52 protein-coding genes, 1 tRNA gene and 1 pseudogene (1 of these 54 running past the window's edge) are annotated in these 55895 nt (G+C 73.3%); 26 read left to right on the top strand and 28 right to left on the bottom strand.

Annotated features, from left to right (window positions below; genetic code table 11):
* The 3 genes in view from moaC to galU are tightly spaced (at most 59 nt apart) and all read right to left on the bottom strand, a layout consistent with a single transcriptional unit that may run on beyond the window.
* A protein-coding gene (moaC, locus tag ACFWWQ_RS15045) for a cyclic pyranopterin monophosphate synthase MoaC (RefSeq protein ID WP_384595772.1) crosses the window boundary here: on the bottom strand, nt 1–479 show its 5' portion. Its footprint begins 4 nt before the window's first position; 479 of the gene's 483 nt are visible here — the first part of the coding sequence; it begins with the start codon at nt 477–479; its stop codon lies beyond the left edge, outside the window.
* A gap of 59 nt (nt 480–538) precedes the next feature.
* Nucleotides 539–1855: a gephyrin-like molybdotransferase Glp gene (gene glp, locus ACFWWQ_RS15040; RefSeq protein ID WP_384595769.1), complete on the bottom strand. Its 1317-nt coding sequence runs from the start codon at nt 1853–1855 to the stop codon at nt 539–541.
* 4 nt (nt 1856–1859) lie between these two features.
* Nucleotides 1860–2762: a UTP--glucose-1-phosphate uridylyltransferase GalU gene (galU, locus tag ACFWWQ_RS15035; protein ID WP_384595766.1), complete on the bottom strand. Its 903-nt coding sequence runs from the start codon at nt 2760–2762 to the stop codon at nt 1860–1862.
* Between the two features lie 111 nt (nt 2763–2873).
* Between galU and ACFWWQ_RS15030 the strand changes: the two genes are divergently transcribed.
* Nucleotides 2874–3437: a 5-formyltetrahydrofolate cyclo-ligase gene (locus ACFWWQ_RS15030; protein WP_384595763.1), complete on the top strand. Its 564-nt coding sequence runs from the start codon at nt 2874–2876 to the stop codon at nt 3435–3437.
* A 147-nt stretch (nt 3438–3584) separates the two neighbouring features.
* On the opposite strand, the gene ACFWWQ_RS15025 is transcribed toward ACFWWQ_RS15030, so the two are convergent.
* Entirely contained in the window at nt 3585–6305 is a 2721-nt protein-coding gene (locus tag ACFWWQ_RS15025) for a penicillin acylase family protein (RefSeq protein ID WP_384595760.1), read from the bottom strand.
* Between the two features lie 202 nt (nt 6306–6507).
* Between ACFWWQ_RS15025 and ACFWWQ_RS15020 the strand changes: the two genes are divergently transcribed.
* From ACFWWQ_RS15020 to mscL, 5 genes are all read left to right on the top strand, one after another.
* Nucleotides 6508–8097, top strand: coding sequence for a potassium/proton antiporter (locus ACFWWQ_RS15020; protein ID WP_384595920.1), 1590 nt, complete (start codon nt 6508–6510; stop codon nt 8095–8097).
* 314 nt (nt 8098–8411) lie between these two features.
* Entirely contained in the window at nt 8412–9722 is a 1311-nt protein-coding gene (locus tag ACFWWQ_RS15015) for an MFS transporter (protein WP_384595757.1), read from the top strand.
* Nucleotides 9723–9790: 68 nt separating this feature from the next.
* Complete coding sequence (locus ACFWWQ_RS15010) at nt 9791–10129, top strand: FmdB family zinc ribbon protein (RefSeq protein ID WP_384595754.1); 339 nt, start codon at nt 9791–9793, stop codon at nt 10127–10129.
* A gap of 78 nt (nt 10130–10207) precedes the next feature.
* Nucleotides 10208–11041 carry an S-methyl-5'-thioadenosine phosphorylase gene (locus ACFWWQ_RS15005; protein ID WP_384595751.1) on the top strand — a complete coding sequence of 278 codons (834 nt, stop codon included), beginning with the start codon at nt 10208–10210 and terminating at the stop codon, nt 11039–11041.
* 795 nt (nt 11042–11836) lie between these two features.
* Complete coding sequence (gene mscL, locus ACFWWQ_RS15000; protein ID WP_384595748.1) at nt 11837–12334, top strand: large conductance mechanosensitive channel protein MscL; 498 nt, start codon at nt 11837–11839, stop codon at nt 12332–12334.
* A 40-nt stretch (nt 12335–12374) separates the two neighbouring features.
* On the opposite strand, the gene ACFWWQ_RS14995 is transcribed toward mscL, so the two are convergent.
* Together ACFWWQ_RS14995 and ACFWWQ_RS14990 are read right to left on the bottom strand one after the other, a co-directional pair.
* Nucleotides 12375–12773, bottom strand: coding sequence for a hypothetical protein (locus tag ACFWWQ_RS14995; protein WP_384595745.1), 399 nt, complete (start codon nt 12771–12773; stop codon nt 12375–12377).
* Between the two features lie 220 nt (nt 12774–12993).
* A complete protein-coding gene (locus ACFWWQ_RS14990; protein ID WP_384595742.1) occupies nt 12994–13839 on the bottom strand; it encodes a class I SAM-dependent methyltransferase in 846 nt (281 codons plus the stop codon).
* Nucleotides 13840–14241: 402 nt separating this feature from the next.
* On the opposite strand from ACFWWQ_RS14990, the gene ACFWWQ_RS14985 reads away from it, so the two are divergent.
* From ACFWWQ_RS14985 to ACFWWQ_RS14970, 4 genes are read left to right on the top strand one after another with little or no spacing between them, the layout of a single operon-like run.
* Nucleotides 14242–15522, top strand: coding sequence for an ATP-grasp domain-containing protein (locus ACFWWQ_RS14985; RefSeq protein ID WP_384595739.1), 1281 nt, complete (start codon nt 14242–14244; stop codon nt 15520–15522).
* Nucleotides 15519–16406, top strand: coding sequence for a hypothetical protein (locus ACFWWQ_RS14980; RefSeq protein WP_384595736.1), 888 nt, complete (start codon nt 15519–15521; stop codon nt 16404–16406). Before ACFWWQ_RS14985 ends, ACFWWQ_RS14980 begins: the two co-directional genes overlap by 4 nt.
* Nucleotides 16403–17551 carry a PLP-dependent cysteine synthase family protein gene (locus ACFWWQ_RS14975; protein WP_384595733.1) on the top strand — a complete coding sequence of 383 codons (1149 nt, stop codon included), beginning with the start codon at nt 16403–16405 and terminating at the stop codon, nt 17549–17551. The genes ACFWWQ_RS14980 and ACFWWQ_RS14975 overlap by 4 nt, the downstream gene beginning before the upstream one ends.
* Complete coding sequence (locus ACFWWQ_RS14970) at nt 17548–18693, top strand: enolase C-terminal domain-like protein (RefSeq protein ID WP_384595730.1); 1146 nt, start codon at nt 17548–17550, stop codon at nt 18691–18693. The genes ACFWWQ_RS14975 and ACFWWQ_RS14970 overlap by 4 nt, the downstream gene beginning before the upstream one ends.
* 318 nt (nt 18694–19011) lie before the next feature.
* On the opposite strand, the gene ACFWWQ_RS14965 is transcribed toward ACFWWQ_RS14970, so the two are convergent.
* Nucleotides 19012–19545: an AMP-binding protein gene (locus tag ACFWWQ_RS14965; protein ID WP_384595727.1), complete on the bottom strand. Its 534-nt coding sequence runs from the start codon at nt 19543–19545 to the stop codon at nt 19012–19014.
* Between the two features lie 558 nt (nt 19546–20103).
* Between ACFWWQ_RS14965 and ACFWWQ_RS14960 the strand changes: the two genes are divergently transcribed.
* The gene (locus ACFWWQ_RS14960) at nt 20104–21486 is read left to right on the top strand and encodes an MFS transporter (protein ID WP_384595724.1); all 1383 of its coding nucleotides are present in this window, start codon (nt 20104–20106) and stop codon (nt 21484–21486) included.
* A gap of 374 nt (nt 21487–21860) precedes the next feature.
* Here ACFWWQ_RS14960 and ACFWWQ_RS14955 read toward each other — a convergent pair whose 3' ends face one another.
* Nucleotides 21861–22967, bottom strand: a complete 1107-nt coding sequence (locus ACFWWQ_RS14955) for a MerR family transcriptional regulator (protein ID WP_384595721.1) — start codon at nt 22965–22967, stop codon at nt 21861–21863.
* A 360-nt stretch (nt 22968–23327) separates the two neighbouring features.
* Nucleotides 23328–23461: pseudogene (locus tag ACFWWQ_RS14950) on the bottom strand (amidohydrolase); the annotation flags it as partial.
* 280 nt (nt 23462–23741) lie between these two features.
* Here ACFWWQ_RS14950 and ACFWWQ_RS14945 point away from each other — a divergent pair.
* From ACFWWQ_RS14945 to ACFWWQ_RS14935, 3 genes are all read left to right on the top strand, one after another.
* The gene (locus ACFWWQ_RS14945) at nt 23742–24812 is read left to right on the top strand and encodes a methyltransferase (protein WP_384595717.1); all 1071 of its coding nucleotides are present in this window, start codon (nt 23742–23744) and stop codon (nt 24810–24812) included.
* An 802-nt stretch (nt 24813–25614) separates the two neighbouring features.
* Nucleotides 25615–26421, top strand: a complete 807-nt coding sequence (locus ACFWWQ_RS14940) for a hypothetical protein (protein WP_384595714.1) — start codon at nt 25615–25617, stop codon at nt 26419–26421.
* A 154-nt stretch (nt 26422–26575) separates the two neighbouring features.
* Entirely contained in the window at nt 26576–27733 is a 1158-nt protein-coding gene (locus ACFWWQ_RS14935) for a P1 family peptidase (RefSeq protein WP_384595711.1), read from the top strand.
* A 61-nt stretch (nt 27734–27794) separates the two neighbouring features.
* On the opposite strand, the gene ACFWWQ_RS14930 is transcribed toward ACFWWQ_RS14935, so the two are convergent.
* Entirely contained in the window at nt 27795–28511 is a 717-nt protein-coding gene (locus ACFWWQ_RS14930; RefSeq protein WP_384595708.1) for a VIT family protein, read from the bottom strand.
* An 83-nt stretch (nt 28512–28594) separates the two neighbouring features.
* Between ACFWWQ_RS14930 and ACFWWQ_RS14925 the strand changes: the two genes are divergently transcribed.
* Nucleotides 28595–29197, top strand: coding sequence for a Yip1 family protein (locus ACFWWQ_RS14925; RefSeq protein ID WP_384595704.1), 603 nt, complete (start codon nt 28595–28597; stop codon nt 29195–29197).
* A gap of 10 nt (nt 29198–29207) precedes the next feature.
* On the opposite strand, the gene ACFWWQ_RS14920 is transcribed toward ACFWWQ_RS14925, so the two are convergent.
* Complete coding sequence (locus tag ACFWWQ_RS14920; protein WP_384595701.1) at nt 29208–29468, bottom strand: hypothetical protein; 261 nt, start codon at nt 29466–29468, stop codon at nt 29208–29210.
* Between the two features lie 331 nt (nt 29469–29799).
* Here ACFWWQ_RS14920 and ACFWWQ_RS14915 point away from each other — a divergent pair, with 331 nt between their 5' ends.
* Nucleotides 29800–31050, top strand: a complete 1251-nt coding sequence (locus ACFWWQ_RS14915; RefSeq protein ID WP_384595698.1) for a CaiB/BaiF CoA transferase family protein — start codon at nt 29800–29802, stop codon at nt 31048–31050.
* Nucleotides 31051–31132: 82 nt separating this feature from the next.
* A complete protein-coding gene (locus ACFWWQ_RS14910; protein ID WP_384595695.1) occupies nt 31133–32461 on the top strand; it encodes an Ig-like domain-containing protein in 1329 nt (442 codons plus the stop codon).
* Between the two features lie 131 nt (nt 32462–32592).
* On the opposite strand, the gene ACFWWQ_RS14905 is transcribed toward ACFWWQ_RS14910, so the two are convergent.
* A complete protein-coding gene (locus ACFWWQ_RS14905; protein WP_384595692.1) occupies nt 32593–33594 on the bottom strand; it encodes an RNA polymerase sigma factor RpoD/SigA in 1002 nt (333 codons plus the stop codon).
* A 613-nt stretch (nt 33595–34207) separates the two neighbouring features.
* On the opposite strand from ACFWWQ_RS14905, the gene ACFWWQ_RS14900 reads away from it, so the two are divergent.
* A complete protein-coding gene (locus ACFWWQ_RS14900; protein ID WP_384595689.1) occupies nt 34208–34765 on the top strand; it encodes a hypothetical protein in 558 nt (185 codons plus the stop codon).
* A gap of 244 nt (nt 34766–35009) precedes the next feature.
* Here the strand turns inward: ACFWWQ_RS14900 and ACFWWQ_RS14895 are convergent, their stop codons facing one another.
* Nucleotides 35010–35657: a pyridoxamine 5'-phosphate oxidase family protein gene (locus tag ACFWWQ_RS14895; protein ID WP_384595686.1), complete on the bottom strand. Its 648-nt coding sequence runs from the start codon at nt 35655–35657 to the stop codon at nt 35010–35012.
* A gap of 95 nt (nt 35658–35752) precedes the next feature.
* Nucleotides 35753–36229 (bottom strand): cupin domain-containing protein, encoded by a 477-nt coding sequence (locus tag ACFWWQ_RS14890; RefSeq protein ID WP_384595683.1) that lies wholly within the window; start codon nt 36227–36229, stop codon nt 35753–35755.
* 205 nt (nt 36230–36434) lie between these two features.
* Between ACFWWQ_RS14890 and ACFWWQ_RS14885 the strand changes: the two genes are divergently transcribed.
* On the top strand, nt 36435–37484 hold the full coding sequence (locus ACFWWQ_RS14885) for a hypothetical protein (RefSeq protein ID WP_384595680.1): 1050 nt from the start codon (nt 36435–36437) through the stop codon (nt 37482–37484).
* A gap of 182 nt (nt 37485–37666) precedes the next feature.
* Here the strand turns inward: ACFWWQ_RS14885 and ACFWWQ_RS14880 are convergent, their stop codons facing one another.
* The gene (locus ACFWWQ_RS14880; protein WP_384595677.1) at nt 37667–38449 is read right to left on the bottom strand and encodes a dioxygenase; all 783 of its coding nucleotides are present in this window, start codon (nt 38447–38449) and stop codon (nt 37667–37669) included.
* 158 nt (nt 38450–38607) lie between these two features.
* Between ACFWWQ_RS14880 and ACFWWQ_RS14875 the strand changes: the two genes are divergently transcribed.
* The 6 genes from ACFWWQ_RS14875 to ACFWWQ_RS14850 all read left to right on the top strand — a co-directional run bounded on the left by ACFWWQ_RS14875 (nt 38608) and on the right by ACFWWQ_RS14850 (nt 44698).
* Complete coding sequence (locus tag ACFWWQ_RS14875; RefSeq protein WP_384595674.1) at nt 38608–39114, top strand: MarR family winged helix-turn-helix transcriptional regulator; 507 nt, start codon at nt 38608–38610, stop codon at nt 39112–39114.
* Nucleotides 39115–39194: 80 nt separating this feature from the next.
* A complete protein-coding gene (locus ACFWWQ_RS14870) occupies nt 39195–40070 on the top strand; it encodes a rhomboid-like protein (protein ID WP_384595671.1) in 876 nt (291 codons plus the stop codon).
* 42 nt (nt 40071–40112) lie between these two features.
* A complete protein-coding gene (locus ACFWWQ_RS14865; protein ID WP_384595668.1) occupies nt 40113–41420 on the top strand; it encodes a M6 family metalloprotease domain-containing protein in 1308 nt (435 codons plus the stop codon).
* A gap of 353 nt (nt 41421–41773) precedes the next feature.
* On the top strand, nt 41774–42010 hold the full coding sequence (locus tag ACFWWQ_RS14860) for a ferredoxin (protein ID WP_384595665.1): 237 nt from the start codon (nt 41774–41776) through the stop codon (nt 42008–42010).
* Nucleotides 42000–43394 carry an NAD(P)/FAD-dependent oxidoreductase gene (locus ACFWWQ_RS14855; protein ID WP_384595662.1) on the top strand — a complete coding sequence of 465 codons (1395 nt, stop codon included), beginning with the start codon at nt 42000–42002 and terminating at the stop codon, nt 43392–43394. Before ACFWWQ_RS14860 ends, ACFWWQ_RS14855 begins: the two co-directional genes overlap by 11 nt.
* A 65-nt stretch (nt 43395–43459) precedes the next feature.
* On the top strand, nt 43460–44698 hold the full coding sequence (locus tag ACFWWQ_RS14850; RefSeq protein ID WP_384595659.1) for a cytochrome P450: 1239 nt from the start codon (nt 43460–43462) through the stop codon (nt 44696–44698).
* A gap of 78 nt (nt 44699–44776) precedes the next feature.
* On the opposite strand, the gene ppk2 is transcribed toward ACFWWQ_RS14850, so the two are convergent.
* Complete coding sequence (gene ppk2 / locus ACFWWQ_RS14845; RefSeq protein WP_384595657.1) at nt 44777–45604, bottom strand: polyphosphate kinase 2; 828 nt, start codon at nt 45602–45604, stop codon at nt 44777–44779.
* Between the two features lie 392 nt (nt 45605–45996).
* Here ppk2 and ACFWWQ_RS14840 point away from each other — a divergent pair.
* A tRNA-Arg gene (locus tag ACFWWQ_RS14840) sits at nt 45997–46072 on the top strand.
* 65 nt (nt 46073–46137) lie between these two features.
* Here ACFWWQ_RS14840 and ACFWWQ_RS14835 read toward each other — a convergent pair.
* The 12 genes from ACFWWQ_RS14835 to ACFWWQ_RS14780 form a co-directional block, all read right to left on the bottom strand.
* Nucleotides 46138–47283, bottom strand: a complete 1146-nt coding sequence (locus ACFWWQ_RS14835; RefSeq protein WP_384595654.1) for a tyrosine-type recombinase/integrase — start codon at nt 47281–47283, stop codon at nt 46138–46140.
* Nucleotides 47283–47480: a helix-turn-helix domain-containing protein gene (locus tag ACFWWQ_RS14830; protein ID WP_384595652.1), complete on the bottom strand. Its 198-nt coding sequence runs from the start codon at nt 47478–47480 to the stop codon at nt 47283–47285. Before ACFWWQ_RS14830 ends, ACFWWQ_RS14835 begins: the two co-directional genes overlap by 1 nt.
* A 465-nt stretch (nt 47481–47945) precedes the next feature.
* Complete coding sequence (locus tag ACFWWQ_RS14825) at nt 47946–49421, bottom strand: ATP-binding protein (protein ID WP_384595649.1); 1476 nt, start codon at nt 49419–49421, stop codon at nt 47946–47948.
* Between the two features lie 5 nt (nt 49422–49426).
* Nucleotides 49427–50293 carry a bifunctional DNA primase/polymerase gene (locus ACFWWQ_RS14820; RefSeq protein ID WP_384595646.1) on the bottom strand — a complete coding sequence of 289 codons (867 nt, stop codon included), beginning with the start codon at nt 50291–50293 and terminating at the stop codon, nt 49427–49429.
* 381 nt (nt 50294–50674) lie between these two features.
* Nucleotides 50675–52948, bottom strand: a complete 2274-nt coding sequence (locus tag ACFWWQ_RS14815) for an FtsK/SpoIIIE domain-containing protein (protein ID WP_384595643.1) — start codon at nt 52946–52948, stop codon at nt 50675–50677.
* A gap of 87 nt (nt 52949–53035) precedes the next feature.
* Nucleotides 53036–53218 carry a DUF6257 family protein gene (locus tag ACFWWQ_RS14810; protein ID WP_384595640.1) on the bottom strand — a complete coding sequence of 61 codons (183 nt, stop codon included), beginning with the start codon at nt 53216–53218 and terminating at the stop codon, nt 53036–53038.
* Nucleotides 53219–53299: 81 nt separating this feature from the next.
* Complete coding sequence (locus ACFWWQ_RS14805; RefSeq protein ID WP_384595637.1) at nt 53300–53653, bottom strand: DUF6251 family protein; 354 nt, start codon at nt 53651–53653, stop codon at nt 53300–53302.
* Complete coding sequence (locus tag ACFWWQ_RS14800) at nt 53650–53835, bottom strand: hypothetical protein (protein ID WP_384595635.1); 186 nt, start codon at nt 53833–53835, stop codon at nt 53650–53652. Before ACFWWQ_RS14800 ends, ACFWWQ_RS14805 begins: the two co-directional genes overlap by 4 nt.
* A 146-nt stretch (nt 53836–53981) precedes the next feature.
* Nucleotides 53982–54215 (bottom strand): hypothetical protein, encoded by a 234-nt coding sequence (locus tag ACFWWQ_RS14795; protein ID WP_384595632.1) that lies wholly within the window; start codon nt 54213–54215, stop codon nt 53982–53984.
* Between the two features lie 10 nt (nt 54216–54225).
* Nucleotides 54226–54555 (bottom strand): hypothetical protein, encoded by a 330-nt coding sequence (locus ACFWWQ_RS14790; protein ID WP_384595629.1) that lies wholly within the window; start codon nt 54553–54555, stop codon nt 54226–54228.
* A complete protein-coding gene (locus ACFWWQ_RS14785; protein ID WP_384595626.1) occupies nt 54552–55490 on the bottom strand; it encodes a DNA cytosine methyltransferase in 939 nt (312 codons plus the stop codon). Before ACFWWQ_RS14785 ends, ACFWWQ_RS14790 begins: the two co-directional genes overlap by 4 nt.
* On the bottom strand, nt 55487–55696 hold the full coding sequence (locus tag ACFWWQ_RS14780; RefSeq protein ID WP_384595623.1) for a hypothetical protein: 210 nt from the start codon (nt 55694–55696) through the stop codon (nt 55487–55489). The genes ACFWWQ_RS14785 and ACFWWQ_RS14780 overlap by 4 nt, the downstream gene beginning before the upstream one ends.
* Between the last annotated feature and the right edge of the window lie 199 nt (nt 55697–55895).

Here is a 55895-nt window from a genome sequence, read left to right as displayed (position 1 = left end):
CCGCGGCTCCAGTCGCCGGACTTGCCGCCGGTCTTCGTCTCGACCCGGACGTCGGAGATCACGGCCGCCTTGTCGACGGCCTTGACCATGTCGACGACGGTGAGCGCGGCGACGGACACCGCGGTGAGGGCCTCCATCTCGACGCCGGTGCGGTCGGTGGTGTGGACCGTGGCGGCGATCTCGACGGCGTCGTCGGCGACGGTGAGGTCGACGGTGACGCCCGAGACGGCGAGGGGGTGGCAGAGCGGGATCAGCTCCGGGGTGCGCTTGGCGCCCATGATCCCGGCGATGCGGGCGGTGGCCAGCGCATCGCCCTTGGGCAGGCCCTCGCCCCGGAGCAACGCGATGACCTGCGGCGACACCAGGACGCGGCCGGTGGCACGGGCGGTGCGGGCGGTGACGTCCTTGGCCGTGACGTCGACCATCCGGGCGGCGCCCGCCGCGTCGAGATGGGTGAGGTGTTGCTGGCCGCTGCTCATGGTTCTCCCGGTCCGCGCTGCCGCTTGTGCGACGACACGGTACCCCCGGGGCCCGGCGGCTACCCGAGCAGGAGGACCTCGACGCTGTCGCCCACCGCCACCTCGGTGGTGTCCTCGGGGACGACGATCAGGGCGTTGGCCTGGGCGAGCGCGCCGATGAGGTGGGATCCGGCGCCGCCGACGGGGGTGACCGTACCGGCGTCCCGGTCGTAGGAGCCGCGCAGGAACTGGCGGCGGCCCGCCGGGGAGCCGGTGACCGCCTCGGTGCACTCGGCGGGGACGGTGGCGCGGTGCACGTCGGGCAGGCCCATCAGCGTACGGATGGCGGGGCGGACGAACAGTTCGAAGGAGACGTACGCACTGACCGGGTTGCCGGGGAGGGCGAGCAGCGGGATGCGGTCGGGGCCCATCAGGCCGAAGCCCTGGGGCTTGCCGGGCTGCATGGCGAGCCTGCGGAACTCGACGGTGCCCTCCTCGGCGGAGAGGTCCGTGAGTGTCTCCTTGACCACGTCGTACGCGCCGACGCTGACGCCGCCGCTGGTGACCAGCAGGTCGGCGCGGATGAACTGGTCCTCCAGGGTGGCGCGGAGGGTGTCGGGGTCGTCGGCGACGGCGCCGACGCGGTAGGCGATGGCTCCGGCGTCCCGGGCGGCGGCGGTGAGCTGGAAGCTGTTGGAGTCGTGGATCTGGCCGGGGCCCAACGTCTCGCCGGGCTGGACCAGTTCGCTGCCGGTCGACAGGACGACGACGCGGGGACGGGGCCGGACCCGGACGGTGCCGCGGCCGATGGCGGCGAGCAGGGCGATCTGCGGTGGGCCGAGGACCGTACCGGCGCGCAGCGCGCGCTCCCCTGCGGTGACGTCGCTGCCCGCGGCGCGGATGTGGGCGCGGGCGGCGGCCGGGCGGTGCACCCGGACCTCACCGGAGGCGCCCGCGGGGGACGCGCCGCGGGCCGCCATGGAGTCGGCGGGCCCGCCGCCGCTGCCGCCGTCGGTCCACTCGACGGGAACGACGGCCTCGGCGCCGGGCGGGACGGGCGCGCCGGTCATGATGCGGGCGGCCTCGCCGGGGCCGACGGCGGGCAGCTCGCCGCTGCCCGCCGCGACGTCCCCGATGACGGTGAGGGTGGCAGGGAACTCCTCGGTGGCGCCCTCGACGTCGGCTACGCGGACCGCGTAGCCGTCCATGGAGCTGTTGTCGAACGGCGGGAGCGCGGCCGGGACGGTGACGTCCTCGACCAGGACGCACCCCTGGGCGTCGAGCAGGTGCAGCTCGATCGGGTCCAGGGGGCGGATCTTGGCGAGGACGTCGTCGAGATGGTCGGCCACCGACCAGACACGGTGCGGACGGCGGGTCGGGTCGGTGGTACCGCTCAAGGCCCTACAACTCCTCGGTGACGTAACTGCGCAGCCAGGTCCGGAACTCCGGGCCCAGGTCCTCACGTTCGCATGCCAGTCTGACAATGGCACGGAGGTAATCGCCTCGGTCGCCGGTGTCATAGCGGCGGCCCTTGAAGACGACGCCGTGCACCGGGCCGCCCAGGGACGGATCGGCGGCGAGCGTCTGGAGGGCGTCGGTGAGCTGGATCTCGCCGCCGCGGCCGGGGGCGGTCTCGCGCAGGACGTCGAAGACCGCCGGGTCGAGGACGTAGCGGCCGATGATGGCGAGGCGGGAGGGGGCCTGCTCCGCGTCGGGCTTCTCGACCAGGTCGGAGACGGCCACCACGTCGTCGTCGCCCGTGGGGATGGCGGCGGCGCAGCCGTAGAGGTGGATCTGGGCGGGGTCGACCTCCATGAGGGCGATGACGGAGCCGCCGTGCCGCTCCTGTATGTCGATCATGCGCTGGAGCAGCGGGTCGCGCGGGTCGATGAGGTCGTCGCCGAGGAGGACGGCGAAGGGCTGGTCGCCGACGTGCGGGGCGGCGCAGAGGATGGCGTGGCCGAGGCCCTTGGGGTCGCCCTGGCGGACGTAGTGCATGGTCGCCAGGTCACTGGACTCCTGGACCTTGCTGAGGCGGGACTCGTCGCCCTTGCGGTGCAGCGCCTCTTCCAGCTCGTAGTTGCGGTCGAAGTGGTCCTCCAGGGGCCGCTTGTTGCGGCCGGTCACCATGAGGACGTCGGAGAGCCCGGCGGCGGCCGCCTCCTCCACCACGTACTGGATGGCGGGCTTGTCGACGACCGGCAGCATCTCCTTGGGCGTGGCCTTCGTGGCGGGGAGAAAGCGGGTGCCGAGGCCGGCCGCCGGGATGACAGCCTTGCTGATCCGGGGGTGCGATGGGGTCATGCGCAGAACGATAACCGGCCCAAACGGAAGGATGATGAGTGTCCGGTGAATACTGCCTGAGAGCGGGAGCAAGGCCACACGGTGAGCGTGAATCACAGTAGGAAACAGAGGTTGCGGCGGCGTCTCCTGGAGGCGAGGAGCGCGTTGCCGTCCGGTGTCGCGGCGGTTTCGGGGGCCGAACTGGCCCGCCGGGCCCTGGAGCTGGTGGAGCTGGCGGGCGCCGGGACGGTCGCGGCGTACGTGTCGGTGGGGCGTGAGCCGTCCACCCGCGCGCTGCTGGAGCGGCTGCGCGGGGCGGGGACGCGGGTGCTGCTGCCGGTGCTGCTGCCCGACAACGATCTGGACTGGGCGGTGTACGAGGGCGCCGACCGCCTGGTGAAGGCGGGCCGCGGCCTGCTGGAACCGGCCGGTCCGCGGCTGGGCCCCGGGGCGGTGACGGAGGCGGACACGGTGCTGCTGCCCGGCCTCGCGGTGGACCGGCGCGGGATGCGACTCGGCCGCGGCGGCGGCTCGTACGACCGGGTGCTGGCCCGCCTGGAGCGGGCCGGTGCGCATCCTGCGACGGTGGTGCTGCTCCACGACGGCGAGGTGCTGGACGAGGTCCCGGCGGAGGCGCACGACCGGCCGGTGGACGCGGCGGTGACGCCGTCGGGAGTGTGGCGGTTCGCGTCGTAGGAGTGGGTAACGGGCTTCGATTTTCGGCCGTTGCACGTCGACCGAAAACGACCGCCCGGGCCGCGCCGCCCCGGCCGCCCGCGAAACGGCCCCGGCCCCCCTCCGCACGATGCGGGTGAGGGCCGGGGCCGTGAGCTCAGGGAACCGTCACGGCGTGAGCGTCAGCGTGTCCTTCGTGCTCTTCTTCACCGCGGCCTCGCCGAAGGACCAGGGGAGCAGTTCGCCCTTGGCCCACTTGTCGGTCTGGTCGTAGTAGTGGGCGTCGTAGGCGTGGCCGGAGGCGCCGGTGAGGTTGATCCAGCGGGACTTGTCGAGGTCGGCGAGGTTGACGACCATCCGCATGGACGGGACCCAGGTGACGCCGTAGCCGCCGGAGGCGTTCCAGCCGGTGGCGTTGACCGCCGCCTCGCCGCCGCCGACGTTCCACGGGCCGCGGTTGAAGAGCCCCTGGAGGAAGCCGGGGCCCTCGGTGCCCAGCGTCTGGTTCTTCAGGACCATCTGGTGCAGGCGGCCCCAGGTCCAGTTGTCGATGTTCTTGCCCAGCTTGGAGGTCAGCTCGTAGCGGGCGTCCTTCATGGCGTGCGCGAGGAGCTGGTCGCGGTTCTTGTCACCGGGGTGGCCGGGCAGGTCCTCGGTCTTCCACCAGGCGTTGGTGGGGTCGTCGAGGATCGCGCGGACCACCTCGTACCAGCGGTCGCCGCCGTCGGGCTGGGCCATGTCGGGGGCGCGCTCACCGCATTCGCGGACGAACTTGGCGAGGTCGTCGACGGGTCCGCTGTCCTCGGCCGGGCGGACGGTCAGGCACTGGCCCTTGACCCGCAGCTCCTTGGGCATCTTGTTGCCGAAAGCCAGCTTGAGGAGGTTGCGCCAGACGCCGTTGAAGTAGGCGGCGGCCGCGGAGTCCGGCTCCTGGGTGAAGTCCCAGCCGTCGAGGAGCTGCTGCGCCTCGCGGACGTACGGGTCGGAGATGTTGACCTTGGTGAGGTACGGCGTCAGGATCCGGGCGATCTGGCTGCTGTTGTCCTGCTGGAAGCTCTGCATGTCGTCCGTGGAGACCTTGCCGCCGTCCTTGGTCTTCGACTCGATGAGGTCGTTGATCCGCTGGCTGCGGGCGCCGTAGCCCCAGTCCTTGGTGAGGAGGTAGGGGTACTTCTTCTCGTCGACGACGGCCTGGTTGGCGGTGACGATGTAGCCGCGGGCGGGGTTGTACTCCCAGGGGAGCGCGGACTGCGGGATGACGCCGGTCCAGCGGTAGTCCGGGTCCCAGCCGGGGGCCGGGAGGGTGCCGTCGCCCTTGCCGCGGACGGGGATGCGGCCGGGGGCCTGGTAGCCGATGTTGCCCTTGGTGTCGGCGTAGATGAGGTTCTGCGAGGGGACCTCGAAGTCGGCGGCGGCCTTGCGGAAGCTCGTCCAGTCCTTGGCGCGGTTCAGCTCGAAGACGGCGTCCATGGAGGTGCCGGGGTCGAGTGCGGTCCAGCGCAGCGAGAGGGCGTAGCCGTCGCCGCGGTCGGGGGCGGCGTTGCCGACGGGGGCCCGTTTGCCGACGGTGGCCAGCTCACCGTCGCGGTCGGAGACTATGGGCCCGTTGTTGGTGGCGCGGACGGTGATCTCGCGGCTCGGCCCGCCGGCGACCTTGATGGTCTCCTTGCGGGTGACGAACGGGCGGCGACGGCCGTCGTAGAGGTAGCCGTCGGTGGCGACCTTCTCCAGGTAGAGGTCGGTGACGTCGGCGCCGAGGTTGGTCATGCCCCAGGAGACGTCCTGGTTGTGGCCGATGATCACGCCGGGCATGCCGGAGAAGGTGTAGCCCGCGACGTCGTAGGTGCACTTCGGCCCGGTGGTGCGGCAGTGCAGGCCCATCTGGTACCAGAGCGACGGCATCTGCGGGGCGAGGTGCGGGTCGTTGGCGAGCAGCGGCTTGCCGGTGGTGGTGTGGGCGCCGGAGACGACCCAGGAGTTGGAGCCGATGCCGTTGCCGTTCGGGCCGAGCAGCGCCGGGATCTTGTCCAGCGACGTGGAGAGCGCGGAGAGCCCGGACTGGAGGCCGTGGGCGGCGCCGGCGGGGGTGCCGTTCGAGGCGTTGCCGGTGCCGCTGCGCTTGGGGTCGAACTCCTTGGTGACGGGGTTGACCGCGCCGCCCGAGACGATCGGCTTGCTGCGCTGGTACGGGTAGGCCGGGTACAGCTCGGCGATCTGCTGCTGGCTGAAGCGGCTCGTCATCAGGGAGCGGTCGATCTCGTCCTGCATGTTGCCGCGCAGGTCCCAGGCCATGGCCTTGAGCCAGGCGATCGAGTCGACGGGCGTCCACTTCTCGGGCTTGTAGTCGTTCTGGAAGTCCAGCGCCGCGTACTCCAGGGAGAGCGCCGCGCCCTCGTGGTCCTTGAGGTAGGCGTTGACGCCCGCGGAGTACGCCTGGAGGTACTTCTTGGTGGCCGGCGACAGCTTGGTGTCGTACTCCTGCTGTGCGACGCGGTGCCACCCCAGGGTGCGCAGGAACGCGTCGGTGTCGACCTGGTCCTTGCCGAACATCTCGGAGAGGCGGCCGGCCGTCATGTGGCGGCGGACGTCCATCTCCCAGAAGCGGTCCTGCGCCTGGACGTAGCCCTGGGCGCGGAAGAGGTCCTCATCGGTGTCGGCGTAGATCTGGGGTATGCCGTGCGCGTCGCGGCGGACGTCGACGGGATCGGTCAGGCCCGCGAGCTTGAGCGACCCGGTGGTCTGCGGGAGCGACGCCCGCACGGTGTTCACCCCCCAGAAGGCGCCGAAGGCGATGCCCGCCACGAGCAGCAGCACGACCGCGACGGCGACGAGGCGGCCGCGCCGCCCCTTCTTCTTTTTGGGGGCTGGGCCGGTCTTGTTGGCGGGCATCTCTGTCCTTCGAGGGGCAGGGTGGGAGTGCTGGAGCAACCATAGGCGCACGGGTGGGGCGGCCCCTACGCGGAGTCATGACCAGCGCATCCGAGGTTCAAGTAATGGTAAATTGTTAGTCTCAGTAACTAGATACGGTAAGGATTACGCCCACGGAAAGGCCCCGGACCCGGCTCCGGACCGCGCGCGGAAGGACCAGCTCCTGACTGTCGACCATCTCAACCAACTCCTGCTGCTCTGCTCGCTCGTACTGCTCGTCGCGGTGGCCGCGGTACGGCTCTCCTCGCGCAGCGGGCTGCCCAGCCTGCTCATCTACCTCGGGATAGGCATCGCCCTGGGGCAGGACGGCCTGGGCGGCGTGGGCTTCAGCAACGCCGAGCTGACCCAACTGCTCGGCTACGCCGCCCTCGTCGTGATCCTGGCCGAGGGCGGTCTCGGGACGAAGTGGAAAGAGATCCGGCCCGCCCTGCCCCAGGCGGCACTGCTCTCCACACTCGGCGTCGCGGTGAGCGTGGGGGTCACCGCGGCGGGGGCGCACTATCTCGCCGGACTGGACTGGCGTCAGGCGCTGCTGGTCGGCGCGGTGGTGTCGTCGACGGACGCCGCCGCGGTCTTCTCCGTGCTGCGCTCGGTGCCGCTGCCGTCCCGTCTGACGGGCGTGCTGGAGGCCGAGTCCGGCTTCAACGACGCCCCGGTGGTCATCCTCGTCGTCGCCTTCTCGACCGCCGGGCCGGTCGAGCACTGGTACGTCCTGATCGGCGAGATCGCCCTGGAGCTGGCGATCGGCGCGGCCGTCGGACTGGCCGTCGGCTGGATCGGCGCGTACGGCATGCGGCATGTGGCGCTGCCCGCCTCGGGTCTGTACCCGATCGCCGTCATGGCCATCGCGGTCTCGGCGTACGCGGCGGGCGCGCTGGCGCACGGCTCGGGCTTCCTCGCCGTCTACCTGGCCGCGGTGATCCTCGGCAACGCCAAGCTGCCGCACTCCGCGGCGACCCGCGGCTTCGCCGAAGGGCTGGGCTGGATAGGCCAGATCGGCATGTTCGTCCTGCTCGGTCTGCTGGTGACGCCGCACAACCTCCTCGACGACATCGTGCCCGCGCTGCTGATCGGCCTGATCCTGACGGTCGTGGCCCGGCCGCTGTCGGTCTTCCTCGGGCTGTTGCCGTTCCGGGTGCCGTGGCGGGAGGAGGCGCTGCTGTCCTGGGCCGGGCTGCGCGGCGCGGTGCCCATCGTCCTCGCCACCATCCCGATGGTGGGCCAGGTGCCGGGCAGCGAACGCGTCTTCAACATCGTCTTCGTCCTCGTCGTGGTCTACACCCTCATCCAGGGCCCGACGCTGCCGTGGCTGGCGCGACGGCTGCGGCTGGGCGAGGGCGAAGAGGCGGCCGACCTCGGCATCGAGTCGGCCCCGCTGGAGCGGCTGCGCGGCCATCTGCTGTCCACCTCGATCGGCACCACCTCCCGGATGCACGGCGTCGAGGTCGGGGAGCTGCGGATGCCGTCCGGCGCCGCGGTCACGCTCGTCGTCCGCGACGGCGAGAGCTTCGTACCGGCGCCGACGACAGTGCTGCGGCGCGGCGACGAACTGCTGGTCGTCGCCACGGACCAGGTCCGCGACGCGGCGGAGAAGCGGCTTCAGGCCGTCTCCCTGGGCGGCAAGCTGGCCGGCTGGCTGGGCACCGTGGCGGAGGCGCCGGTGGAGGCGGTACGCCGTCACGGACGACGGAAGGCGCCCGCCACCGCCGGGCGCGGTACGGGCGGCAGGCGTCCGCACCGCGACCGCGACTGACGGATCAGTGGGCCGCCCCGGTGTGCGGCCCACCGGTGTATGGCCCACCGGTGTGCGGCGGCGCACCACCGATCCGAAGGGGAGCCCCGTGAAGCCCTGGCCGACCCCAGGGCTTCCCCCATACCGGCCTGTAGAATCCCCTCAGCACATCGACGACCCACTCTGCCTGACGCAGAGCTGGCGCGACCGCTCGGCGGCCGCGGCCCGGTGCGGGCCACGCGGTATCACTCGGTCCTGCGCGAGAGGACAGCTCTCGGCGCACCACCCGTGAGCACTCGCGGCCGTGCGCTACCAGGCAGCGGAAAGGCCCGGCCGTGGCATCCGCGGTCAAGGACTCCCATCCCGGATACGGACAACTGCTGCGCACCCCCGGTGCGTGGACCTTCTTGCTGCCCGGCTTCCTGGCCCGGCAGCCCTTCGCCATGCTCACGATCTCCATCGTGCTGCTGGTGGAGCACACCACCGGTTCGTACGGCACCGCCGGTACGGTCTCGGCGACGACCGGCGTGGCGATGGCGCTGTTCGCCCCGCAGAACGGCAAGCTCGCCGACCGGTTCGGGCAGCGCGCGGTGCTGGTGCCCGGCGTGCTGGTGCACGTCGCGGGCATCGCCGCCCTGATCACGCTGACCCTGTCCCACGCGCCCCTGTGGGCGCTGCTCGCCGTCGCGGTGCCCACGGGCGCCTCGGCACCGCAGGTCGGCCCGATGGTGCGGGCCCGCTGGGCGGCCCGGCTGGGCGGCAGTCCGCTGCTGCCGACGGCGGCGGCGTTCGAATCGGTCACCGACGAGTTCACCTTCGTCGTCGGTCCGGTGCTGGCCACGGCGTTGTGCACCGGCGTCCACCCGGCGGCCGGGCTGATCGCCGAGGCGGTGCTGACACTGGCCGGCGGGCTGCTCTTCGCGGCGCAGTGGCGCAGCCAGCCGCCGGTCCACCGGGGTCACCAGGAGGGCGCGCCCCGCGTCTCGGCGCTGTCGGTGTCCGGGGTGCAGGTGCTGATCGTGGCGTTCCTCGGCATCGGTGCGGTCTTCGGCGGCATGCAGGTCACGCTGACCGCGTTCACCCAGGACATCGGCCGCCCCGGCATCAACGGCGTCCTCTACGGCATCTTCGCGGCGGGCAACATGCTGGCCGGGGTCGCGTGCGGCGCCCTCGCCTGGAAGACCGGCCCGCACCGCCGCCTGCTCGTCGCGTACGGGCTGCTGGCGCTGGCGACCGTCCCCCTGTGGGCGGTGACGGCGGTGCCGTTGCTGGCGGCGAACGGGCTGGTCATCGGGTTGTGCATCGCCCCGGCGCTGATCACCGGCTACACGCTGGTGGAGTCGCTGGTCCCGGCGGGCGCCCGTACGGAGGCGTTCACCTGGCTGACCGGCGCGGTGGCGCTGGGCCAGGCCGCGGCGGCGACGTCGGCGGGCCGACTGGCCGACGCCTACGCGCCGAGCAGCGGCTTCCTGGTGCCGCTGGCCGGTACCGCGCTGGCGCTGGCGGTGCTACTGGCACTGCGCTCGCGGCTGCTGCCCCGGGGAACGAGCCGGGTGGGGACGCCGTCCGGGGCGCCCTCGGACGGCGCTGACGGGGACGCGGCGGGGCGTGGAGTCGGTCACCGTACGGCGGCCACAGTGGACTGACGGGCCGGAATACTGCACTATGGACCGTCGTTAGCACTCATCGAGTGAGAGTGCCAGGAGGAAGACAAGTGCCGACCTACCAGTACCAGTGCACCGAGTGCGGCCAGGGCCACGAGGCGGTGCAGAAGTTCACCGACGACGCGCTCACCGAGTGCCCCAGCTGCCAGGGACGCCTCAAGAAGGTGTTCTCCGCGGTCGGCATCGTCTTCAAGGGCTCCGGCTTCTACCGCAACGACAGCCGCGGCGCGTCGTCCAGCAGCAGCCCGGCGAAGTCCCCCTCCTCGACGAGCACGTCCGACTCCTCGTCGTCCGGCTCCGGCTCGGACACGAAGTCGTCGTCCACCTCGTCCTCGTCCTCGTCGACGAGCAGCACCTCGGGCCCGGCGAGCAGCAGCTCCGCCGCCTGATCACCGCTTTCCCGGACCCCCGCCGTCGCACCGACGGCGGGGGTCGTGCGTATGCGGGCACCCCGTAGGCTGGCCGGTATGGCTGACGCGGAGATTGGCGTCATCGGCGGATCGGGTTTCCACTCCTTCCTCGACGACGTGACCGAGATCACGGTGGACACCCCCTACGGGAGCCCCAGCGACTCCCTGTTCCTCGGCGAGGTGGCCGGGCGGCAGGTCGCCTTCCTCCCCCGGCACGGCCGCGGTCACCACCTTCCGCCGCACCGCATCAACTACCGCGCCAACCTGTGGGCGCTGCGCTCCGTCGGCGTCCGGCAGATCCTCGGCCCGTGCGCGGTGGGCGGCCTGCGGCCCGAGTACGGGCCGGGCACGCTGCTCGTTCCGGACCAGATCGTGGACCGCACCAAGAGCCGCGCCCAGACGTACTTCGACGGCGTCCCGCTCTCCGACGGCAGCATCCCGCGCGTCTTCCACCTGCCGTTCGCCGACCCGTACTGCCCCGCCGCCCGGACCGCCGCGCTGGCGGCGGCGCGCGGCCGGAGCTGGGACGCGGTGGACGGCGGCACGCTCGTGGTGATCGAGGGGCCGCGCTTCTCCAGCCGCGCCGAGTCCCGGTGGCACGCGGCGCAGGGCTGGTCGGTGGTCGGCATGACGGGCCACCCCGAGGCAGTACTCGCCCGCGAACTGGGCCTCTGCTACGCCTCGTTGACGCTGGTCACGGACCTGGACGCGGGCGCCGAGACAGGCGACGGCGTCTCCCACCACGATGTCCTCGAAGTCTTCGGGAAGAACGTCGGCCGCCTGCGCGAGGTCCTCTTCGACGCGGTCGGCGCCCTCCCGGCCACGAGTGAGCGGACCTGTGGTTGTGCGCAGGTGCATGACGGGTGGGAATTGGGGATCGAGCTGCCGTAGGAGGGCGGTCGAGGCCCGCGGCGGGGCTTGCGGGCCGGTACGTGGCCGGGCTGCGGGCCGGTAGGTGGCCGGGCTGCGGGCTTGTGAGTCGGTACGTGGCCGGGCTTGCGGGCCGGGTCCGGGGCCGCCTTCGGGGCGGGTCCCCCCTGCGGGTGGCGGGGTTGTCCACATCCGCCGGGGCCGTCCACAGGCCCGCACGCGCGGCGGGGAGAGCGGGCACGGTGGGTGCCGTCGGTCCCGTTCCCTCACCGCAGGCGGTGCTCACCATGCCTCACTCCCCGCTCCTCCCCTCCGCTCCGCACGCCACCCGTGCGGCCGTGCCTCCGGCGCCGCTGCCCGCGCCCGCCCCGTGTGAAGTGCCCCACTTCCCGCCGCTGCGGCTCGGTGGCGTACGGCGTCCGTGGCGCCGGGCCCTGGGGTGGCGGCTGACCGCGACCGGGCTCGCGATCACGGCCGCGGCATGGGCATGCGGGGAATTACCGGACGCGGGCCGGGCTCCGTCGGGTGCCGGATGTGCCGCCTCGGCGGCGCCGGAGGGGCGGTAGTCCATGACGCGAGATCGAGTGGCGTCCGCTTTCCGGCCACGCGAAACTTTTCCGGGCGGCGGGGTCGCTGCCTCATGCCGCCCGGAGCGCGCCCTATATTTCCCCGGCGCCCCGGATGTGATCCGTACTGACGCTCTGGCCGCTCACTGGTTCGTGTGGGGCGGCTGGACACCGCTGCCCCGCCCTGACGTAAGTTGCGGTGCTGTTTGTTGGTGCACCATCCGTAAAGCACATGGAGAGAGGCCGACTGGTGAGCGAGAGCAAGAGCGTCCTGCAGGGATTCAAGGACTTCCTGATGCGGGGCAACGTCATCGAACTCGCGGTGGCGGTGGTCGTCGGTGCGGCCTTCACCAACATCGTGAACGCGGTGGTGAAGGGCGTGATCAACCCGATCGTCGGCGCCTTCGGCTCGCAGAACCTCGACAACTACAAGACCTGCCTCACCACGTGCGTCGTCGACAAGAAGGGCGAGTTCACCGACGGCATCTACATCCTGTGGGGCTCGGTCCTCAGCGCGGTGCTGACGTTCCTGATCACCGCCGCGGTGGTCTACTTCCTCATGATCCTTCCGATGAACAAGTGGAAGGAGCGGGTGGACGCCCGCAAGCCGGTGGACGACACCTCGGCGGAGCCGACCGAGGTCGAGCTGCTGGCGGAGATCCGCGACGCCCTGATCGCGCAGCGCAACGGCTCCTCGTCGGTCTCGGGCGCCGTCGGAACGGTCATCACGCAGAAGTCACCGTCGTAGCGGAATCCCGCGGACGCATCGGACCGCTCCACCGCCTCGCTCAGAGGTGGTGGGGCGGTTTTTCGTCGAGGAAGCGCCGGAGGTCAGCGGAACTGTCGGCCGCGTCGCCGGTGGGACGCTCGCCCCAGCCGCGGTCCGAGTCGTCGTCGGAGCGGCGGGACAGCGGATCGTCGAAGAGCAACGCGGCCCGGGCGGCGCGGCGGCGGGCGGCGGCCCGCTCCTCTTCGGCATCCCGAGCCGACTGCTCCTCGTCGGAGCCCTGGGGCGTCTGGCCCTCGGCCCGCTTGTCCTGTGCCGGTCGGTCCTCGGGGTGGGCCGTCGAGGTCCTGGACGCGGCGTCGGGCGCGGGCGTACCGGCCGTGGCGGAGTCCGGCGACGCTGGTGCGGGCTGCGGGTCGCGGGGGCGGGCCGGGTCGTCGGATGCGGAGGTGGTGCTCACCTTCTCAGGGTACGACCGGCCCGGGCCCGGCCTTCGGGCAGCCGAGGCGGGGGCGGGAGCCGCGGGCGTTCCTGGGGCCGAGGCCCTGCCTGGGTACGGGTACGGGCCCGGGCCCGTACCCGTACCCGTATCCGGGAGAGTGGACGGGCCACGCGCACCCGGGCCGAGGCGCGCACCCGGGCCGAGGCGCGCGCCCGGGGATGCGTCGCCGGTGGGCGGGTCAGGACGGCGCGTCGGCCGTGACGAGCCAGGCCGCGTTGCGCAGGCGGACGGCGCCGTGTTCCTCGTAGGCCCGCAGCCGGTCGGTGAGTGCGGTGCGGGCGCGGGCGTCGGCGGCGGGGCCGGCCTGGCTCGTCCAGTGACGGCCGGGGCCGGAGCCCAGCAGGAAGTCCGCGGCGTCGTCGGCGTCCCGGCCCCAGGTGCCGTACGCCTCCACCCGCTCCGCCGCGACGCCGGTGAATCCGGCGGCGGTGAGCACCCCGCGGATCTCGTCGGGGCCGCCGAGCGAGAAGGCGCCGGGGGTGCCCGGGCGGCCGAAGTCGCCGAGCGGCAGCTGGTCGCGGAGGACCAGGACCGCCTGGAGCCATTCGTTGTCCGCGTCGGCCGCGCCGCAGACGAAGGCGAGCCGGCCGCCGGGGCGCAGCGCCCGGCGGAGGTGGGCGAACGCGCCCACCGGATCGGCGAAGAACATCACACCGAAGCGGCTGATCGCGACATCGAGCGCGCCGGGCGGGAAGGGGTGGGACTGCGCATCGCCCTGGACGAAGGTGACGTTGGCGGGACCGTCGCTCCGGGCGCTCTCCCGGGCCTTCTCCAGCATCGGTCCGGACAGGTCCAGGCCGGTGGCGTCTCCCCGGGGCGCCTGGCGGGCGGCGAGCCGGGTCGTGCAGCCGGAGCCGCAGCCGATGTCGAGGACCCGGTCGTCCGCGCGGATCGCCGCGGCGGTGAGCAGCGGCTCGGTGAAACCGGCGTTGGCCGCCTCCCAGCGGTCGCGGTGGGCGGCCCAGTGGGCACCCTCGTCGCCGTTCCAGACGCGCTGCTGCTCGGTGTTGACGATCGGTCCCATGCCGTTCCTCCTGCGGGATGCGGGCCGCTCCGCCCGGCCGGCCCGGGCCGCTCACGGCGGCGCCGGAAAGGGGGATGCGTTCCCCCAGTATGGGCGCGGCCGAGCGGACCGGCGCAGGAACCGGCCGGTGCCCGAGCGCCCGGATCCCGGCGCCCGCGCCGACGGGCTCGCCAACCACCCGTGCGGCAACGCGGGTTCACGATCCGGTGGAGGCACAGCGCAGACGGACATCGATGGGCGTACGGGCGCAAGGAACCGCGCGTCTGCGCCGAAGGCCCTCCACGGCAACCCAATATGACACTGAAAATCATTCCCGATATCGTGATCTCCGGGTCACTGCGGGACCGCGGTCCGGGGTTCCCGGACGCCGGGAGCCCGCGCATCTCGCGGCGATGGGGAGTCATGGGACATCTGTTGATGGTCGAGAGCTGGGTCGGCTCGATGAGCCGGTTGCTGCCACGGGCGCTCACCGAGGCCGGGCACACGTTCACGTTCCTCACCCGGGACCTGAACCACTACCTGCGGTCCGCGCCCGAGGGGACCGCCCACCCGCTGCTCGGTGCCCGGAACGTCCTCACCGCCGACACCAACGACGCGGCCGCGCTGCTGCCGTACGTGCGCCGGCTGCACGGCACGCTGGGGTTCGACGGGGTGCTCAGCTCCTGCGACTACTACCTGCCCACCGTCGCCGCCCTCACCGGGGAGCTGGGGCTGCCCGGTCCGGACGCGGACGCCGTCACCGCCGCGTGCCGCAAGGACCGCACCCGGCGCACGCTCGCCGCGGCGGGGGTGCCGGGGCCGCGGTTCGCCGTCTGTGACGGGTTCCCCGCCGCCGCCCTCGCCGCCGCGGAGATCGGCTACCCGCTGGTGGTCAAGCCGGTGGACCTGTGCGCGGGCATGTTCGTCCGGCGGGTGGGCGACGAGCGGGAGCTGGCCGCCGCGCACCGCGCCCTGGACGCCTTCCCGGTCAACGCGCGCGGCCAGCGCCGCTCCCCCGCGCTCCTGTTGGAGGAGCTGCTGGAGGGGCCCGAGGTCAGCGTCGAGACCGTGACCGCCGGCGGCGCCACACATGTCATCGGCGTCACCGGCAAAAGCGTGGGCGGCGCCCCGGCGTTCATCGAGACGGGACACCTCTTCCCCGCCGCGCTCGGCCCCGGCGAAGCCGCGTCGGCGGCGGAGACCGCGTGCGCCGCGCTGGACGCGCTCGGCCTGGACCAGCTCGTCGCACACACCGAGATCAAGCTGACGGCGGACGGGCCCCGGGTGATCGAGGTCAACCCGCGCCCGGCGGGCAACCGCATCACCGAACTCGTCCGCCATGTCACCGGCGTCGACCTCGCGGCCGCCTGCGTGGCGCTGGCGCTCGGCGAGGCGCCGGACCTGGAGGTCCGGACGACCGGTGTGACGGACGCGGCGATCGGCTTCCTGCTGCCGGAGACCGACGGCGTACTGACCGGATACGGCCCGGCCGGGCGCGAGGTGCGGCAGGAGCTGGCGGCGGCGCCCGGTGTCCTGGAGGTGGTGCTGGCCGACCCGGGCACCCGGGTGCGGACCACCACCGACAACAACGGCTACCTGGGGCACATCATGGCGACGGGGAGCGGCGCGCCGCCCGGTGACGCCCGTACACGCGTCGCCGAGCTGCTCGGCACCGTCCGTCCGTGCGTGGCGGCGGACCGGTGAGCGCCCCGCCCGCCGTCCGTCCGGCCGCCGCCCCGCTCACCGGGTGGCCGGACCTGGAGACGCTGCAACAGGCCGTGCTGGACGGCGCGTTCGGGACGGATCCGCGGAGCGTACGGATCTCCACGGCGTTCGCGACCAGTCAGGCGGTGCGCCACGACGGGCGGTCCGGCGGCTACCGCAACGAGGTGCTGAGCCTGCGGCTGGGCGCGGCCGTCGGCTCGTGCGCGGCGGAGCCCGGTGCCCTGCCGCCCGAGGCGGTGACGGACGCGGTGGGCGCGGACGTGGCGGCGCTGCTGGCGCATCCGCTACCGGTGGTGCGGACCGCCGCGCTCGACGCGTATCTGATGCACCGGCTGCCGCACACCCCGGCGCACGGGGCGCGGCCGCTGGCGCTGGCCGCGGGCACCTCGCTGGAGAAGTCCCGGGCGCGGGCGCGCTCGGTCGTGGACCTGCTGGCCCCGATGGTGCCCGCCGGGGGCCGGGTGCTGGTCGTCGGAGTCGTCAACTCCCTTCTGGAGGCGCTGCGTTCGCGGGGGCTGGCGTATGTGCCGTGCGATCTGAAGGGCGGGGCGACGGAGTGGGGCGAGGCGGTGGTGCGGGACGCGGCGGGCGCCATCGGGGGCTGCGACGCGGTGCTCGCCTCGGGGATGACGCTCGGCAACGGCACGTTCGGGCCGCTGCGTGCGCTGGCCGCCGCCCGCGGGCTGCCGCTGGTGCTGTTCGCGCAGACCGGCAGCGCGGTGCTGCCCCGCTTCGTCGGCGCGGGCGTGCACGCGGTGTGTGCGGAGCCGTATCCGTTCTTCTGGCTCGACGGCGGGCCCGGCACGCTGTACCGCTACGGCGGGCTGCCCGGTGACGGCCGGTATGAAGGGAGCGGCCGATGAGCGCGCCACCGACCGCCGCCGCACCCCCGGCACCGTCCCGCGCACCGCAGTGGCGGGCGCGGCCGGACGCCGCCGATCCGCATCTGCTGTCGCTGGTCGGCCGGACGCCGCTGGCGCGGATCACCGCCGATCTGCCGGGCCCGCACCCCGGTTTCTGGGCGAAGCTGGAGGGGCACGGCGTCGGCGGGATGAAGGCGCGGGCCGCCGTGTCGATGCTGCTCGGTGCGCGCGAACGCGGTGAACTGCGGCCCGGCGCGCCGGTGGTGGAGTCGACGTCCGGCACCCTCGGCATCGGGCTGGCCTTCGCCGGTCAGGCGCTGGGGCACCCCGTCGTCCTGGTCGGCGACGCGGAGCTGGAGCCGTCGATGCGGCGGCTGCTGCGGGCATACGGGGCGCGGCTGGAGCTGGCCGACCGACCGGCGGCGCGCGGCGGCTGGCAGGCGGCCCGGCTGGCGCGGCTGCGCACGGTACTGGCGGAGCTGCCCGGCGGGTACTGGCCCGATCAGTACAACAACCCCGACAACCGCGCCGGTTACGCCTCGCTGGCCGCCGAGATCGCCGGTGCGCTGCCACGGCTGGACATCCTGGTGTGCAGCGTCGGCACCGGCGGCCACAGCGCCGGGCTCATCGGCCCGCTGCGGCGTGCCCGGCCCGGGCTGCGGCTGATCGGGGTGGACGCCACGGGCTCGACCATCTTCGGGCAGCGGGCCCGGCCCCGGCTGATGCGCGGGCTGGGCAGCAGCATCCACCCGCGCAACGTCGATCACGCCGCGTTCGACGAGGTGCACTGGGTGGGCCCGGCCGAATCCGCCGATGCCTGCCGCCGGTTGGCACGTACCAGCTTCGTCAGCGGGGGATGGAGCACGGGCGCCGCGGCGCTGGTGGCGGCGTGGGCGGCGCGAACGCATCCGGGCGCGGTCGTCGCGACGGTCTTCCCCGACGGGCCGCACCGCTATCTGTCGTCCGTCTACGACGACGACTTCACCGCCGCGCACGGCGTGGACTGCGCCGCCGCCCGCACCCACCCGGTTGAGATCCCCCATCCGCACGCGGCCGAGGCGACCGGCTGGACGCGCTGCACCACGGTCCTCGCCCCCCGCGCGGCGCCCGCGCCGCCCCGTCCCCCTCAGGAGGCCCGCGCGTGAAGGCATCCCTGCGCACCACACGCCTCGAACTCGCCGAACCGCTGCGGATATCCCGCGCCACGATGGCCGCCCGGGACGCGGTGTGGCTCACGGTGGAGCACGGCGGGCTGCGCGGCCACGGCGAGGCGGTGGCCAGCGCCTACTACGGGCTGGACGCGGCCACGCTGGTGCGGCTGCTGCGCGACGCGTCGGCCGCGGTCGCGCGCCATACCGACCCGGAGTCCGCGCTGGCGGCGCTGCGCGCCGGTGAGCTCCCGGCGCCGGGGGCCCCGCCCGCCGTCGCCGCGGCCGTCGAATCGGCGCTGCTGGACCTCGTCGGCAAGCGGTCCGGCCACGGCGCGTACCGGCTGCTGGGCGCGGCCGGGCCGCCGTCCGCGACGACCGCCCGCACCCTCGGCATCAGCACGCCGGAGCGGGCCGGGACGCTCGCCGCGCGCCTCGCCGACCGCGGCTTCACCCTGCTGAAGGTCAAGGCGGGCGCGGCCGACCCGGAGGACGATCTCGCGCGCATCCGGGCGGTGCGGGCGGCGGCCCCGCACGCCCGGCTGCTGCTCGACCCGAACGGCGCGTGGAGCGCCGCGCAGGCCCGGGAGTTGCTGCCGCGCTGCGCGGAGCTGGGGGTGGCGGCGGTGGAACAGCCGCTCGCGCCCGGCGGCCCCGAGGCGCTGGCCGCGCTGGCGGCCCGGTCGCCGCTGCCGGTGATCGCCGACGAGGACGCGGTGTCGTACGAGGACGCGAAGCGGCTGGCGGGCCGGGTACAGGGCGTCAACGTCAAACTCGCCAAGTGCGGCGGGGTGTTCGCGGCGCTGCGCATCGCCGACCTGCTGGCGGACAGCGGCACGGATCTGATGCTCGGCTGCCTGACGGCCAGCACCCTCGGCATCGCCCCCGCCGTCCACCTGGTCCACCGCGCCCACTGGGTCGACCTCGACGGCCATCTGCTGCTCGCCCACGATCCGTGGCGCGGGATCGGTGGTGCCGAGGGGACGGTACGGGCGGGTGACCGGCCCGGGTTGGGGGTGCGGCCGCGTGCGCGGGAGGGGCGGTTGGGGGTGGCGGCGCCTGCGACACCGGGGGCAAAGGGGCGTCCGGTCCGCGAGGGTCCTGGCCATGCGGGTCAGGGCCGGTCCGGGGCGTCCTGACTTCGTGGTGACGGGCCCGGTCCGGGCATCCTGATCGTGCGGCGCGGGCCAGTTCGGCGCCTCCTGGCCGTGTGGCGAAGTGCCCGGCCCGGCGTGCGTTCCGGCCGTGCAGCGAGGGGCCTGACCTGGCGCTTTCCGCTCCCATGGCGTGAGGCCCCGGACTGGCGTTCCGGCCGCGCCCCGCGCCCGTCCCCGCCACGTCAGGGCCGGTTCCCCGCACGTCGGAGCCAGTTGTCGCGGTACGCCGGAACCAGGCGCCGGCGAGCTTGCCCAGTGGCGTACCGAGGGGGCGTACGCTCCGCTCCGCGCGCCCCCGGCTCAGGCCCGCTCCAGCTCCTCGTGCCACCAGCGGTCGCGGCCCGGGGTCCAGCCCACGGGTCGGGCGCAGCGGCTGACGACGAGGACGGGCGCCATGGGCTCCGTCGCGTCACGGCGCGTGGCGTGGTGCAGGGCCCGGTCCAGGACCGGCTTCACGGGGCGGACGGCCCCGTCCCAGAACGCCGCGTCCGCGGTGACCAGCACCCGCGCACCCGATTCCCGCACCCGGGCCGCGAGTTGCGGGGCGGTGAGCTGCACCGGGAGCGTGGCCCGGACGGCGTCCAGTTGTCCGCAGGCGAGCGTGACGATCACCGACTCCGGGACCAGCGGCAGATGGACGGCGACCCGGTCGCCCGCGCCGACGCCGAGGCGGCGCAGCACGGTCACGGCGCGCTCCGCCCGGTCGAGGAGCATGCCGTGGGTCAGCTCCTCCAGCCGTCCCGGCTCGCCGGACCAGGTCAGGGCGGCCCGTGAACCGCCCGGCCGACGGGAGGCCCGCGGCTCACTGGGGCCATCTGCATGCTCTGAGGTCACACGGCGCAACATGCGGACCAGTGTGAAGATCATCGATCAACGATCGCTGAACGTCCGTTGTATGCCCCCGCCGCCGGCGCGGCGCGGGCGGACACGGCCCTTGCCCGGCTCCCGTTCGCCCGTAGACGCACCCGGTGCGGCGCGGGCCGATACGCTACCGAAAGGTCAGCGCGCCCGGTGAACACCGTGACCGACCGCGTCTGTCATCTCGCCCGCGCCGTACCGAACCGGGTGCGAACCGGCCCTTCCGGGACCGGATTCCGGCGTCCCGCTCCGTTCCGTACGGCCCGGCACCGCGCCTGACCTCGGGCTTTCGGGAGTGCCGCGTCGGTAGCCCGGTGACACCTCTCAGGTCCCGCGTCTCAGGTCCCGCGACCGCCGAGCCCTGCACGGCTCCGGCCCGCCCCCTTTTCTGCCCCTCGCTCCGGGCGCCCAATCCCCTCCCCCGCGATGGATGCCGTCCCACATCTCCCACGCCCCGCCGCGCGCCCCCGTGCCCCGGCGTGCCCGCCCGCGCCGCGCGCCGCGTGCGCGCGCCCGTACGAAAGGTCGCCCCGTATGCCCACACCCCCACGCACCCCGCCGCCGTCCACGCCTCCGCACGGGGCCGGGCCGGATGGCCGGTGGGCGCTCGCCGCGGTGGCGCTGGGCGCATTCTGCGTCCAGTTGGACTCGTTCGCGCTGCATCTCGCGCTGCCTGTCATCCGGGGTGAGCTACCGGGCCCGGCGGCCGTCGGGCGCGCGGTGAGCGGCGGTTACCTCCTGGCGGCCGGGGCGCTGATGCCGCTCGCCGGGCGGCTCGGCGACGCGTACGGCAGGCGCCGGATGCTCCGTACCGGGCTGCTGCTGTTCGCCGCGGCGGCCGCCGCCTGCGCCCTCGCGCCGTCGCTGCCGCTCCTGGTGGCGGCCCGGGTGGTCCAGGGGGTGGGCGCCGCGCTGATCATGCCGAACGGGCTGGCGCTGCTGACCCGGGTCTTCCCGGGCCCCCGGGGGCGGCGGATGACCGGCCGTGCCCTGGGGCTGGCCGGACTCGCCACCGCCTGCGGCCCGTTCGTGGGCGGCGCGGTCACGGAGTACGGCTCCTGGCGGGCCGTGTTCTGGCTTACGGCGCTCCCTGCGCTGGTGGCCGCGGCAGCCGCCCGGCGCCCCGCCGCACCGCGCACCCCGGGCACGACCGGGCGGACCGCGGCACATCCGGACGTGGTGGGCGCGGTGGCCGCCACGGTTGCCTGCGCCTTTCTGGCGCTCGGCCTGGGCGGCGGCCCCTGGTGGTGGGCCTGGCTGATCGCCGCGGTGGCACTGGCCACCGGCTGCGTACGGCGGGCACGCCGGGCGGCGCCACTCCTGGACCCGGCGCTGCTCCGCGACGGGCTCTATCTGCGGCTGACGGCCTCGGGGGCGGTCGCCAACGCCGCGACGGTGGCCCTGTTGTTCGCCGTGCCGCAGGCCCTGCAGCGGGTGGCCGGGCTGTCACCGGCCGCCGCGGGCCTGGCGTTCCTGGTCCCGGCCGGTGCGCTGGCCGCCGGGGGCCCGGCCGCCGGACGGGTGCGGCCGGCGGCCGGAACGGCAGTGATGGCGGGCTGTCTGACCGTGGCGGCCGTCGCGTGGGGGGCGCTCCCCCTGGGCGGTACGAATCCGCTGCCGCTCCTGGTGGCGGCGACGGTCGCGGCGGCGGCCCTGGGGACGGCGGGCGCACTGGCCCTCACCGGGACGCAGGCCCTGGTGGCGGCCGACGGGGCGGGCGCGGCAGCCGGAGTGACCAAAGCGGCCCTGACCGTCACCGCCGGGCTGGGCCTCGCCCTGCCGCTCCCGGACGAGGGCCCCCGCCCGGCCCTCCTCGGTGCGGCCTGCCTGACGGCGGCGCTCGGCCTGACCGCCGCAGCCACCCTCCGGGCGTTCCGCCGACTGCGGCGGAGGGGAGGGAGAGGGATGCACGGATGACCGCCTCCCGGGGCCTTTCCTTCCGGTCGGAAACGCCCCGCCGCGCAGTCCGCGCGGAGTTGTCCACAGGCCCGGCACGCTCCGCGCCCGCGGTCGTACGCTGAGTCGACGAACGAGCACGGAACGTGATGTGACGCAGGGCAACGGGGGGCGAAATGGGGAAGTTGACGAGCGGCCGGCGGGTGGACCGGCGCGGTACGGGCGGACACGACGCCGGTCGGCGCGGGTCGGGCGGGCGCGGCGCCGCCCGCCACAGTACGGGCGCATGCGGCGCCGCCCGGCACGGGCGATGCGGGCGGCGCGCCTGGCGTGAAGGCCCGCGCCAGGCATGGCGACGACTGCGGCGCCTGCCACACCCGCCGCACCGCCTGCGGTCAGGCCCCCGCCGCGACCGTGTCGGCGACCACGCACCCGATGTTGTCCGGCGCGCCCGCCTCCCGCGCCAGCGTGACCAGTTCGCGTACGGCCTGTTCGGGGCCGGGTGCGGCGGCCAGCACCTCTTGGAGGGTGCCGGGCGGCAGGACGGCGTGGAGCCCATCGGTGCACAGCAGGTACCGCTCGCCCGGGCGGACGTCCAGCAGCCGCAGGTCGGGGGTGAAGCCCTCGCCCCCGTCGAGCGCGCGGGTCAGCAGCCCGCGCTGCGGATGCCCGGGCGCCTCCTCGGGCGTGAGCCGTCCCTCGTCGACGAGGGACTGCACGAGGCTGTGGTCATGGGTCAGCCGCACCAGCCCGGCGTCCCGCAGGACGTAGCCGCGCGAGTCCCCGATGTGCAGCAACGCCAGCCGCGACCCGGCACGCAGCAGCGCCGTCAGGGTGCAGCCCGCTTCCGCCGCGTCCTCGGCGCCGAGCCGCTGGACCGCGCGGTTGGCGCGGTGCGCGGCCTCCTCCAGCGCTTCGAGGAGATCCGCGGGCGCGGGATCGCGCGCCTCCAGGGCCGTCAGTTCGGCGAGCGCGGCGGTGACCGCCCGGCCGCCGTCCGCGCCGTATCCGTCGGCGACGGCGAGCAGCCGCCGCCCCGCGTGCACCGCGTCCTGGTTGGCGGTACGGACGAGCCCGCCGTCGGTCAGGGCCGCGGCGCGCAGCGTCACAGGAGTGGGAGTGGTCGCCATGGTGGAGTCCTTCCGGGACAGTTGGTCGACGAGGAAGACGGCCAGGTCCCGGCGGGCCGCGGTGTCGGCCTCGACCTGTTCCCAGTACGCGGCGACCGCGGTGGCCGCGGTGTCCGGTGGCAGGGCGCACACCTCCCGGATGCGGGCCAGCGGCATCCCCAGCCGCCGCAGCCAGGCGACGAGCCGCGCCCGTTCCAACTGCGCGGGCGCGTAGCGCCGGTAGCCGTTCACGGGGTCGACGTGCGCCGGGGGCAGCAGGCCGAGGTCGTCGTAGAGCCGCAGCGCCTTGGGCGAGAGTCGACAGGCGCGGGCAAACGCCCCGATCGTCAGCAGCCCCGTCCCCGCGCCTCCGCGGTTCCTGTGCCCCGTCACCGTCCGCCCCTTCCCGGGCCGCCCGTCCGCCGTGGGGCGTGCAGCCGCCCGGCCCGGGCGCCCGGCCGTCCTCCTCGCGCCGGGCCCGTCGCCCGGCTCCACCGATGCTGTGGCTTCCCCCAAGGGCAAGGTCAACCACACCCGTCGCCGGGGCCGGACGGCGGGCAGCCGGGGCTGGAGAGGGGGGCACCGGACCTGCCGCTGAGCAGTACGGAATCGGCGCCGGGCCACGCCGTCGCACCCCGGTCCCGCCGCGCCGCACCGGCTCCGGCACGCGCCCCGGCCTCCGCCCCGGCACAGCACCCCCCTCCCGGCGGACGGCCGCACACCCCGGCCCCCGCCCGACGCCCCGGCCCCCCGCTACCGCGCTTCGAGCCTGCTCAGGGCCGCCGTGGTGAGGGCCTGGACGCCCGTGGTGAGGTCGGGCGGACGACGGGGGCGAAGCGCGGGGAGTGGTTGGAGGGGATGTCCTGCGCCAGTCGCCCGGCGGCGAACGTCGAGCGGTGCGAGCACGGCGTCCCGGTCCGCGGCGGCGTCCGCGCCCCCGTCGCCGGGTCCCCTCCCGCCCGCGCGCCCGCCGTCGTACCCGTCGGCGGTATCGGTCCTGGTCTCACGGTCCTCATCACGGCGACCCATACACGCATTCGATCACGGTCCGGGTGTCCGGGCATCTCTACCGGCCACCTGCGTACGGCGCGATCCCGGCGCCCGGCTGGCCGGACTTCGCGGGTGCGGCCCGGCGCTCTGGTGACACGCGGGCCGGACGCTGCCACCGTGGACCAGCACCTTCACGTCGATGACCGGAGGCGGACGTTGGCCACTTCATCCCCCCGACCGACCGGCGAGCCCACCGACCTCGTCACGCACCTGACGGACCAGGCTCTGGGGCACCTCTTTTCGGCCGCGCTGCGCACCGCGGCTCATCACCGCATCGCCGACCATCTCGCCCGCGGCCCCCGCACCCCCGAGCAGCTGGCGGAGGCCACCGGCACACACGCCCCGCATCTGCGCCGGGTACTGCGCCTCCTCGCCAGCCGCGGCATCTTCCGTGAGGACTCCTCCGGCACCTACCAACTGACGCCCGCCGCCCGCATGTTGCGGACGGACGTACCCGATTCGCTGCACACCGCGGTGCTGATGCTGACCGACACGCTGTTCCTGCGGACGTCGGAGAAGCTGGAGGAGACCGTCCGGGACGGCGAGGCGCCCTTCGCGCGTCTCTTCGGGCAGCCCCTCTTCCAGTACCTCCAGGGCGACGAGCGGGCCCGCACCCTTCTCGACGACGGGATGACCTCCCTGTCGGCCACCGCGGACGAGGCGGTCGCGGCCGCCTACCCCTTCCCGGAGACCGGCACGGTCGTCGACGTCGGCGGTGGCCGCGGCGGGCTGCTCCGCGCGGTGCTGCGCCGCCGCCCGGCGCTGAGCGGCGTCCTCGTCGACCAGGCGCCGCCCCTCGCCCGCCATCTCCTGGCCGACGACGAGCTGAAGGGCCGCTGGCGGACCGAGGAGGCCGACTTCTTCACCGCGGTCCCGGCGGGCGGCGACGTCTACGTCCTCAAGCATGTGCTGCACGACTGGCCCGACGAGCGGTGCCGGGAGATCCTGCGGACCTGCCGCGCCGCGATGGCACCCGGCAGCCGGATATTGATCGTCGAATCGGTGCTGCCGCCGGGCAACGCCCCGCACTTCGGCAAGACGATGGACGTGGCGATGATGGCGGTCGTCGACGGGCGGGAGCGGGGCTCGGAGGAGTTCGCGGCGCTGCTGTCGTCCGGCGGCTTCCGGCTCACCCGCGTCCTGCCGACCGGCGCGACACCGTCCGTGGTGGAGGCAGTGGCCGAATGACCTGATCCGGCGTCGGCCCGCACGCACGGCGAGTCCGCGAGTGACATCCCCGGTCGCGGCGGCGGTTGCCACCGGTGTGACGCTGACGTCCCGCCAGGGCGCGGCGCTGAGCGTGTGACCCCTACGGGGCCGGCCGGGGTGCGCCGCCCCGGCCGCCCCGGCCGCCCCGGCCGCCCCGGCCGCCCCGGCCACCCCGACCTCCCCGGCCGCCCCGGCCACCCCGCCGAGCCGCGGATGCTGTCGGAGCCCGCCCCGGCCCCACGCCTCCGCCACTCCGGTGAATGGAGTACCCTCCCCGGCCCGACCGGGCGAATTACGGCGTCCGATTTCGGTGGCCAGGGCGGTTCCCCCGGACGCGTGACCGACGGTCGGTCCTGCCGCACGGCGCCGCCGGGCCGCCCGCCCGCCGGTCAACGGGGCGCCACGCGCTGACCTCCCTCCTCCGGCGTACGCCCGTGACCTGCGGCTCCTCGGCATTGGAGGTCAACTCATGGACCCGTAGGGGATTTTGCGGTGAATTTTCAGCCATGTTCCACCCCTGACGACGGGCCGTCACCAGCGATCCGCAAGGGAAGGCGAACCGCGACACTCCGACCTCTTTCGGGCGCATATTCCGGGCGTTCGGGTCTCGCGATCCGGAGGCGGGGACGGAGGCGGAGGCGGCGACACGACCTCCTAGCGGTAGGGTGCAGATTGCCCTTTTTATGCCTACGAGCCCCTCGCCCGCAGGCATCTGAGGGCCCGTACCGTCCGTCCGAACTCGACCGTCCGCATCTGATCCGTATCTGAGGAGACGCCAGCCATGGCCGCCCGCCACGCTCAGCCCCGCGCGCGCAGAAGCATGTCCCGCCGCGGGAAGGCCGTGAGCGGTCTCGCGCTGACCACGTTGATGGGCACCGCCCTGTGGGCCTGGCCCGCATCCGGCGATGACCACGACGCGCAGCAGGAGGCCAAGAACGGCACCCCCGCGTCGGTATCCGGTCCGGAGAAACCGTCCGGTGCCAAGACCGTCGCGAACGCCACCCGCCCCATCCCGGGCCTGAGCGACGCGGAGCGGAAGCGGATACCGGCCGACTCCCGTCAGGTCCTCGTCGTGCGGGGCGCGGACAAGGACTCCTTCGGCTCCAAGGTGGTCCTCTACACCCGTGCCAAGGGGTCGGACGACTGGCGTCCCGGTGCGCAGTGGGCCGCCCACAACGCCGCGCGCGGCTGGACCGACGACCACCACTACGGCGACCTGCGGTCCCCGGAAGGGGTCTTCGACCTGACCGACGCCGGTGGCCTGCTGCCCGCCCCCAAGGGCACCAAGCTCCCCTACGACCACAACGACAGCTTCGTCGCCAACGGCACCGGCGTGGAGGGCGAGCCCCTGGCGGGCGCGTTCGACTACGTCATCGCCATCAACTACAACCGCGTGTCCGGCACCTCGCCGCTGGACCCGGAGCGGCCCGACGGTGACGAGAAGGGCGGCGGCGTGTGGCTGCACGTCGACCACGACGGCCCCACCCAGGGCTGTGTGAGCCTCAAGCCCGAGGTGATGCGGGAGCTGCTGCGGACCCTGGACCCCGCGCAGCACCCGGTCCTCGTGATGGGCCCGGGCGACACCTGACGGCCCGCCGGCCGGGCCCCGCGCCCGGCCGGTCCGCCGCATCCGAGCCCCGGGCCGTCCCGTACGTCAGGGCCCCGGCCCGCCCCGTATCGGCGCCCCGTCACCCGCGTCTCGCCCCTGCCCCGTGCCGAGCCCGCCGTGGTACGCATGACGCATGGCTGACGCAGCGCACCGCCACGACGCCCTGACCGATGTCCCCGGCCTGCGGGTGGGGCACGCCCAGCGGATCGGCTCCGGCCATCTGTCCGGTACCACCGTCGTCCTGGCGCCCGAGGGCGGTGCGATCGCTGCGGTCGATGTGCGCGGCGGCGGGCCCGGCACCCGGGAGACCGATGCCCTCGATCCCCGCAACCTCGTCCAGCATGTCGACGCCGTCGTACTGACCGGCGGCAGCGCCTTCGGGCTCGACGCCGCGTCAGGGGTCGCCGCCTGGCTGGAGGAGCGCGGCCGCGGCTTCCGCGTCGGCCCCGACCCCTCGCAGGTGGTGCCGGTCGTCCCGGCCGCCGCCCTCTTCGACCTCGGGCGCGGCGGCGACTGGCGGGCCCGGCCGGACGCCGCGCTGGGCCGGGCCGCGGCCCACGCCGCGCACCATGCCCCGCCGGGCGGCCCCGTCGAGCGCGGCAACGTCGGCGCCGGTACGGGCGCGGTGGCCGGCGGGTTCAAGGGCGGGGTCGGGACGGCGAGCGTGCTGCTGCCGTCCGGGGTCACCGTCGCCGCGCTCGCCGCCGTCAACGCCGCGGGATCGCCCGTCGACCCGCGCACCGGTGTGCTCTACGGGCACCTCCTCGGGCCGGACGGGGCGCCCGCCGCGCCGCCCGGCCCGGAGCGGCACGCGGCGGCGGTCCGGACGCTGGCCGCGGCCCGGGAGACGTCCCGGGAGCGGTCGGCGGCCTCGGCCCGGCCGCCGCTCAACACCACCCTCGCGGTCGTCGCGACGGACGCCGTGCTCACCCGCGCCCAGGCCCAGAAGCTGGCCGGTACGGCGCACGACGGGCTGGCCCGCGCGGTGCGCCCCGTCCATCTGCTGTCCGACGGTGACGCCGTCTTCGCGCTGGCCACCTGCGGCCGCCCGCTCGCCCCGGACGCGACGGGCGCCGGCCCGGCGTTCACCGTGCACACCGAGGCCGGGGCCCTCAACGACGTCCTCGCCGCCGGGGCCGACGCCCTGACCCGCGCCGTCACCGACGCACTGCTGTCCGCCACGTCCGTCGACGGGCCCGGCGGCGTCTTCCCGTCGTATACGGAGCTGTACGGCGGGACGGGTGCGCCCGGGGCAGACCCGTCCGGCGCCACGAGCCCGGGGCGGCCGTAGGGCGTGTCTCTCCGGTCTTCGTGGGCCTGCCGACGCCCCATGCCGCCCCGGGGCGCGCCCCTCACACCCCGCTGGCCCCCAGCGCCGCCCCCGCCGCGTAGGTGACGGCCATCGCCAGTGCGCCGCCCCCGGCGTTGCGGAGGATCGCGGGGGCGACGGGGGCGGCGCCGAGGCGGGCGCTCGTCCAGCCGCACAGGGCGAGGGCGGCGAGCACCGCGCCGACGGTGATCGGGAGCCGCAGGCCGTCCGGTGGCAGCACGATCGCGAGGAGCGGGAGCAGCGCCCCGACGGTGAAGGCAAGGAAGCTGGCGCCCGCCGCGTGCCAGGGGTTGGCCAGTTCGTCCGGGTCGATGCCCAGCTCCACCTCGGCGTGGGCGCGCAGCGCGTCGTGCGCGGTGAGCTGCTCGGCCACCTCCCGGGCCAGCTTCGCGCTCAGCCCCTTCGCCCTCAGCAGGCCGGCCAGCTCGATGAGTTCGGCCTTCGGCTCGGTGGCCAGCTCCCGCCGCTCCTGGACCAGCGCGGCCTTCTCGGCGTCCCGCTGCGTGGAGACGGAGACGTACTCGCCCGCGGCCATCGACATGGACCCGGCGAGCAGCCCGGCGAGTCCGGCGGTCAGCAGAGTGGAACGGGATCCGGTGGCTCCGGCGACGCCGACGACCAGGCCCGCGGTGGAGACCACACCGTCGTTGGCGCCGAGCACCGCGGCGCGCAGCCAGTTGAGCCGCCCGCCCAACCCCTCGCCGTGCGCCTCATCGTGGTCGGGAGTCTGCTCACTCATGTCCGCAGACTCTCATCCGGGGCACCGCTCCCGGCGCCGACGCCACCGCATCGCGACAAAACGGCCGATGGTAGAACGGCTGTATGTCCGCTCCGCCGCCCCCCGCACCCACGCTCGTCCAGTCGCCCCGCCCCGCACCCGAGCGGCGGCGGCTGTGGTGGCACCGGCTGTTCCTCGGCCTGTGGTACCGCCCGGTGGAGGTCCTCGACGAGGCCCGGGACCGTTCCGCGTGGGGCGCGGCGGTGGTGTTGTGCCTGGTCAGCGGCGCCGTCGGGGTGCTGTCGGTGGACGCGTTCCACGGGCAGTGGGCGGCCGACCCGAGCGCGGCGCTCAAGCTGATGGGACTGGCCGCCGGATGCGTGCTGGCGGCCAGCTTCGCGCTGGGCGCGGCCACCCACGCCATCGCGCGGACGCTGGGCGGCAACGGCCGTTTCGCGCCGACCGTGAGCCTGTTCATCGTGCTGTTCTGGGTGACCGATCTGCCGCGGCTGCTCCTCGCGACGTGGCTGCCCCCGCAGGCCACCTTCGTCCAGGCGCTGACGTGGACGACCTGGGGCTTCGGCTACGTCCTGGCGGTGCTGCTGATACGGGGTCAGCACCATCTGCCGACGCACAAGGCGGCGGCCTCGATATCGGTGCAGATGCTGGCGGCGCTGGCGCTGCTCAAGCTCGGCCCCGCACAGTGACCCGCGGGGCTCAGCGGCGGCGCGTCAACTGGCGTACGAGCAGGGCGAACGCCTCGCGTTCGGCGGCGGTCAGCTCCACGCACTCGGCGGGCGGACCGGCCGGGCCCGTCTGCCGCGGCACCCTGTCCAGCAGTGCCCGGCCGTCGCGCCCGGCCGCCGCGCGGCGCTCCTCCCGGCGCAACAGCCGGAGCAGCCCGATGACCCAGACGACGCTCGCGACACCGAGCACGGCGAATCCGATCAGCTGAAGAGTCTCGACGGAGAGGAGCATGCGGTCCTCCAGGGCAAGGCGGTGTGCGGTGGATGGCGGGGCTGCGGTGCCGGGGCGGTTGCCCGTGGGTGGGGGAGAGCGTCGGCCGGGTCCCGCGGAACTCTACGGGCACCGGATGAAGTCCTGTACCCCTCAGGAGAATTACCGGCATTGCAGTACTTCACACCATTATGCGGGAACTGCCTGTCCGCTCCGGCCACCCGCCCCTCCCGCCGCCTCCTCTCCGGGGCGGCAGAATGCGGCCGTCCGCCTTGGACACCGCGGCGGCTTCCCGTCCCCCGGGGCCTCGCCGACGATGGCGGTACCCGTCCGCGAGGTGAGGAGTACGCACGTGCCGCAGCCGTCCCCGCAGCCACCGCCTCCGCAGCAGTCACCGCCGCATCCCCCGAGAGGCAAGGCCGACGGGGACGGGCCGCCCGCCCGCGCCCTCGGCGGCCTCCTCGTCGCCGACTTCAGCCGGGTGCTGGCGGGCCCGCTGGCCGCGGCGACCCTCGCCGATCTGGGCGCCGATGTCGTCAAGGTGGAGCGGCCCGGCGCCGGTGACGACACCCGGGCCTGGGGCCCGCCGTTCGGCGCCGACGGCACCGCCGCCTACTTCGACGCCGCCAACCGCTCCAAGCGCGGCCTCGCGCTGGACCTCGGCGACCCCGACGACGCGGCCGCCGCCCGCGAACTGGCCCGCCGCGCCGACGTCCTGATCGAGAACTTCCGGCCCGGCGCCCTCGCGAAGTACGGCCTCGACGCGGGGTCCACCAGGGCCGCCAACCCACGCCTGGTGCACTGCTCGATCACCGGTTTCGGCTCAGGTGGCGGCGCCCATCTGGCCGGGTACGACTTCGTGGTGCAGGCGGTCGGCGGGCTGATGAGCATCACCGGGGAGCCCGGCGGCACACCGCTGAAGGCCGGGGCGGCCCTCGTCGACGTCCTCACCGCGAAGGACGCCACCACCGCGATCCTCGCCGCGCTGCACCATCGCGAGCGCTCCGGGCGGGGCCAGCTGGTGGAGGTCAATCTGCTGTCGTCGCTGCTGGGCTCGCTCGTCAACCAGACCTCGGGGCACCTGGCGACGGGCCACGACCCGGGCCCGATGGGCAACCGTCACCCGAGCATCGCCCCGTACGAGACGCTGGCCTGCCGGGACGGTCTGCTGGCCGTCGCGGCGGGCAACGACCGGCAGTTCCGGGCGCTGGCGCAGGCCCTGGGCACCCCTGAGCTGGCGGACGACGACCGGTTCCGCCGCAACCAGGACCGCGTACAACACCGCATAGAACTGATCGAAGAGCTGGAGAAGTTGCTTTCCTCAGATACACCGCATTCCTGGACGGAACGGCTCACCGCGGCATCCGTCCCCTGCGGACCCGTCAACACCCTCTCCGAAGCGCTGGAGTTCGCCGAGCGGCTGGGCCTGGCGCCCGTGACTCCCGTGGGAGAGGGGAGAATTCCTCAGATCAGCAGCGCGCTGCGGCTCTCCGAGACGCCTGTCACATCCCCGACGCCCCCGCCACGTCTGGACGAACACGGCACACCGCTGCGAACCTGGCTGTCGGGCCCTCCCGACCGCCCCCTTCCGCCATGCGTGTGACCTTGCCCACAAGTTCTGGCCATCCGCAACCAATTCCAGCCGTACGTGCTGTTTACCAGCACGGATCACACAACACCCTTGTATGGAGCAGCTCGTGACATCGCCGGACAACTCCGCCCCCGCTCGGTCCCGCACCTCGCACCAGCTGCTCCAGCCCCCCGAGCAGGACGCCCTCGCGGCGCCGCGCCGGGGCCGCCGGACCCGCCGCGCCCTCGCACTGACGGCGCTGCTCGCGGCCGGTGCGCTGACGCTTTCGGCGTGCGGCGGCAGCGCCGAGGCCGGTTCGGGTGACGGCAAGAACGGTCAGGCGGGCGCCGACGCCGCCGCCGCGAAGGACGCCTCGGACGCCAAGATCACGGTCTCGTCGAAGGACGGCGCGACGGACGCCAGCATCAACGACACCGGGGTGAAGGTCACCGGCGGCAAGTTGACCGACGTGAAGCTGACGGTGGCCGACAGCGGCGCCCCCGTCGAGGGCGCCATATCGGGCGACGGCGCCTCCTGGAAGCCCGGCGTCCAGCTGGAACGGGGCACCAAGTACAAGCTCGTGGCGAACGCCAAGGACGCCAAGGGCCGCTCCGCCACCGAGAACGCCACCTTCAGCACCGTCTCGTCGGACCACAGCTTCATCGGCAACTACACGCCCGACGACGGCAAGACCGTCGGCGTCGGCATGCCGGTGTCGTTCAACTTCGACAAGGCCATCACCAACAAGAAGGACGTCCAGTCCCACATCACGGTGACGTCCGACAGCGGTCAGGAGGTCGCCGGCCACTGGTTCGGCGCGCAGCGTCTCGACTTCCGGCCCGAGGAGTACTGGAAGGCCAACTCCAAGGTCACGATGAAGATCGACCTGGACGGCGTGCAGGGCGGTGAGGGCATCACCGGCGTGCAGTCCAAGACGGTCACGTTCACCATCGGCCGCTCGCAGGTCTCGACGGTCGACATGAACACCCAGACCATGACGGTCAAGCGGGACGGCTCGGTCCTCAAGTCCGTTCCGATCTCCGGCGGCAGCCCCGATCACCCGACCTACAACGGCCAGATGGTGATCTCGGAGAAGTTCACGCAGACCCGGATGGACGGTTCGACGGTCGGCTTCGGCGGCGAGTACGACATCAAGGACGTCCCGCACGCCATGCGGCTCTCGTCGTCCGGCACCTTCATCCACGGCAACTACTGGGGCTCGCCCTCGATCTTCGGCAGGTCCGGCACCAGCCACGGCTGCGTCGGCCTGCACGACGCGAAGGGCGGCGGCGGGGACACCCCCGGCAAGTGGTTCTTCGACCAGTCGCTCGTCGGCGACGTGGTGATCGTCAAGAACTCCCCCGACAAGACCGTCCAGCCCGACAACGGCCTCAACGGCTGGAACCTCTCCTGGTCCGCGTGGAAGGCCGGCAGCGCCGCCTGACGCATGCCGTGCGGGCGGGGGGAGCTCCCCTACGCCTGACAGCCCGGAAACACACGGATCGACGGCCGGCCCTCCTCGCGGGGGTCGGCCGTCGATCCGTGTAAGGGGTCGATCCGGGGCGCGCCGGACGGTCAGGCCGCCGCGTCGAAACCGGTGTCGTGGGCCATGCGCTTCAGCTCGACCAGGGCGTGCTTCTCGATCTGGCGGATGCGCTCGCGGGTCAGGCCGTGCTGCTTGCCGACCTCGGTCAGCGTGCGCTCGCGGCCGTCCTCTATGCCGTAGCGCGCCTTGATGATCGAGGCGGTGCGGTGGTCGAGGCGGTCGATCAGGTCCTCCAGCTCCTCGCTGCGCAGCAGGGAGAGCACGGACTGCTCGGGTGAGGCGGCGGAGGCGTCCTCCAGCAGGTCACCGAACTGCGTGTCGCCGTCGTCGTCCACCGACATGTTGAGGCTGACCGGGTCGCGGGCCCAGTCCAGCACGTCGGTGACGCGCGCGGGCGTGGAACCCAGCTCCGCTGCCACCTCGGCGGGCTCCGGATCGCGGCCGTTCTCGCGGTTGAACTCCCGCTGGACCCGGCGGATGCGGCCCAGCTCCTCGACGAGGTGCACGGGCAGCCGGATCGTGCGCGACTGGTCGGCGATGGAACGGGTGATGGCCTGGCGGATCCACCACGTCGCATACGTGGAGAACTTGAAGCCCTTGGCGTAGTCGAACTTCTCCACCGCGCGCACCAGACCGGCGTTGCCCTCCTGGATCAGGTCCAGCAGCGGCAGCCCGGCTCGCGGGTAGCGGCGCGCGACGGCGACGACCAGCCGGAGGTTGGAGCGGATGAAGACGTCCTTGGCCCGCTCCCCCGCCGCGACCAACGCCTCCAGCTCCTCGCGGCGCGCGCCCGCGGCGTTGCCGTCGGTCACGACCTCATCGAGAATCTTCTGCGCGTACACACCCGCCTCGATGGTCTGGGACAGCTCGACCTCCTTGGCGGCGTCGAGCAGGGGCGTGCGCGCGATCTCGTCGAGGTACATGCCGACCAGGTCGCGGTCGGCGATCTCCCCGCCTACGGCGCGAACACTGCTGGCCCGGTCAGCGCCGCTCCTGGTGGTCTGACGACGGGCGACGGCACGGGTTGCCATGCGTGAGCTCCCTTTGCGATGAGTCGGTGATGAGTCGTTCGCGGGACGATGGACGCGGGAGGCCCGGGGTGCCCGAACTGCCCCGTCCGAAGGAAACAACGGCTGGAATCCGGACAGAATTCCCAAGCTGCCCGTCTATTTTTCTGATCATGCAGTACCCTGCGCGGTCACCCAGGGCGGTCGGCCGCTGCCGGACGGGGAGAACCGCAGGTCAGGTGGGGCGTGCGGGCCCCAGCTGCGCCCCTCCGCCCGGTGAGCGATTCCTTCGGATGAGACACCCGTCACCTAGGTGGCGCCTTCTGTGCCCCTGGGGCCGCTCACGGGCCTGAGGCGCCACGGCCTCCCCGACGACCACCGCGGCCTCGGCTCCCGACTCCCGACTCCGAAGACGACCTGCGCCATCCCCGGGTTGCCTCGAATCCACCTATGACTCCCGGATCGCCTCGAAGCCTCCCATGACCCTGGATTTCCCCGAACCCGCCCCTGCGGGGACGGCCGCTCCTTCTCCGGTGCGGGAGGGGCCCGCGCCTGCTCTCCGGGCTGGCTGATCCAGTTGACGGGGGCAGTGCGCGGGTGTCGCCTGGACAGGAGGGGCAAGCGAGAGGAGCCCGTCATGGAGAACCCTGCTCCGCGCCATGGCGCGCGGGCCGCCGGTACGCACGGCGCAGTCGAACGGGAACACGGCGCGACCGCCGACGCCCCGGCCGCAGGTACGGAGTCCGAAACGGCGCACCCCAAGGGCGGCCGTCGGCTGCCGGCCAAGGTGGTGTGGCCCGTCGTCGCCGCGCTCGGTTTCGGCTGCTACACGATCTGGATCGATCACACCAGCGGCGCGAGCGGCGGCCAGGCCGCCCTGCTCGGGCTGATCGCCGCAGTGGTCACCGGTGCGCTGGGGCTGGTGCTCGTGCACTTCCAGTCCACCATGATCACCGACACCCGGGCGCTCGCCTACGGCACGCTCTTCGGCGCCAGCATGGGCTGGCTCTACAACCTCAGCGGCCCGTCCGTCCTGAAGTCGTCGGCCTGGGGCCTGGTCATGGGCGCGGTGATGTTCGTCGTCTCCCTCTACATCTTCCGCGGCCATCGCGTCCGCGAGCCCCACGGCCTGCACCGGCCCCGGAAGCAGGGCAGGCATGGACAAGGGCATGGCACGCCGCATGGTGCCCATTGACCGTTGGCCATCGGCAGGGACCGTTGGCCATGGGCAGGGACCGTTGGTCATCGGCCATGGGCTGCGGACCGCGCACCCGCCTGCACCCGGGCGCCCGTTGCGGTGCCCGGGTGCGGGCGGGCAGGCGGGTGGCCGGTGCCCGCAGCGCCCCCGGGGCCTACAGGTAGCCAGGGCTCAGGGGCGCCGGGTGGCCTCCCTCCAGCCGGTCGGCGGGACGCAGCCGGGCCCCGGCCTGTCCGCTGCCCTACCGCCGCACCCTCCGGAACCCCCCGTCCGGCCGCCAGCTCTGGACGATCATCGTGGCGTCCCGTACCGACACCCGTACGATCTCCGTCACCTCGGCCCGGAAGAGGAGGAACGGTTCCGGTGGCCGCACCTCGTCCGCGTAGCGTCTGATCACCTCCTCGTCGGTCACCTCGACCGCCCGGCCGGACACCCGTACATCGCCGTCCGACAGATCCGTACCGGGCCCCGGGTTGGCGTGCAGGGCGAACCGGGGATCGGCGTGCAGGTCGGCGCCCTTGCGGGAACCCGTCAGCATGCCGAGCCAGAGCTCGCCGAAGTGGAAACCCGCCTCCAGGCCGGTCAGCCGCGGGGAGCCGTCGGCGCGGAGCGTGCCCAGCACGTGGTGCGGGTACCGCCCGAACCGCTCCCGCACCTCGCGGACGAACTCCGGCTCCCGCGCCTCGGCCACCGCCCAGCCGACGCCGCGCGGCACGGGCCCGCCCGGCCCACTCCATGCTTCCGCGCCCGGCCGCCCTGACGGCGACGCCTGCGGCATCGGTACCCCAGGAGTCTCGGGGGCCTCGGGGGCCTCGGGGGCCGAAGGCGACACCTCCAGGCCGGGCGTGCCCGTGCCTGTCCCGCTCTCTCCGTATGCGCTGCGTGTCATGCCTCCACGGTCGTCCCCTTACCTGACATCCGCTGTCCGGATTCCCCCACGCTTCCGCCCGCCCGGCGTACCGGGCCCCGCTCCCCCGGCCCCCGCTACTCCCCCAATGGCACCCCCTGTGTGGCGCAGACCCACGCCGCGTCGCCGGTCAGTTCGGCGTCGCCGGAGTTGACCGTGCCCTGGCGCTCGAACATGAGGATGCGGGTGCCGGGTGCGGCCACGGGGCGGTGCCGCAGCCCGCGCTCGACCGTGAACATCTGCTGCGGGCCCAGCACCACCGGAGCACGGTCCGCCAGCTCCAGGGTCAGCTCGCCCGCGAGCACCAGGAAGAACTCGTCGGTGTCGGGGTGCGCGTGCCAGACATAGGCGCCCTCCACCTTCGCGATCTTGACGTCGTAGTCGTTGACCACGGCGGCGATCCGCGGTGACCACGTCTCCTCGAACGACGCGAAGGCGGCCGCCAGATCCGTCGCCCCGTCCCCTCGCGCCGTGCCTCCGCCGTTCGGCTCCCCGGCTCCCTCCGCCGCATCGGCCGACCGTCCCGCCTCGTCAACTACGCTGTGTTCCACCATGACTTCATGGTGCCAGCCACCACTGACAACGCGTCGGCCCTCACCCCACCGGCCCCACCGGCCGCGCCGGTCCTGCCCTCGCCGGTCACCCGCGCCTCCGTCCCGCGTCCCCGTCCCCGCGGCCGACGGCGCCTCCGTCGCACGGCACGAGGTCTAGGTCCGCAGCCGGTTACCCGGCGGCGCCTGCGCTCCTAGCCTCACGGACATGACGGCACACCACGGCACCCTCGACGAGGCCCTGGAGCGGCTGCACTCCACCGGACCGGAATTCCACGGCTACCTGAGCAACCACGGCCCCATGGCGGTCGAGGCCCTGGCCCGCCATGGGCAGGGCCCCGGCGTCCACCGCTGGCTCGACACGTACTCCGCGAAACTGGAGGACGTACCGCGCGCCCGCGACGCCGTCTCCGACACCAACTGGCGGCAGGCGCTGGGTGATCCACAGCGGGTCACCGACTGGACCACCCACTTCGCCCGCACCGTCGCCGAACGCCCCTGGCGCGACGTGCTCGCCGCATGGTGGCCCCGGCTGCTGCCCGGCATCGCGGGCGCGGCCACCCACCCCGCCATCCGGGTCGGCCATATCGTCCGCGCCCTCCTGACCGAGGACGAGACGGAGCCACGCATCGCCGAACTGGCCCACGCCCTCGGCTACTGGGCGGCCCGGCACACCACGCTGCCGGTGGCGCCGACGCCCGGCGGCACGTCCGCGCCGGATGACGCGCTCGACGCCCTCCCCCGTATCGCCGACCAAACAACGAGCGCACTCGGCGGCCTCGCACAACTGCCGGACACACCGGGTTGGCAGACGGCGGCCGAGGCCGTCCGGGCCCCGCGCGATCCGGACGAGGCCCGGGCGCAGCTCACCGCGCTCGTGCAGGCGGCCACCCATCGCTACGCCGATCACGGGCACGGCGAAGGGGTCATGCTGGTCCACGCGGCGACCGCGCCCAACGCGATCCTGCGCACCCTGCCCGCCCTGCCGCGCACCCTGTGGGCGCCGTCGTTCGCCGTGGCGTGGGCCGCGAGCGCCGCGCTGACCTCCGTCTACGGGGCGGCGGACGCGCTGCCTCCGCTGCGCACCGGGCCGCTCACCCCGGAGGAGGTCTTCCGGCGGGCCGCCGAGCACGGCGACGCCCACGCCATCAAGATGACCGACACCGCGCTGGACGTGGCGTCCTGGACGCCGGACGGCGACGACCGTGCGCTGACCGCCGCACTCCGCTCCCTGGAGCTGATCGTCCCGGGCGCCTGACCTGCCGCGATGCGCCCGGAGGCGTCGGGTCCGCCGCGCCGTCGCGCCCGGCGGGCCCGGCCGCTGCGGGGCGGCGGACCCGTGCGGTACGGCCGTGGCGGCGGGCCTCAGCCGCACCGCGCCGGACGGCCGTACCGGGACCGGGCCTCAGTCGAGCCGCCCCGGCGGCCCCCGGCCCGGCCTCAGCCGAACTGCACCGACCGCTTCGCCAGCCCCATCCAGAACCCGTCGATCACGCTCCGCCCGTCCCCGAGCTGGCCGTGTGCGTCCGCGGCGCCGAGCGTGACGAACAGCGGCGCGAAGTGCTCGGTACGCGGGTGGGCCAGCTGCCCCGCGGGGGCCTTGTGGCCGAAGTCGAAGAGCGCGTCGAGGTCGGCGTCCTCCAGGGCCCGCCGCCCCCAGTCGTCGAACTCCGCCGACCAGGACGGCGCCCCCGGCCCCTGATGCCGCAGCGCGGCGAGGTTGTGGGTGAAGAAACCGCTGCCGACGATCAGCACCCCTTCGTCGCGCAGCGGCGCCAGCTTGCGGCCGAGGGCGAAGAGCGCACGGGGGTCGAGCGTCGGCATCGATATCTGCAGGACCGGCACATCGGCCTGCGGGAACATCTCGACGAGCGGGACGTACGCGCCGTGGTCGAGCCCGCGGTCCGGGATGTCCTGCACCGGCGTACCGGCCGTCCGCAGCGTGCGGCGGATCCGGTCGGCCAGCTCCGGCGCGCCGGGCGCCGCGTACCGCACGCGGTAGTAGTGCTCCGGGAAGCCCCAGAAGTCGTACACCAGCGGCGTGGTGACCGTCGCGCCGAGGGCGAGCGGGGCCTCCTCCCAGTGGGCCGAGACGATCAGTACGGCGGTGGGGCGCGGCAGGGCGGCGGACCACGCCGCCAGCTGGCCGGGCCAGAGCGCGTCGTCGGCGAGCGGCGGCGCGCCGTGGCTGAGATAGAGGGCCGGCATCGGCATCTCGGACATCGCAACTCCCCGGCAAACGTCATGGCTACGGGACCCGGGCGGGCCCTTACGGGCACCTCCCGAGGGATCTACTACTTGAACTTTCAAGTGCCTGTTTCCACGCTACTCCCCTCCCCGGCATTTGTTAAATCTTCAAGAATGGGCGGGGCGGTGCGAGAATGGATGGCATGAGCACCGAACCCGCAGCCGAGCCGCGCTGGCTCAGCGACGAGGAGCAATACGCCTGGCAGTCATACCTCCACGCCACCACGCTGCTGGAGGATCATCTCGATCGCCAGCTGCAACGTGACGCCGGCATGCCGCACGTCTACTACGGCCTGCTCGTCCAGCTCTCGCGCGCCCCCCGGCGCCGGATGCGCATGACCGAACTGGCCCAGAACGCCAAGATCACCCGCTCGCGGCTCTCGCACGCCGTCGCCCGCCTGGAGAAGAACGGCTGGGTACGGCGCGAGAACTGCCCGTCGGACAGGCGCGGCCAGCTCGCCCACCTCACCGACGAGGGGATGCGCGTGCTGGAGAAGGCGGCGCCCGGACATGTCGCCGCGGTGCGCGGCGCGCTCTTCGACCGCCTCTCCCCCGAACAGGTCGGCCAACTGGCCGAGATCTGCCGGGCCATGGCGGACGGCCTGCAGCCGAAGGGCGCCGACCTGCCCTGGCTCCGCTGAGGCAGGACGGAGCGCCCTCCGGGGCACTCGGCCCACCCTCCCCCAGGCCCCGCCACCCGCCCCTTGGTAATTTGTCCGCTATGCGCGCCAGGTCCACGTTCGCCGCCGGTCGGATATCCCGCCCGACGCGCACGCGACACCGCATACGACGGCCGCCCACCGGCTCCCCTGCACCGCCGGGCGGCTTCGCCGGGCGCCTGTGGGCCTATCTGTGCCGGGCGCCGGGCACCTTCCTCTGGCTGGGGATCCTGCTGGTGACGTCGGTGGTCATGCACCGGTTCAGCCCGGATGTCCTGGAGGACTTCCTCCAGCAGCGCTCGACCAACATCCACAACCTGCTGCACTCGCCGGGCCGGGTACTCCTCACCAGCGCACTGTGGCTCGACGGCGGCGGCTGGCCGCTCTACTTCGTGCTCTACCACCTCGTCCACGTCCCCGCCGAACGCTGGCTCGGCACCCGGCGCTGGCTCGCCGTCCTCGGCACCGCGCACATCGGCGCGACGTATCTGAGCGAAGGGGTCCTGGCCGTCGCCATCCATACGGGCGCCGCCCCGCCCGCGGCGGTCAACACCCTGGACGTGGGCGTCAGTTATGCGCTGGCCGGGGTCGTGGCCGTCCTCGCGTACCGCCTCACCGGACCCTGGCGGTACGCCTACGCGCTCGGCGTCCTCGCCTTCTACGGTGCGCCGCTGCTGGTCAGCTGCAGTTTCACCGACGTCGGGCACTTCGCCGCCGCACTGATCGGGTTCGCCTGCCGGCCGCTCACCCAGGGCACCTCCGGGACGGCCGGGCGCCCCGGGGCCACGGCGCCGACGGCGAAAGGCGGGAACGCGACGGCCACCGGCGTACCCGGAGGCGCCGACGGGAACGGAGCCCTCCGCACCGCGGAGCCGGGGCCCGTCACTCCTCTGCCACACCGGAAGCCGGGAATCCGGCGCGCCCGCCGGATGACGTAACTCCGCGCGCGCACACCCGTCGGGCGCCGGAGGGTGAGCCGTATGAAGCGGTGCATATCCGCGGCTCTCGCCGCAGGCGCGTCGGCTGCGGCCGCGGCGATAGCGCTGTGCGGACCCCCCGCCCCGCTCTCCATACCCCCGGGGGCGGCCGGCCCCCAGCCCCCCGACATACCCACCGGCCCCGCACCGCCCGGCGGACGGCACGGCCCCTGCGCCCTGAGCGGCGTCAGCGACGACGTCGGCGAGACCACCGCCACCCCCAAGGGCTACGCGCCCGCCCGCGGCACCGTGAAGGCCCTCACCCTCTTCATCGACTTCCCGGACGCCCGCGCCACCATCAGCCCGCGCGCCCGGTACGCGGAGTTCTTCCCCGCCGCGTCCGACTACTTCCGCCGCAGCTCGTACGGCCGCCTCCACTACCGCGCCGCGCCGCTGCTGCGCTGGCTGCACATGACGAAGCCGCTCGCCGCGTACGGCATCCAGCGCGGCGCCACCTTCGACGCGGGCTCGGACAGCGGTTACCACGCCCTCGCACGCGAGATCGTCCACGCCGTCGACGCCTCCGTCGACTTCCGCGACTACGACCTCGTCAACGTCATCGCCGCCCCCAACGCGGGCCCATCCGCGACCCGTACGGTCCTGTCGGTGACGTTCAGCGGCGGCGACATGGGGCTGCGGACCGACGACGGTGTGCCGTTCCGCAACGTGTCGTTCCTCTGGAGCAGACAGCCAGGGCCGAGCGCCTTCCGGGTGGTAAACCACGAAAACGCCCACTCCTTCGGGCTGCCCGATCTCTACTTCACCGACGGGCGCGAGGCGCCGCCCGCGGTCGGGCACTGGGACCCTATGGACGAGGACTGGGGCCCGAGCAACGACTTCCTCGGCTGGCACAAATGGAAGCTCGGCTGGCTCGCCGCCGATCAGGTCGACTGTGTGACGCCGGGCAGCCCGGTGGCCGACCACACGCTGACACCGCTGCCCACCCCGGGCGGTACGAAGATCGCCGTCATCCCGACGTCCGCCCACACCGCCCTCGTCGCGGAGGCGCGCACCCGGGGGCCGCTCGATCCCGCCCTGTGCCGTCCGGGCGTCCTCGTCTACCGCGTGTCGGCCGATGTCCGCTCCGGCAGCGCCCCGCTCCAGGTCATGGACGCGACGCCGGGCAGCGGCGGCTGCCACACCGGCGACCGCTACGTCGACGCCGAACTCTCCGACGCCACCTACCGCCCCGGCAGCACCTTCACCGACCAGAGCAGCGGCACCGCCCTCACCGTGCTCGGGACCGCCCCTGACGGCACGTTCCGCATCCGCGTGCGGCCGCCTTCGCTGCCGTCGCCACCGGACGCATGAGTCGACGGTGCGCCAGGGGTCGAGGTCAGGCGCCCCGTTGAGGCGGCGCGCTCGCCACCGGCGCCGGGCTGCGCCCCGCCCTGTGGATCTGTGCGCCGGGCATGTGGTCGGCGGCGCTGTTCGCGGTGTTCTCCCCGCCGCGGTCCCTGCGGGACGTGCCGCTCCGGCCCGTCCGACCCACGAACAACGGAGGACCGGCTGACGGGGCACACGGGTCACCCCGTCGCCCCGGTGGAAGTGCACCGCCCCGGGCCCCCTCCGATGCTGGACCCGGGGCGGGCTGTTTCCGGCGTGCGTGCCGACCGGGCGGGGCGGCGGTGCGTACGACCACGTCGTGAAGGAGCGCAGACCCGATGAGGCTTGTCGTCGATCTCAACCGGTGCCAGGGGTACGCGCAGTGTGCCTTCCTCGCGCCCGACGTGTTCGCGCTGCACGGCGCGGAGGCGCTGATGTACGACCCGCAACCCGACGACGCGGAGCGCCCACAGGTGCTCCGCGCCGCGCACGCCTGCCCTGTCCGGGCCATCACCGTCGAGGACGAGAGGCTGGCACCGGCCACCGGACGGGCAGGTGGGCCCCGTGTCGGTTGACGGCTACCTGGAGGCGTTCCGCCGCGAGGGCCGCATCGTCATCGTCGGCGCCTCGCTCGCGGGGCTGCGGGCCGCCGAGACGCTCCGCGCCGAAGGCTTCCACGGCACGCTCACCATGATCGGCGACGAGCCCCACGCACCGTACGACCGGCCGCCGTTGTCCAAACAGGTCCTGCTCGGCCGCGTCCCCCCGGACCACACGGCGCTGCCGCGGCGCCGCGCCGTCGACGCAGAGTGGCGGCTCGGCACCGCGGCCACCGGTCTGGACCCGGCTGCCAAGCGGGTGGCGCTCGCCGACGGCGACACCGTCCCCTACGACCGGCTGCTGATCGCCACCGGCGTCCGCTCCCGCCGCTGGCCGCACGAGCTGGAGTCCGATCTGGACGGGGTGTTCGTGCTGCGCACCCGGGACCACGCGGCCCGGCTGCACCACCGGTTGTCGGCCGGTCCGCGGCGGGTGCTGGTGATCGGCGCCGGATTCACCGGTTCCGAGATCGCCTCCGCCTGCCGCGAGCGGGGACTGTCCGTCACCGTCGCGGAACGCGGCCCGGCCCCGCTGGTCGGCGCGCTCGGCGGTGTGATCGGCGAGGTCGCCGCCGAGCTGCAACGCGCGCACGGCGTCGATCTGCGGTGCGGAGTGCAGGTCACCGGCCTGGAAGGGGACTCGGCGGGGCGGGTGCGGCGCGCCCATTTCTCGGACGGCACGGCCGTCGAGGCGGACGTGGTGGTCGTCTGCCTGGGCGCGACCCGCAACACCGAATGGCTCGCGGGCTCCGGCCTCGCCGCCGGTCCCCGCGGCATCGCCTGCGACGCCGGATGCCGCGCCTTCGACGTACGGGGCATCGTCACCGACAACATCTTCGTCGCCGGGGACGTCGCCCGCTCTCCGCACCCGCTCTTCGGCTACCAGTTCCTCTCCCTGGAGCACTGGGGCAACGCGGTCGCGCAGGCCGAGACCGCCGCCCACAACATGGTGAGCGCCGGTGCGGACCGGCGCCCGCACCTGTGGATGCCGTCGTTCTGGTCCGCGCAGTTCGGCGTCAACATCAAGTCCGTCGGCGTCCCGCCCATGGCCGACCAGCTCCTCGTCACCCAGGGGTCGCTCACCGAGCGCCGTTTCACCGCGGTCTACGGCCACCAGGGCCGCGTCATCGCCGCCACCACCTTCGACCAGGGGAAATGGCTGGAGTTCTACGAGCGGCAGATCGAGCGGGCGGCACCGTTCCCGCCGGAGTTCCCCACCGTGGACCGGCGGCCCGAGGGGCTCCACCCGGTGGCGGCCGGTTTCCCCGACCCCTCGCTCCCCACCCACGGCCCCACCGTCACCCTCAGCGGCCACTCCCCCGCCGACCGGCGCCTCTCGTTCACTCCACGGCGCGCGTGACCCGGCGCACGCCCCTCATCGGGGTCCCCTCAGACCGCCCGACCGAAGCCCCGGAAGGAACCGCCATGACGTCGGCCTCACCCCTGCGTCAGATCCTCGACCCCGCCCACCGCGCCAACCCCTACCCCCTCTACGCGGAGCTACGGAAGACCCCGGTGCTACGGGACGAAACGGGCCCCTACCTGGTCAGCACGTACTGGGAGATCCAGGAACTGCTGCACGACCCGCGGGTCAGCTCCGACGTCCGCAACCTGAACCCGGAGGCCGCCACGCTCCTGGGCCAGGAGGAGGACCCGAACCTGCCGCCGACGTTCCTGCGCCTCGACCCTCCCGAGCACGACCGGCTGCGCGACCTGGCGATGCGGCCGTTCGGCCCGCCGCACACCCCACGGCGGGTGGCCGAGATGCGCGGCGAACTGGCCGGGATCGTGACCCACCTCATCGACGGCTTCCGGGACCGCGACCACATCGACCTCGTCGACAGCCTCGCCTACCCCTTCCCCGTCACGGTGATCTGCCGCCTGCTCGGCGTCCCGCGCGAGGACGAGCCCCGCTTCCACGTCTGGGCCGACACCCTCGCCGCCGGGCTCGACCCCGTCCAGGGCACGCCGGAGGAGCGCGAGGCGCAGCTGCAGAACGTCCGGCGGGCCCGCGCCGACCTCGCCGCCTACCTCGCCGGTCTGATCGAGGAACGCCGCCGCGCCCCCCGGGACGACATGCTCTCCGCCATGGCCGCCGACCACGGCCCGGACGGCAAGCTGTCCCCTCTGGAGATGGTCAGCATCGCGGCCCTCCTGCTGATCGCCGGCCACGAAACCACGGTCAACCTCATCACCAACGGCATGCTCGCCCTCCTCCGCAACCCCGACCTCCTCCCGCGCCTACGCGACCAGCCGTCCCTCGCGGCCCCCTTCATCGAGGAACTCCTGCGTTTCGATCCCCCCGTCCAACTCCTCCCGCAGCGCACCACGTTGACGGACATCGACATCGCCGGAACCACCATCCCCAAGGGCGCCTCCCTCTGGCTCCTCCTCGCCTCCGGCAACCGCGACCCCCACCGCTTCCCCGACCCCGACCGTTTCCTCCCCGACCGCCCCGACAACCAGCACCTGAGCTTCGGCAGCGGCATCCACACCTGCTTCGGCGCTCCCCTGGCCCGCCTGGAGGCCCAACTGGCCCTCACCGAACTGGCCCGCCGCCTGGACAACCCCCGCCTGGCCGAAGACCCGCCCCCGTACCGCCGCAACGCGGTCCTGCGGGGGCCGCGGCATCTGCCTCTCACTTTTGAGGGGGTGAGGGAATAGAGGGCGGCCCGCACCCTCCTGGCCTGGACCTCGGGGCTGGGGCCGGACCGGGGCTGGGCTCGGCCCGCCGCCGTGCCGTCACTTCTCCAGACCGGCGGCGTGGTCGGGAACGTAGTTCTGAAGGTCCCGTGGCGGGCGCCGGTAACCCGTGGCCGGTGGGCGCGGCGGCAGTTCGAGCACCGGCGGGGTGATGTCGGTGTACGGCACCGTCGACAGCAGATGGGCGATCATGTTCAGCCGGGCCCGGCGCTTGTCGTCGCTCTCGACGACGTACCACGGCACCTCCGCGATGTCGGTGTGCACGAACATCTCGTCCTTGGCCTGTGAGTATGCCTCCCAACGGGTCAGCGACTGGAGGTCCACGGGGGAGAGTTTCCAGCGCCGCACGGGGTCTTCGAGCCGACGCCGGAAGCGCTGTTCCTGTACCTCGTCGCTCACCGAGAACCAGTACTTGCGCAGCAGGATCCCGTCCTCGACCAGCATCCGCTCGAAAATCGGGCACTGGCGGAGGAAACGCTGGTGCTCGGCCGGTGTGCAGAACCCCATGACCCGCTCGACACCGGCCCGGTTGTACCAGCTGCGGTCGAAGAGGACGATCTCACCCGCCGCGGGGAGATGTTCCGTATAGCGCTGGAAGTACCACTGGGTCCGCTCGCGTTCGGTGGGCCGGGGCAGCGCCGCGATCCGCGCCACCCGGGGGTTGAGGTGTTCGGTGACGCGTTTGATGGTGCTCCCTTTCCCGGCCGCGTCACGCCCCTCGAAGACGACGACGAGCCGGGCCCCCTCACCCCGCACCCACTCCTGGAGCTTCACCAGTTCCGTCTGCAACCGGAACAGCTCCCGCTCGTACCGCGACCGCGACAGCCTGCGGCGGCCACTGCCGCCTTTCCCCTTCGCTTCCGCCATGCATCGACGGTACGAGGAAAAACAGTGGTGAGGTCAGGCGTACGGGCCGAACGGGGCAGGCACCGCCCGGCGGCCGCACCCGGACCATGGCGCGGCAGAGGGTCAGCGCCCGGCCGGTGCTCGCGGGAGAGGGCCGGGCAGTGGAAGGCGTCGTCGAGGTGGCGTCCGGGGGAGGGGCGCAGGGGCCACACGCCCGGCACGTCCGCCCGGCCCCGTGGACGGCACCGGGCACCACCCGCGAGCCAAACCGCACGCCGAGCCCTCAACCGGCCCCCACGCCCCCGCTCTCATCCGCTACCCTGTCCTGGGCTTCCCACCGTGGCGGCCCAGCCCCTTGCCAGGACCGTCCGAGACCTCACCCCGAGCCTCATCCAGGTCCACCGCAAGGCCCCGCCTCCGTAGCTCAGGGGATAGAGCACCGCTCTCCTAAAGCGGGTGTCGCAGGTTCGAATCCTGCCGGGGGCACCAGGCAAAAGGCCCGGACCGATTACGGTCCGGGCCTTTTTGACGGCACCCTTTGACGGCAGTCACCCTCAGACGGTCGGCTTGCGGCGCCTCAGCAGCCGGTCCATGTGGCTGATCGCCTCACGCTGGGTGTCGTGCACGACGTGCGTGTACACGTCCATCGTGATGCTGATCTGGCTGTGCCCGAGGATCTCCATGATGACCCGCGGTGCCACACCGGCGGCGGTCAGCAGCGTCGCGCAGCCGTGCCGAGCGTCGTGCAACCGAACCACCCGCAGATCCGCGCCAGCGGCGACCCGCGTGAAGGAGCGGTAGACGTTGCGCGGCTCCACCGGCCGACCGTTCTTTGTGGCGAAGACGTAGCCGCCGACGGTCCACTCGACCCCCGACTCTGCGAACGCCTTTCGCTGCCGCAGCCGATGCCAGCGGAGCGGCGCGACGCAGAGCGAGGGCATCGGTACCACGCGGCTGCGACGGCTCTTCGGGTCGTCGTCGTACAGAGTGCCCCGGCGGCGCTGGGTCTGGTGACGGACGTGGAGCACGCGGTTGTCGAGGTCCACGTCCGACCACCGCAGACCCACCAGCTCACCGCGGCGCAGCCCCATGGCGATGGCCAGCACGAACGCGGCGTACAGCGGGTCTCGGCGCGCAGCCTCCAGGAAGGCCAGCGTCTCGTCCAGGCTCCACGGGTGGATCTCCCTCTGCTTGACGCGTGGCGGTTCCACCAACGATGCGACGTTCCGCGTGATCAGCTCTTCCCGCACGGCCGCGGTCAGCGCGGTCCGTAGAACCCTGTGGGCTTCCTTGGCGGTCGCGGCTGTCTGGGCGGTCTGCACCTTGGTGATGAAGCGGCGTACGTCGGCGACGCTCAGCGATTCCAGCCGCTTGGCGCCCACCAGGGGCACCAAGTACAGGCGTACATGGGACTCGTACTTGTCGTACGTGCTGAGCTTCCGGCGCGGCTGGACGTAGTGCTCCAGCCAGTACGGCAGCCACTCGGAGAGCTTGGCCGACCGTGTCGGCGTAGGGATGCCCTGTCGGGCGCGACGGACCAGCTCCTGGCGCTTCTCGTCGCACTCTTCCCAGGTGGCGCCGTAGACGGTCTTGCGCTTGCTGGTGCCGTCGGGCTGGGGGACGTAGACGCGGCCCTCGTAGCGGCCGTCCTTGCGCTGCCAGATGCTGCCGGCGCCGTTGGGGTTCCTCTTGCGCGCCATCAGGCGGCCTCCTCGATTCGCTCGGACATGAAGTTGCGGAGGGAGTCGGCAGCGATCCGGCGGGACCGGCCGATGGTGAAGCTTTCGAGCTGGCGGGAGCGGATGAGGTCGTAGACCTTGCTGCGGCTGAGGCGCAGTGCCGTCATGACCTCCGGGACCATCAGCGCGTCGATCGAGGTGGGCGGAGCTTTGCTCACGGCTGCCTCCACGGGCCGGTTCTCTGTTGAGTTGGTGGGGCTCAGCGGTCTTGCGCGCGAGCGCGCCTGTCCGAGGTGCAGATTTCTGCGTCACTGCGTCAGACACGTCATGCAGGCGCTTGACCAGCGAGTTTGTGTGACGGGGCGCCGTTAGGTGTCTGTCACGACCTGGAGGCTGTGTCACTGGCCTGTGACGCGGGTGACGCGGTGTGACGCGGTTTTCGGGCGTCTGTGTCACGGCCGTTGAAGCAGGTCAGGGGCCGTTTTGCCGGTGTCGAATGACGTGGTGACGCAAGACCTCCTCTTTTAGGACAAGAGAAGGGGGTGGTTCTTGTATGGCGCGCGCGTTGGAAAGAAGGAGCCGCTTCGCGGCGCGTCCTTGGGGCGGCGCGTGGCGCCGAAAGGCAAGAGGAGCACCCGGCGCCGGTGCTCCTCTTGCCTTTCCTCTGGTGGGGAGCCGGTCTGTCAGTACAGCGAGCCCTGTTGGTGCAGGGGTTCGGGTACGGGCCGGGTCATGGCGATGTAGCGGGCGGTGCGAGTGCGGCCCCAGTCGACCACAACGCCCCGGGCGGCGAAGGTGGGCTGGAGGCGCTTGAGGCGGTCTGAGAGGACTTTTCCGGTGGTCGGCCACCCTTTAGGCAGGGGGCGGCAGTCGTCGCCGCTGTGGAGGCGGCTGAGGCAGTCCAGCCACTCGGAGGAGGTCATCCGCTCTTCCGTCCCGGGTTCGAGGTCGGCGGCGTGCTGCAGGACGGTCTGCGCGAGCAGGTCGCCTTCGATCACGTCGTCGTTGAGGTCGTCCAGGCTGGCCCGGTAGGCGGACAGCGAGGAAAGGCCGGTGGCCATGTCGAACTGGGCGCACAGGTGGGCGAAGTCGGCCATGCGCAGGTCGGTGGGCGTCTGCGCGATGGCGGCCCGGACCTTGACGGTGAGGTCGAGGAGCGAGCCGAGGATGACCGGCAGCGCCTCGGCGAAGTCGGCCCACAGCTCAGCTTCGGTGCGCCGGACGCGGGGGCGCTCTAGACGCAGGGGCAGGAGGCGTTCGGCGAGGTCGGGGCGGATGACGCCGACGTCGATGCCGGTCAGGAGGAGGGGGCGGCGGTAGCGGGAGCGGTACACGTCGCCGTCGCTGAACAGGGCGCGCTTGATGGACTCGGCGCCGGTGACGATGCAGCACATCAAGTCGGACAGGTCCGGGGCCAGGTGGGAGAGGTTGTCCAGGGCGGTGATCCACCCTGCCGCGACGGCAGTGATGAGGCTTTCTTCGTCCTTGGGGGCTCGGCGAAGGTCGCCGCTCATGCCCTCGATGATCCGCACCAGCATGCGCCCGGCAGTGCTTTTACCGGCGCCCTGGGGGCCGGTGAGGAACGGTGCGGGGACGGGCACGGAGGGCTCCAGACAGCCGACGAGCCAGGCCAGCGCGAGGCATTCGGTGTCCGGGGTGGCGAAGTTGGTCAGTCCCAGCAGGGCGTCGATGCCCTTGCCGTCCGTGTCCTTGACGGGGAGGGGGAGTTCGCCGGTGAGCTGGGTGCGTCGCCAGCACACTTCGCGGGGGTCGGGGATGGCGATGGTCCAGCCGGTGGGGTGGACGCGGACGGATTGGCCGTCGTCGCGTCCCAGGTCGAGCCAAGTGGCGCCGTCAAAGCCGGGGGCGACCCGGATGTGAGTGGCCTGCACGTCCTGGGAGAGGGCGAGTGCTTCGATCAAGTCCAATGCCTCCTTAAGTGCGGTGCCGTTGAACACGCCGACCCCGTCGTGAAAGAGCCCGACCATGAGTTCCTGGCGGTGGCTGCCGGTCGTGCCCTGGGAGCGGATGGGGCGGGCGACAGGGTGCCCGTTGCGCTGGGCGTAGACCATGCCGTCGACGGTGCGGAAGTAGCGGAAGTGGGCCTGCGCGTAGTCGGTGATGACCTCGCGGGCCGGAGTCTTCTCGTCCTCGGACACCGCCCTCACATCCCCAGAGCCGTTTGGGCGTTGGCCCAGGCGTCCGTGCAGTGCCGGGGCGATTCGCCCCGGGCGTGGGCGGCGGTGAACAGCTGCTGGATGTGGGCGTCGGTGAGGCAGCCGCACCGGCCATGGGTGGACAGGACGGCGAGGAAAGCGCCGTAGGTCGTGTTGTGGATGGCGGTGCGGGCGTCGGTGATGCGCTGGACGGCCATGGCGATGCCGCGTTCCAGGTAGGCGGGACTGCGGTGCGGGCACGCCCCGCCGCCGCCCGGCGCGGCCGACATGACGAGCGGGGGCCGGGCGGCGGCGTGCGCGGTCCTGGCCTGGGTGGGCTGGTCACGCTCCAGCAGGGCGCGGACGGCGCCCGGTAGGGAGGTGGTGATGCCGGTGCCGGGTCCAAGCCAACGGGCGTAGGACATCAGGCTCTTGATGTCCACGCCCGGCCGCACGCCATTCGCGGAACGCATGGCGCCCTGGTAGATCCAGTGTTCCCCGCGAGTGGTGGCCACGGTCCGGGTCCGCGGCAGGGCGGCGCGGGCCCAGGCAACCGCCGCGTCGTCGTCGAGGTCCACGACGGTCAGCCCGGCGCCGCCGGGGTGGTAGGCGACAGCGGAAGCGCCGCGCCAGGCGGGGGCCCAGGAGGGGGAGGTGAGGACGTCGGGGTCGGTGGTGGCGGCGGCCCAGCCGTGGCACGGCGACGGGCACCGGCACGGGCCCGCGGCGAGCATGTGCGGACGGTCCCCGCAGGCGCTCTTCGTGCAGCTACCGCAGTTGGCGACGGGCCGCTTGCCCCGGCTCAAGGGCAAGACCGGCACGCCGGTGGAGGCGAGAGCCAGGGCTACTCGCCGAATGTCGGTGGGTTGGGTCATGCTGGAGACCTCCATAGGTCTGTGGATTGGACTGGAGACCAGGGCGGGCCGCCTCTCGGCAAAAGATCGCGGCCCGCCCTAGCCATGTCTGGGGGCGGTCAGAGGTCGAGCAGGCCGTCCTGCGCCGGGGCGGCGGACGGGCGGGCGCACGGACCGCACCGATTGCTCTGCGTAATTAGCAGGTAGGTGAGCGGGAAGGAGCCTCAGGACCTGGAAACGGGCTTGTGGGTCCCTGTTGGGGAGGTGCCTCCCTCAGGTCCACCAGGTCCATCAAGGCAGCGTTTCCGCAGGTGGGTTGCGGTGGAGGTGGGTGGTGGACCGTCTGATGGAGTTCTCCATCAGATTCCGGCGCCTCCACCACTTGCCTCCACCAGTCGGCGACTACTCTGTGTCGGCCTCGGTGGCGTCTTCGCGTGCCTCGATGGCCGCCTCGATGCGGGCGCGGGAGACGCACACCACGCCGGTTTTGCCGTTGTCGGCCCGTGTCGCCTTCGGCTCGGCGCCTGCCTCGCGCAGCACTCGCGTGAGGTCGTGCAGCTCCCAACCGTCGTACGGATCCGGGTGCTTGCTGATGAGCCGACGCAGGACCTCTTGGGTCTGGATGCGCTTCCCTTCGCCCAACGCTTCGAGGACGTTGGTCAGGTGGTCGACGTCCTGCGCGGTCTCCTCGGCGGTCTGCGTCTCGGCGCCGGTCCGGCGTGCTTTTGCCCGCTGGGCGATCTCCTTCGCCGCGTCGCCGTCGATGAAGTGGGTTCGGACCGTCACGGACGGCTGTCCGGGGGCGAGTTTGATCCCGTCACCGGCCACTACGAGCGTGCCCTTGTCGAGCCCCTGGCGGAGCTTGTGCGGTGCCGCACCGGCGTCGACCGCCGAGTCACCCACGGCCATGCGGGCTTGCGACTCGGTGCCCAGCACGAGAGACGCGCGGATGTGGTTGCCCTCCCGGGAGCGCTTGGGGAGGTTCTCGTTCGTCGGGTCCTGCGTGCCCTCCCAGGTCGTGACGTTCACCGCGCGCCCCTGATCGTGGACCTTCTTCACGCCCTGGAAGTAGCGGCTGTCCGCCTTCGAACCGCCGTAGGGCGCCCCCTTGCGGACCGCCCCGCTGTCGGTGACGTAGGTCTCCACGGCGCCGGACCCGTAGGCCACCTGCGCTTCGTCGACGATGAGCACCAGGGGGATGAACCGCGGGTCGGCCAGGATCTTGTCCTGACTCCAGCCCTTGGCGGAGAGTTCCCGCATCAGATCGATCCGGCGCCCCATCTCCGCTACACCCTCTTCGACCATTTCCGTGGCAGCGATGACGTGTTCGTCGGTCGGCCCCTGGATGAGCACCGTGGCCAGGCCCTCGAACATCTGCCAGTCGCCGACGCCCTTGAGGTCGGCGATGCGGAACTCGACGCGGGGATCGAGCGCGAGCCACAGCGCCAGGGCCCGGAGACTGGCGGTCTTACCCTGGTTGGACAGGCCGGTGATGAGCATGTGGCGCTGGAACAGCGAGGTGAGCACCGTGTCGCCGCGCAGATCCTGGCCCCACGGCGCTCGACCCGAGGTGTAGTCAGCCGTCATGTCGGGGTCGGTGACGAGCGGGGACGGGCCGATCGGCTCATCCAGCGCGCCACTGTCGGCGACCCACATGCGCACCGTGCGGGGCATCGGGGGGATCGTCATGTGCAGCTCGTGCTCGTGCCGGTTCATGTTCTCGGCGAGCTTGCGGCGCTTGCCCAGAATCTCCTCCGTGGAGACCCCGGACGGCAAGGTCACATCGACCTCGATGCCGCACCCCGCCAGGCGAATAGGCCCGAGCATTCCGGCGGCCCCGTCCGCCATCTCCTTGATTCCCTTCTTCAGGGCGGGGACGCCCAGGTCGGAGAGGGCCTTGACCACAATCGACGGGGTGATCGGAATGTCGTCCGCGGCGGCGGCGGAGGCGGGCCGGGCCCAGACGGGAGCCGTCTCGTGCTTGTGGCCAGCGCGCCACAGATGCGCGAGACCCGCCAGAAGCGCCAGCCCCAGGGCCGGGCCCCACGCGATCCCCACGAACCAGCACAGTGCCCGTACCACGTCGATCGCGGCCAGCGTCGGAGCCACCACGTCATGCACCTCGCGGTCATGGACCGCCATGCAGAAACCGACCAGCAGCAGGGCGCCTTCGGCCGCGGCCGTGCCGATCGCGGCGGACTTGGCCATCGTCGGCACCTTGTGGATCAGCTCGATCCGTCGGTCGTGGCGCTCCCGGCGGAACCGGTCGGCCCGGTCCTGCCATTCGGCCGCCGCCGCGTGATCCCCGGCGGCCAGTGCCATGGCCCGCATCCGGTGATGCACGGCGACGGTGCGCCCCTCCCAGCCCCGCTTGACGACGACCCCGGTACCGCCGACGAAATAGCCGCCGTGCCGCACCACCAGCCCGGCAGCGGTACGAGTCCGCTCGTGCGTGGCCAGTGCGCGCATCCGGCGGATGCCCCGGCGGGAGCGACTGGAGGAGACCGACGCCGCGTCAACGGAGGGCGACTGCGGCTGCTTCGGGATGGTGTCGACGCCCGGGTCAGGGGCGGTGGCGTCTTTGACCAGGGAGACCGCCGGGGCCGCGATGCGGGTGGCGCGGTGGTCGGCCAGATCGTGCACGGTGCCCATCGTTTCGGGCGCGACTTCGGTCATGATGGAGCTCCTGTCCTGCCATCAGGCGGGTGGGGCCCGGGGCGGCCGTGTACGGCCTGGCAGCGGTCCGGCCGCCCCGGGGCGAGATCACTTCTGTGCGGTGCGCTCTTCGCGTTCGCGGGCGCCGTCGAGAATCTGGTCGACGCGGCGTTCCAGGTCGCTGCGGTCGACGTCCTCCCCCGCGACGCTGCGCTTGCACATGCGGGCCACCAGGACGGTGACCTTGGCCTTCTCGCTCGCGGTCAGCTTGGGGTCGTCGTGCTTCGCCATGTCGGGTCCCTTCCGGAGCGGGACTGTCCGGCTCCCCACCGCACCCCGGCCCTGGCGGGGCGGGGTGCGTCTGGGCAACCGTCAGCGCCGACGGCGGGTGACCTTGCCGTCGTTCCCGCCGATCGAGCGCACGACGGTGACCACGCCCCAGGCCGTGGCGACGGCGACGAGCGCGACGACGGCAAGGGAGATGGCCATGGAGGAGAGGGCGGCGACGAGCAGCGGGCCGAAGTAGACGCCGGCCGCGACGGTTCCGGCGCCGATGCCGGTGCCCAGCGCGATGCGTTGGGTGGTGCGGTCGGGCGGGGCCTGGTGGATGTGCTGGACGATCGGCTGCGGGGACGCCTGCGGTGCGGGCAGGTGGGCCGCGTCGGCGTAGGTGTAGGTGCCGTCCGGGAGCTGCACCACCCGGACCGGCTCGGGAAGGTTCGTCACGACTGTCCCCTTTCGGCCCGGGCACGCACGTTCCAGGCGTCCTGACGGGTGATGAACTCGGCGTGGATCGGTCGGCCTACGTCACAGGGCTGGTCGTTCTGGCAGGCGGCGCAGGAGCCGAGATGCGTCATGGACGCCTCGAACGCGCGCATGTAGGCAATGAACTCTTCGTCGCGGGACACAGGTCTCCTCAGGTCGGAGCAAGGGGTGGTTGCCGAAGGCCGGAAGGGCGTCGGCGTGCGATTCGGCGGGGTGCCCCGGGCCGGATTCGATCCGACGCCCTCACGGCGAGATACCGGGGCTGTGGTGCGCTGGACTCGGGTGCCGGTCAGAGCTGGTTGGGCTCCAGGGCGAAGAAGACGACGTTCGCCCGCGCCATATCCGGCGACTGCCGCGCGATGTCGTTCTTGAGCGCCTGGAACACGTCGTGGCGGGTGCACCCGGCGGGCGGGGTGTAGGTGCCGTGGAGCGTCGACATCGCTCGGCCCGGCAGTTCCACGGTGATCACCCAGTGGTGAGTGCCCTGCTGCTCGACGGTCGGGGCGGTGGTCTGGCTGGTCACAGCAAATCTCCTAGAGGTCGAACAGGCCGTCGGTCTGCGGCGGGGCGGTGTGGGTCTTGCGGTGGGCGCGGGTGGCGCCGGTGTGGCAGGCGGGGCACCAGGCCCGCAGGTCCGCCGGGGGGAGCTGGGCGGCGGCCAGGGGCGGGACGCTGGGGTCGGCGGGGGCGGCGATGAGACGAACCCAGCCGCCGTGCTTGCTGGTGTAGCCGTCGTGGGTGCGGGGGCAGCGGCCGTCGGACTTGCGGTGCGGGGTGCCGCACTGGCCGGTGCACCAGCACCGCCACCCCGCCGCCTCCATCACCGGCCGCCACAGGTCGGCGTAGGCGATCGGCTCGCTCATGCCGCCGCCTCCCACCGCCCGGCGCCGACAGCGGTCGGTGCCAGGAAGCGGAGGGCGGCTTCAATCTGCTGGGGCACGACCCCGTTGCCCAGCGCGCGGAGCTGCTGGGTGCGGGTCAGGCCCGCAACGTCGGTGACATGACCGGCGGGCAGGCCCATCATCCATTCGACGAACGGCGGGTTCAGTCGTCCCAAAGCGTCAGTTGGCCCGGGAGCGAGTCGTCCGGTGACGTACTCCCAGCGGCGGATGGCGGGGGCGAAGCGGCCCCATCGGGCAGCAGGTTGACCACCACCTCGTTCAACGGCCTGGCGTTGCGATCCATCTGGTTCGACTCGCCCGACTTCCAGTCCCGTGCCGCCGGCGTCGGCAGGAGAGAGATCGTCGTGCGCAGGTCCGCTCCGCCCGCCCCGTGTGTTCCGGTTCCGTTGGAGTCGGAGGTGCGGGGCGTCGGCAGCAACCGCGAGGACGACCAGTCGGCGCCGCTGGTGTGGGGCGCCGACGTCGGATGCGCGTACAACGCACCACCACGCATCGAACCCGAGGGCGGCAAGGTGGGTGAGGACGGTGTCGAAGCCGAGCCGAAGGTGGTTTGCGACGTTCTCAAAGACCGCGTAGCGGGGTCGTAGAACGCGAAGGGCGCGGGCGATGTGCGGCCAGATGTGTCGGTCATCGGCGGTTCCCTTCCGGTGGCCGGCGGTGCTGAACGGCTGACACGGGTAGCCGGCCGTCACCACGTCCACCGGCTCGACGTCGGCCCAGTCGACGGCCGTGAGGTCGCCGAGATTGGGCACCCGCGGGTGGTGGTGGGCAAGGATCCGGGAGGCGCCGGGGTCGGGGTCCGCGACCCACGCCACCGTGCCTCCGAAGACGGCCTGGGCGGCCATGTCCAGGCCGCCGTAGCCGGTGCACAGCGAACCAATCCGAAGACCGCTCACGCCGCCACCCCATCCCCGGCGGTGGCGCGCTCGGCTCGGAGGGTGTCGCGCAGGCTGCGGGCGTTCTTCGCGGAGGCGCGCAGCGCGGTGCGGAGTCGGTCGGCGGTCAGGTCATCGGCCGACCAGTCGGCCGTCACCGTCCGCGCCTCCGCCAGCAGCTCGGCGGCGGTCCGCTTGGGTCGGGTGGCGCGGGCGGCAGCGGGCACCCGACCCGTCACTCGACGCGGACCCGCCTCACTCCCTCCGGAACTGCCGTCAGACCGACGGTCGGTGTGGAGTCGGGTCGGCTGGTCGGGGGGGGGGGGGGGGGGCGCGGGGGGGCGCGGGGGGGGGGGGGGGGGCGCGCCCCCCCCCCCCCCCCCCGGGGGCGCGCCCCCCCCCCCGGCACGGGACCCCCCCCACCCA

The organism is Streptomyces sp. NPDC059080, assembly GCF_042739975.1.
In the GTDB taxonomy this organism is placed as follows: Bacteria; Actinomycetota; Actinomycetes; order Streptomycetales; family Streptomycetaceae; genus Streptomyces; species Streptomyces benahoarensis.
Note: the sequence above shows the minus strand (reverse complement) of the source record. Positions and strands in the feature narration are given on the sequence as shown.

Bases quoted from the DNA above. Each gene is read 5' to 3' on its own strand.
- ACFWWQ_RS14875 (WP_384595674.1), top strand. From the start codon at position 38,608: ATGGATGGCATGAGCACCGAACCCGCAGCCGAGCCGCGCTGGCTCAGC.
- ACFWWQ_RS14790 (WP_384595629.1), bottom strand. From the start codon at position 54,555: ATGAGCGAGCCGATCGCCTACGCCGACCTGTGGCGGCCGGTGATGGAG.
- ACFWWQ_RS14940 (WP_384595714.1), top strand. From the start codon at position 25,615: ATGGCCGCCCGCCACGCTCAGCCCCGCGCGCGCAGAAGCATGTCCCGC.
- ppk2 (WP_384595657.1), bottom strand. From the start codon at position 45,604: ATGGCGGAAGCGAAGGGGAAAGGCGGCAGTGGCCGCCGCAGGCTGTCG.
- ACFWWQ_RS14810 (WP_384595640.1), bottom strand. From the start codon at position 53,218: ATGGCGAAGCACGACGACCCCAAGCTGACCGCGAGCGAGAAGGCCAAG.
- ACFWWQ_RS14835 (WP_384595654.1), bottom strand. From the start codon at position 47,283: ATGGCGCGCAAGAGGAACCCCAACGGCGCCGGCAGCATCTGGCAGCGC.
- ACFWWQ_RS14865 (WP_384595668.1), top strand. From the start codon at position 40,113: ATGAAGCGGTGCATATCCGCGGCTCTCGCCGCAGGCGCGTCGGCTGCG.
- ACFWWQ_RS14900 (WP_384595689.1), top strand. From the start codon at position 34,208: ATGGAGAACCCTGCTCCGCGCCATGGCGCGCGGGCCGCCGGTACGCAC.
- ACFWWQ_RS14990 (WP_384595742.1), bottom strand. From the start codon at position 13,839: ATGGGACCGATCGTCAACACCGAGCAGCAGCGCGTCTGGAACGGCGAC.
- ACFWWQ_RS14880 (WP_384595677.1), bottom strand. From the start codon at position 38,449: ATGTCCGAGATGCCGATGCCGGCCCTCTATCTCAGCCACGGCGCGCCG.
- ACFWWQ_RS14860 (WP_384595665.1), top strand. From the start codon at position 41,774: ATGAGGCTTGTCGTCGATCTCAACCGGTGCCAGGGGTACGCGCAGTGT.
- ACFWWQ_RS14920 (WP_384595701.1), bottom strand. From the start codon at position 29,468: ATGCTCCTCTCCGTCGAGACTCTTCAGCTGATCGGATTCGCCGTGCTC.
- ACFWWQ_RS14850 (WP_384595659.1), top strand. From the start codon at position 43,460: ATGACGTCGGCCTCACCCCTGCGTCAGATCCTCGACCCCGCCCACCGC.
- ACFWWQ_RS14975 (WP_384595733.1), top strand. From the start codon at position 16,403: ATGAGCGCGCCACCGACCGCCGCCGCACCCCCGGCACCGTCCCGCGCA.
- ACFWWQ_RS14815 (WP_384595643.1), bottom strand. From the start codon at position 52,948: ATGACCGAAGTCGCGCCCGAAACGATGGGCACCGTGCACGATCTGGCC.
- ACFWWQ_RS14905 (WP_384595692.1), bottom strand. From the start codon at position 33,594: ATGGCAACCCGTGCCGTCGCCCGTCGTCAGACCACCAGGAGCGGCGCT.
- ACFWWQ_RS14985 (WP_384595739.1), top strand. From the start codon at position 14,242: ATGGGACATCTGTTGATGGTCGAGAGCTGGGTCGGCTCGATGAGCCGG.
- ACFWWQ_RS14820 (WP_384595646.1), bottom strand. From the start codon at position 50,293: ATGACCCAACCCACCGACATTCGGCGAGTAGCCCTGGCTCTCGCCTCC.
- ACFWWQ_RS14890 (WP_384595683.1), bottom strand. From the start codon at position 36,229: ATGGTGGAACACAGCGTAGTTGACGAGGCGGGACGGTCGGCCGATGCG.
- ACFWWQ_RS14885 (WP_384595680.1), top strand. From the start codon at position 36,435: ATGACGGCACACCACGGCACCCTCGACGAGGCCCTGGAGCGGCTGCAC.
- ACFWWQ_RS14870 (WP_384595671.1), top strand. From the start codon at position 39,195: ATGCGCGCCAGGTCCACGTTCGCCGCCGGTCGGATATCCCGCCCGACG.
- galU (WP_384595766.1), bottom strand. From the start codon at position 2,762: ATGACCCCATCGCACCCCCGGATCAGCAAGGCTGTCATCCCGGCGGCC.
- ACFWWQ_RS14910 (WP_384595695.1), top strand. From the start codon at position 31,133: ATGGAGCAGCTCGTGACATCGCCGGACAACTCCGCCCCCGCTCGGTCC.
- ACFWWQ_RS14925 (WP_384595704.1), top strand. From the start codon at position 28,595: ATGTCCGCTCCGCCGCCCCCCGCACCCACGCTCGTCCAGTCGCCCCGC.
- ACFWWQ_RS14960 (WP_384595724.1), top strand. From the start codon at position 20,104: ATGCCCACACCCCCACGCACCCCGCCGCCGTCCACGCCTCCGCACGGG.
- ACFWWQ_RS14935 (WP_384595711.1), top strand. From the start codon at position 26,576: ATGGCTGACGCAGCGCACCGCCACGACGCCCTGACCGATGTCCCCGGC.
- ACFWWQ_RS14930 (WP_384595708.1), bottom strand. From the start codon at position 28,511: ATGAGTGAGCAGACTCCCGACCACGATGAGGCGCACGGCGAGGGGTTG.
- ACFWWQ_RS15005 (WP_384595751.1), top strand. From the start codon at position 10,208: ATGGCTGACGCGGAGATTGGCGTCATCGGCGGATCGGGTTTCCACTCC.
- ACFWWQ_RS14895 (WP_384595686.1), bottom strand. From the start codon at position 35,657: ATGACACGCAGCGCATACGGAGAGAGCGGGACAGGCACGGGCACGCCC.
- ACFWWQ_RS15025 (WP_384595760.1), bottom strand. From the start codon at position 6,305: ATGCCCGCCAACAAGACCGGCCCAGCCCCCAAAAAGAAGAAGGGGCGG.